Origin of the sequence: Brachybacterium nesterenkovii (genome assembly GCF_900163655.1) — a bacterium.
Classification (GTDB): Bacteria; Actinomycetota; Actinomycetes; order Actinomycetales; family Dermabacteraceae; genus Brachybacterium; species Brachybacterium nesterenkovii.
On the sequence record NZ_FWFG01000030.1, the window covers coordinates 55939 to 101776 of the forward strand.

The 45838-nt window shown below is 73.5% G+C and carries 39 protein-coding genes (1 of these 39 cut by a window edge); 23 read left to right on the top strand and 16 right to left on the bottom strand.

The window, feature by feature from the left end; all coding sequences use genetic code 11:
- Positions 1–447, bottom strand: the 5' portion of a protein-coding gene (qcrC, locus tag FM110_RS03480; protein ID WP_087102702.1) for a cytochrome bc1 complex diheme cytochrome c subunit. Its footprint begins 354 nt before the window's first position; the window shows 447 of its 801 coding nt (coding positions 1–447); it begins with the start codon at positions 445–447; its stop codon lies off the left edge, out of view.
- A gap of 85 nt (positions 448–532) precedes the next feature.
- Positions 533–1222, bottom strand: a complete 690-nt coding sequence (ctaE, locus tag FM110_RS03485; protein WP_087102704.1) for an aa3-type cytochrome oxidase subunit III — start codon at positions 1220–1222, stop codon at positions 533–535.
- 213 nt (positions 1223–1435) lie between these two features.
- On the opposite strand from ctaE, the gene trpD reads away from it, so the two are divergent.
- Positions 1436–2551 (top strand): anthranilate phosphoribosyltransferase, encoded by a 1116-nt coding sequence (gene trpD / locus FM110_RS03490; protein ID WP_087102706.1) that lies wholly within the window; start codon positions 1436–1438, stop codon positions 2549–2551.
- 61 nt (positions 2552–2612) lie between these two features.
- Here the strand turns inward: trpD and FM110_RS03495 are convergent, their stop codons facing one another.
- The 3 genes from FM110_RS03495 to FM110_RS03505 all read right to left on the bottom strand — a co-directional run bounded on the left by FM110_RS03495 (position 2613) and on the right by FM110_RS03505 (position 6612).
- A complete protein-coding gene (locus FM110_RS03495) occupies positions 2613–2903 on the bottom strand; it encodes an Lrp/AsnC family transcriptional regulator (RefSeq protein WP_087102708.1) in 291 nt (96 codons plus the stop codon).
- 101 nt (positions 2904–3004) lie between these two features.
- Positions 3005–4687, bottom strand: coding sequence for a DEDD exonuclease domain-containing protein (locus FM110_RS03500; RefSeq protein ID WP_087102710.1), 1683 nt, complete (start codon positions 4685–4687; stop codon positions 3005–3007).
- Between the two features lie 116 nt (positions 4688–4803).
- The gene (locus FM110_RS03505) at positions 4804–6612 is read right to left on the bottom strand and encodes an AMP-dependent synthetase/ligase (RefSeq protein WP_087102712.1); all 1809 of its coding nucleotides are present in this window, start codon (positions 6610–6612) and stop codon (positions 4804–4806) included.
- 225 nt (positions 6613–6837) lie between these two features.
- Here FM110_RS03505 and FM110_RS03510 point away from each other — a divergent pair, with 225 nt between their 5' ends.
- On the top strand, positions 6838–7785 hold the full coding sequence (locus FM110_RS03510; protein ID WP_087102714.1) for an ROK family protein: 948 nt from the start codon (positions 6838–6840) through the stop codon (positions 7783–7785).
- A 28-nt stretch (positions 7786–7813) separates the two neighbouring features.
- Here the strand turns inward: FM110_RS03510 and FM110_RS03515 are convergent, their stop codons facing one another.
- Positions 7814–8596 (bottom strand): alpha/beta hydrolase, encoded by a 783-nt coding sequence (locus FM110_RS03515; RefSeq protein WP_087102716.1) that lies wholly within the window; start codon positions 8594–8596, stop codon positions 7814–7816.
- 113 nt (positions 8597–8709) lie between these two features.
- On the opposite strand from FM110_RS03515, the gene FM110_RS03520 reads away from it, so the two are divergent.
- On the top strand, positions 8710–9432 hold the full coding sequence (locus FM110_RS03520) for a lysophospholipid acyltransferase family protein (RefSeq protein WP_087102718.1): 723 nt from the start codon (positions 8710–8712) through the stop codon (positions 9430–9432).
- An 83-nt stretch (positions 9433–9515) separates the two neighbouring features.
- Positions 9516–10904, top strand: coding sequence for a class II 3-deoxy-7-phosphoheptulonate synthase (locus FM110_RS03525; protein ID WP_159457964.1), 1389 nt, complete (start codon positions 9516–9518; stop codon positions 10902–10904).
- Positions 10905–10910: 6 nt separating this feature from the next.
- Here FM110_RS03525 and pknB read toward each other — a convergent pair whose 3' ends face one another.
- The gene (gene pknB, locus FM110_RS03530; RefSeq protein ID WP_087102722.1) at positions 10911–12977 is read right to left on the bottom strand and encodes a Stk1 family PASTA domain-containing Ser/Thr kinase; all 2067 of its coding nucleotides are present in this window, start codon (positions 12975–12977) and stop codon (positions 10911–10913) included.
- 140 nt (positions 12978–13117) lie between these two features.
- On the opposite strand from pknB, the gene FM110_RS03535 reads away from it, so the two are divergent.
- Complete coding sequence (locus FM110_RS03535; RefSeq protein ID WP_087102724.1) at positions 13118–13471, top strand: Rv2175c family DNA-binding protein; 354 nt, start codon at positions 13118–13120, stop codon at positions 13469–13471.
- Between the two features lie 120 nt (positions 13472–13591).
- Here the strand turns inward: FM110_RS03535 and FM110_RS03540 are convergent, their stop codons facing one another.
- Complete coding sequence (locus tag FM110_RS03540; protein ID WP_087102726.1) at positions 13592–14716, bottom strand: polyprenyl synthetase family protein; 1125 nt, start codon at positions 14714–14716, stop codon at positions 13592–13594.
- A 149-nt stretch (positions 14717–14865) separates the two neighbouring features.
- Here FM110_RS03540 and FM110_RS03545 point away from each other — a divergent pair, with 149 nt between their 5' ends.
- The 4 genes from FM110_RS03545 to FM110_RS03560 all read left to right on the top strand — a co-directional run bounded on the left by FM110_RS03545 (position 14866) and on the right by FM110_RS03560 (position 19353).
- Positions 14866–16047, top strand: a complete 1182-nt coding sequence (locus tag FM110_RS03545; RefSeq protein ID WP_087102727.1) for a hypothetical protein — start codon at positions 14866–14868, stop codon at positions 16045–16047.
- A gap of 42 nt (positions 16048–16089) precedes the next feature.
- Positions 16090–17325, top strand: a complete 1236-nt coding sequence (gene metX, locus FM110_RS03550) for a homoserine O-acetyltransferase MetX (RefSeq protein WP_087102729.1) — start codon at positions 16090–16092, stop codon at positions 17323–17325.
- On the top strand, positions 17322–17723 hold the full coding sequence (locus FM110_RS03555) for a universal stress protein (protein WP_087102731.1): 402 nt from the start codon (positions 17322–17324) through the stop codon (positions 17721–17723). Before metX ends, FM110_RS03555 begins: the two co-directional genes overlap by 4 nt.
- A 244-nt stretch (positions 17724–17967) precedes the next feature.
- The gene (locus FM110_RS03560; RefSeq protein ID WP_087102732.1) at positions 17968–19353 is read left to right on the top strand and encodes an RNA polymerase sigma factor; all 1386 of its coding nucleotides are present in this window, start codon (positions 17968–17970) and stop codon (positions 19351–19353) included.
- A gap of 172 nt (positions 19354–19525) precedes the next feature.
- Here FM110_RS03560 and FM110_RS03565 read toward each other — a convergent pair whose 3' ends face one another.
- A complete protein-coding gene (locus FM110_RS03565) occupies positions 19526–19747 on the bottom strand; it encodes a DUF7455 domain-containing protein (RefSeq protein ID WP_087102734.1) in 222 nt (73 codons plus the stop codon).
- 341 nt (positions 19748–20088) lie between these two features.
- Between FM110_RS03565 and FM110_RS03570 the strand changes: the two genes are divergently transcribed.
- The 3 genes from FM110_RS03570 (at position 20089) to FM110_RS03580 (ending at position 24263) form a co-directional block, all read left to right on the top strand.
- Positions 20089–22200, top strand: a complete 2112-nt coding sequence (locus FM110_RS03570) for a DNA gyrase/topoisomerase IV subunit B (RefSeq protein ID WP_407641022.1) — start codon at positions 20089–20091, stop codon at positions 22198–22200.
- Between the two features lie 210 nt (positions 22201–22410).
- Positions 22411–23196 carry an imidazole glycerol phosphate synthase subunit HisF gene (gene hisF / locus FM110_RS03575; RefSeq protein ID WP_087102736.1) on the top strand — a complete coding sequence of 262 codons (786 nt, stop codon included), beginning with the start codon at positions 22411–22413 and terminating at the stop codon, positions 23194–23196.
- Positions 23197–23354: 158 nt separating this feature from the next.
- A complete protein-coding gene (locus FM110_RS03580) occupies positions 23355–24263 on the top strand; it encodes a metallophosphoesterase (RefSeq protein WP_143276236.1) in 909 nt (302 codons plus the stop codon).
- Between the two features lie 190 nt (positions 24264–24453).
- Here FM110_RS03580 and FM110_RS03585 read toward each other — a convergent pair whose 3' ends face one another.
- A complete protein-coding gene (locus FM110_RS03585; protein ID WP_087102740.1) occupies positions 24454–25314 on the bottom strand; it encodes a D-hexose-6-phosphate mutarotase in 861 nt (286 codons plus the stop codon).
- Positions 25315–25551: 237 nt separating this feature from the next.
- Positions 25552–28008, bottom strand: a complete 2457-nt coding sequence (locus tag FM110_RS03590; protein WP_087102742.1) for a DNA gyrase/topoisomerase IV subunit A — start codon at positions 28006–28008, stop codon at positions 25552–25554.
- A 109-nt stretch (positions 28009–28117) separates the two neighbouring features.
- On the opposite strand from FM110_RS03590, the gene FM110_RS03595 reads away from it, so the two are divergent.
- Genes FM110_RS03595 through FM110_RS03605 form a run of 3 tightly spaced genes read left to right on the top strand, consistent with a single transcriptional unit; the run spans position 28118 to position 32625 of the window.
- Positions 28118–30856, top strand: coding sequence for a GNAT family N-acetyltransferase (locus tag FM110_RS03595; protein WP_087102744.1), 2739 nt, complete (start codon positions 28118–28120; stop codon positions 30854–30856).
- Positions 30853–31431, top strand: coding sequence for a DUF5998 family protein (locus FM110_RS03600; protein ID WP_087102746.1), 579 nt, complete (start codon positions 30853–30855; stop codon positions 31429–31431). Before FM110_RS03595 ends, FM110_RS03600 begins: the two co-directional genes overlap by 4 nt.
- 30 nt (positions 31432–31461) lie before the next feature.
- Entirely contained in the window at positions 31462–32625 is a 1164-nt protein-coding gene (locus FM110_RS03605) for an alkaline phosphatase family protein (protein ID WP_087102747.1), read from the top strand.
- Between the two features lie 121 nt (positions 32626–32746).
- Here FM110_RS03605 and sepH read toward each other — a convergent pair whose 3' ends face one another.
- A complete protein-coding gene (gene sepH, locus FM110_RS03610; protein WP_087102749.1) occupies positions 32747–34003 on the bottom strand; it encodes a septation protein SepH in 1257 nt (418 codons plus the stop codon).
- Between the two features lie 226 nt (positions 34004–34229).
- Between sepH and FM110_RS03615 the strand changes: the two genes are divergently transcribed.
- Positions 34230–34532 (top strand): DUF4193 domain-containing protein, encoded by a 303-nt coding sequence (locus FM110_RS03615; protein ID WP_087102751.1) that lies wholly within the window; start codon positions 34230–34232, stop codon positions 34530–34532.
- Between the two features lie 115 nt (positions 34533–34647).
- Here the strand turns inward: FM110_RS03615 and FM110_RS03620 are convergent, their stop codons facing one another.
- Positions 34648–35106 carry a DUF3093 domain-containing protein gene (locus FM110_RS03620; protein WP_087102753.1) on the bottom strand — a complete coding sequence of 153 codons (459 nt, stop codon included), beginning with the start codon at positions 35104–35106 and terminating at the stop codon, positions 34648–34650.
- Positions 35107–35158: 52 nt separating this feature from the next.
- Between FM110_RS03620 and dut the strand changes: the two genes are divergently transcribed.
- Genes dut through FM110_RS03640 form a run of 4 tightly spaced genes read left to right on the top strand, consistent with a single transcriptional unit; the run spans position 35159 to position 37553 of the window.
- Complete coding sequence (gene dut, locus FM110_RS03625; protein WP_087102754.1) at positions 35159–35671, top strand: dUTP diphosphatase; 513 nt, start codon at positions 35159–35161, stop codon at positions 35669–35671.
- A 3-nt stretch (positions 35672–35674) separates the two neighbouring features.
- Positions 35675–36409 (top strand): DUF3710 domain-containing protein, encoded by a 735-nt coding sequence (locus FM110_RS03630; protein ID WP_087102756.1) that lies wholly within the window; start codon positions 35675–35677, stop codon positions 36407–36409.
- Positions 36410–36417: 8 nt separating this feature from the next.
- The gene (locus tag FM110_RS03635) at positions 36418–36819 is read left to right on the top strand and encodes an OB-fold nucleic acid binding domain-containing protein (protein ID WP_234991877.1); all 402 of its coding nucleotides are present in this window, start codon (positions 36418–36420) and stop codon (positions 36817–36819) included.
- Positions 36816–37553 carry a DUF3159 domain-containing protein gene (locus FM110_RS03640; protein WP_087102757.1) on the top strand — a complete coding sequence of 246 codons (738 nt, stop codon included), beginning with the start codon at positions 36816–36818 and terminating at the stop codon, positions 37551–37553. Before FM110_RS03635 ends, FM110_RS03640 begins: the two co-directional genes overlap by 4 nt.
- On the opposite strand, the gene FM110_RS03645 is transcribed toward FM110_RS03640, so the two are convergent.
- Both FM110_RS03645 and FM110_RS03650 read right to left on the bottom strand, forming a co-directional pair.
- Complete coding sequence (locus tag FM110_RS03645) at positions 37537–38196, bottom strand: potassium channel family protein (protein WP_087102759.1); 660 nt, start codon at positions 38194–38196, stop codon at positions 37537–37539. The genes FM110_RS03640 and FM110_RS03645 overlap by 17 nt on opposite strands.
- Positions 38193–38867, bottom strand: coding sequence for a potassium channel family protein (locus FM110_RS03650; RefSeq protein WP_087102761.1), 675 nt, complete (start codon positions 38865–38867; stop codon positions 38193–38195). Before FM110_RS03650 ends, FM110_RS03645 begins: the two co-directional genes overlap by 4 nt.
- Positions 38868–38956: 89 nt before the next feature.
- Between FM110_RS03650 and FM110_RS03655 the strand changes: the two genes are divergently transcribed.
- The 3 genes from FM110_RS03655 (at position 38957) to FM110_RS03665 (ending at position 45249) form a co-directional block, all read left to right on the top strand.
- Entirely contained in the window at positions 38957–40960 is a 2004-nt protein-coding gene (locus tag FM110_RS03655) for an APC family permease (RefSeq protein ID WP_087102783.1), read from the top strand.
- Between the two features lie 5 nt (positions 40961–40965).
- Positions 40966–42288: a class I SAM-dependent RNA methyltransferase gene (locus tag FM110_RS03660; protein ID WP_234991878.1), complete on the top strand. Its 1323-nt coding sequence runs from the start codon at positions 40966–40968 to the stop codon at positions 42286–42288.
- A 138-nt stretch (positions 42289–42426) separates the two neighbouring features.
- Positions 42427–45249 (top strand): aconitate hydratase, encoded by a 2823-nt coding sequence (locus tag FM110_RS03665; protein WP_087102764.1) that lies wholly within the window; start codon positions 42427–42429, stop codon positions 45247–45249.
- 147 nt (positions 45250–45396) lie between these two features.
- Here the strand turns inward: FM110_RS03665 and FM110_RS14075 are convergent.
- A partial coding sequence (locus tag FM110_RS14075; protein ID WP_159457963.1) for a hypothetical protein occupies positions 45397–45838 on the bottom strand: 442 nt, incomplete at its 5' end.

The window sequence follows — 45838 nt, forward strand, 5'->3', positions numbered from 1 at the left end:
GACCGGATCGCCCTGGGCGGGATCGACGGCGTCAGCGGTGGGGATCGAGGGGCCGGGGCCGAGCGAGGCGACGTAGGCCGCGAGCTGCGCGGTCTGCTCCTCGTTCATCTGCGGCATCTTGCGCTGCGCCTGCGGGCCCGAGTTCTGCATCGGCATGCGGCCGGTGCCGACCTGGAAGTCGACCGCGGCGGCGCCCACGCCGATCAGCGACGGGCCGAGCGTGTTGCCGTCGGCGTCGGTCTGCCCCTGCCCGTTCGTGCCGTGGCAGGTCGCGCAGTTGGCGAGGAACAGCTGCTCGCCGGCGGCGATGTCCTCCTGCGAGGCGCCCTCGGCCTGGGCGGCGCGGGGCTGGAAGGCGGCGTAGACCCCGCCGGTCGCGACGAGCGCGAGCAGGAGGATCACGAGATACGCCATCGGGTGATGCCGGTGCTGGCTGAGAGCCTTCACGGGTCGGACCTCGATTCGTGGAGGGGGAGAGGGGCGGGGGCGGGAGGCGGGATCGGTGGCGAGCCGGCAGCGGCGCGCGGCCCGATCAGAAGAACGACCAGTTGAAGGGGACCGCGGAGTTGAAGATCGGGTCCATCAGGTAGACGACGAAGAACAGGCCGACCCAGACGACGTCCACGAAGTGCCAGTAGTAGGACACGCAGATCGCGGACACCGCCTCGTGGTAACCGAAGCTCTTGGCGCTGAACGCGCGGGCGAGCACGTACAGGAAGGCGATGAGACCGCCGATGACGTGGATGCCGTGGAAGCCGGTGGCCAGGTAGAAGATCGAGCCGAAGGGGTCGGACGACAGCGTCACGCCCGCGTGGACGAGCTCGGTGTACTCCAGCGCCTGGCCGGACACGAAGATCGCGCCCATGAAGAAGGTGAGGGTGTACCACTCGATGAGGCCCCACTTCCTCAGGTTCAGCAGCGAGCCCGTGCGCGCCTTGCGGCCCTCCTCGGCGGCGAAGACGCCGAACTGGCACGTGAACGAGCTGGCCACCAGGATCGCGGTGTTCGTCATCGCGAAGCCCAGCTTGAAGTGCTCGTGGTTCTCCGCGAACAGGCCGGGGACCATCGAGTGCAGGGTGAAGTACATCGCGAAGAGCGCGGCGAAGAACATCAGCTCGCTCGAGAGCCAGACGATCGTGCCGATCTGCGTCGCGTTGGGGCGGCTGACGGTGGGGGCGTGGGCCGCTCGCGGGGGCAGGGTCGCAGTAGTCACGTCACTCATTATGTCGTGTCGTCAGTTTGGATGGGGCCGGGACACGACACTCGGCTCCACCGGGTTGGGGGCGCGCCCCAGGGCCGGGACAGCATATCGGGTACGGCCAGCGCTTTCACCCCTCCTCCGCCGATCGGATGCCGCAGGTGTTTCTGACACGCGCGAGGCGGGCCGCCGCGGACGCTCACGCGACGTGCGCCGTTCCGGTGCGAGGATGGAGCCATGAGCTCGGATCCGCGCCCCCAGTCCGCCGCCTCCGCGAACCGTGCGTCCGTCCCGGACGCGCCCGCGCCGACCTGGCCCCGTCTCGTGCACCAGCTGGTGCGGGCAGAGGATCTGAGCGCCGCCGACGCCGCGTGGGCGATGCACGAGGTGATGGACGGGCAGGCGTCCGCCCTGCACCTGGCCTCCTTCCTGGTGGCCCTGGCCGCCAAGGGCGTCTCGCCGCAGGAGCTGGCCGGTCTCGCCGACGCGATGGTCGAGCACGCCGTCCCCCTCGAGGCGCCCGCCGGGGCCGTCGACATCGTGGGGACCGGCGGCGACCTCGCCCAGACGGTGAACATCTCGACGATGTCCTCGATCGTGATCGCCGCGGCCGGTCACCCCGTCGTCAAGCACGGCAACCGCGCCTCGACCTCCCGGTCGGGATCGGCCGATGTGCTCGAGGCGCTCGGCATCCGCCTGGACCTGCCGCCGCAGACCGTCCAGGAGATGGTGCACCGTACGGGCATCACCTTCTGCTTCGCCCAGGTGTTCCATCCGTCGATGCGCTACGCCGTCGAGGCCCGCAAGGGCGTCGGGATCCCCACCGTCTTCAACGTGCTGGGACCGATCACGAACCCCGGGCGCCCCGCCGCCTCGGCCGTCGGCGTCGCGGACCCGACCATGGCGCCGACCGTGGCCCAGGTGTTCGCCGGGCGCGGGACCTCGGCGCTCGTCTTCCGCGGTCAGGACGGGCTCGACGAGCTCACCGTGGCGGCGCCGTCGGACGTCTGGGAGGTGCGCGACGGGGAGGTGGCGCACCATGAGCTCGATCCCGAGGCGCTCCTCGGCGTCCCGCGCAGCCCGATCGACGCCCTGCGCGGCGGGACCGCGGAGGACAACGCCCAGGTGGCGCGCGACCTGTTCGACGGGGCGCACGGGCCGGTCCGCGATGCCGTGGCGCTCAACGCGGCCGCGGGCATCCACGCCGCGCGCGCCGCGTCCGCGGACCGATCGGACGGAGCCGCGTTCGAGGAGCGCTTCGCGGCGGCCCACGCGGAGGCGGTGCGGGTGCTCGACTCGGGGGCGCCGCGCGAGGTCCTCGAGCGCTGGTCGCGGGCCTCGCAGGACGCCTGAGCGGTGGGGCCGAGCGGGAGGGGCCGTCGGGGACGGCGGCCTGTCCCGATCGGGAAGGCGGTCAGCCGGCGGCGGGATCCTCGCCGAGCGAGAAGCCCTCGCCCAGGTCCCGCGCGGAGTACGCGGCGAAGGCGATGTTCGTGGTCGTGTCCAGCACGCCCTCGACCTTGCCGATGCGGTCGGCGATGACGCCCGCGAACTCCTCGTGACGGCGCACCGTGACGATCGCGACGAGGTCGACGTCGCCGGTGACGGAGTAGACGGTCTCGACGCCGGGGATGTCGGCGATCTCCTGCGCGACCTCCGGGATGCGGCTGCTGTCGACGATGATCGAGGCGAGGGCGGTGATCACGGGGCGGCTCCTGGGGTCGTGCGGCGGATGCGGCCCGCCGCTGCGGACCGCGCCTCCACCCTAGCGCGGCGGCGCGGCGCAGGCGCGGCCGTCCGGGGAGCTCAGGACCTCGGCGCGGATGCGGCGTAGCGCTGGGCGAGAGCCTCCGCGTCGAAGAGCGCCCGCACGCCCTGCGCCCACGTCCCCTCGACCAGCACGATCCGCACGTCGTCCTCCGCGAGCCAGCCCAGCAGCAGCTCCGCCTCCTGGTGGTACCCCTGGCACAGGGGAGCGGCATGCTCCGCCTCGCCTGTGCTCGTCGCGGCGAGGACCTGCGCGGCGGCGACCGGATCAGCGCCCGGCTCTGCGACGCTCGAGCCGGCGAAGCGCCCCGACCGCATCGCGAGCAGCTCCCACGAGCGGTGGCGCGATCCCGGACGGGGGACGGGGCGGGCCGCCACCAGCAGCGGGCAGGCCGCCAGAGCGCGCAGCCGGTCCGCCCGCCCGGCGGCCGCGAGGAACGTCTCCGCGGTCGCGCGCAGGCGACCGGCATCCTCGTAGCGCCCCTCCGCGGCGAGAGCCCGCATCCGCGCGGCGGCATGATCGAGGACCTCCCGCGGGTCCTCGCGCATCGCGCGGCGCATCCGGTCATGGTGGGAGACGGTCGGCCGGATCCGCTCGGCGCCCTCGAGCGAGGCTCCGCGTCCCATGATCGCGTCGGTGAGCAGCCCGCGCAGGGGCTCGACGTCGTGGCGGGAGCGCAGGGGACCGATGAGGGCGGAGCCGTCGTCCTCGCTGCGGGCCAGGCGCGCACCCCGCAGCCCCTCGCGCCCGGGCCCGAGCCGCAGCCACAGCGCCTTCTCCGGGCGCAGGCCGTGCCGGTTCGCGGGCGGCTGCTCGGCGGCGATGATCCGCAGCTCGCGCACGGCGGCCTCGATCGCCGTCGCGCAGACGATGGGACGGATCTCCCGGGCGCGCGGCAGCATGTCGAGCACGCGGCGCCGGGTCTCGGCGGCCGTGAAGTAGGTGCGCACACGGGTGCGCAGATCGCGGCTGGTGCCGACGTAGAGGACGGCCCCGTGCTCGTCGAGGAACTGGTACACGCCGGGGGCCGAGGGGATCGCATCGGCCAGGTGCCGCTGGCGCAGCTGGACGGCGCTGGCCCGGCGGTGGGCGCCGGCGAGGTCCTCGAGGGTGTCGAGGCCGCGCGGGGTGAGCCGCTCGATGATCGCGTGCAGCACGTCGACGGTCGCCCGGGCGTCGGAGAGGGCCCGGTGATCGGGCGACGTCGCGGCTCCCACATGCGCCGCGAGCGTGCCCAGGCGGTGGTCGCGGACCTCGTCGCGGCCGTAGGCCATGCGGGCCAGGCGCAGCGTGTCGAGCACCGTCGGCTCGGGCCAGGCGAGGTCCAGGCGCGCCGCCGCGGCCTTGAGGAACGCGATGTCGAAGCGGGCGTTGTGGGCCACGAGCGCGGCATCGTGGGCGAAGTCGAGGAACATCGGCAGGACGGTCGCGATGTCCGGCGCCCCGGCCACGGTCGCATCGGTGATGCCCGTGAGCGCGGCGATGTACGCGGGGATCGGGCGACGGGGGTCCACGAAGGTGCGGAACTCGCCGGTCACCTCCCCGCCGCGCACCCGGACCGCACCGATCTCGGTGATCGCGTCGTCGGTCGGGCTGGTGCCCGTCGTCTCGAGATCGACCACCACCAGCTCGGCCTCGGCGAGCGGGGTGCCCAGGTCCTCGAGCGAGAGCTGGCGGTGGCGATGGCGGGGCACGTGGGGGAGGGGGACGGCGGCGGGCATGGGCGTCAGGCTACGACCGGCCCCCGACGGACGAGGGCGGCCGAGGCGCGAAGGATGCACCGAGGCAGAGGTGCGGACCGGCGGGTTCTCGCTGCCGGGCCGTCGCTGCTCTCGGCTCAGGCCTGCGGGCGCGGGCCGGAGTACAGGCGCTCGATGACGTCGGAGAAGTCCTTGACCACGATGTTCCGCTTGAGCTTGAGCGACGGGGTGAGGTACCCGTTCTCCTCGGTGAAGTCGGTGTCGATGATCTCGAACTTGCGGATGGACTCCGCGCGGGAGACCGAGCGGTTGGCGTCGTCGATCGCGGCCTGCACCGCCGCGCGGACGGTCGCATCCTGCGCGGCCTCGGCGACGGACATCTCGCCCAGCCCGTGGTTCTTCAGCCACGCGGGCAGCATCTCCGCGTCGAGCGTGATGATCGCCGCCACGAACGGCTTCTGGTCGCCCACGACGATGCACTGGGCCACGAGCGGATGCGCGCGCACCTGGTCCTCGAGCTGCGCGGGCGCGACGTTCTTGCCGCCCGCGGTCACGATGAGCTCCTTGGAGCGACCGGTGATCGACAGGTAGCCGTCCTCGTCGAGGGAGCCCATGTCCCCGGTGCGGAACCAGCCGTCGCGGAGGGCGGCCGCCGTGGCCTCCTCGTTGCCGTGGTAGCCGCGGAAGACCATGACCCCCTTGACGAGGATCTCGCCGTCGTCGTCGATCGCGACGGAGCCTCCGGGCAGCGGGGGGCCGACGGTGCCGATCTTCACGTTCCACGGATTGTTGACGCCCACCGGGGCCGTGGTCTCGGTGAGGCCGTAGCCCTCGAGGATCGTGACGCCGATGCCGCGGAAGAAGTGCGCCAGACGCTCCCCGAGCGGCGCGCCCCCGGAGACCGCCCACGACACCTGCCCGCCCATGGTGGTGCGGAGCTTGGCGTAGACCAGGCGGTCGAAGAGCGCGTGCTTGGCGCGGACGGACAGCGGGATGCGGCCCTCGGAGATGCCGCGCGAGTAGGCGATCGCGGTCTCGGCGGCCTGGGCGAAGATCTTCTGCTTCCCCGATTCCGCGGCCTTCTGCTCGGCGCCGTTGTAGACCTTCTCGAAGACGCGCGGGACGGCGAGCAGGAAGGTGGGGCGGAACGTCTGCAGGTCCTCGAGGAGGGTCTTGGCGTTGGGCGTGAAGGCGATCGTCGTGGCCCAGCTGATCGTCGTCACCACGAGCATCCGTGCGAAGACGTGCGCCATCGGCAGGAACATGAGCATGCGCGAGCCCGGGGGGAGGACGGCCTCGCCGAGGAGGCCGACGGCGTTCCTCGCGGCGCCGATGAAGTTCGCGTGCGTGAGCTCGGCGCCCTTGGGGCGCCCGGTCGTCCCGGAGGTGTAGATGATCGTCGCGACGTCCTCGGCGCGGCGCGAGGAGCGCGCGGCCTCGAGGTCCTCGTCGGAGACGTCGGCGCCGGCGGCGCGGAGCTCGTCGAGGCCCCCGGCGTCCATGCACCAGACCTTCTCGATCGAGGGGACCTCGCCGCGGATCGACTCGACGTCCTCCGCATGGCGGCGGGACTCGACGATCGCGAAGCGGGCGCCCGCGTCCCCGACGATCCACTGGATCTGGGAGGGGGAGGACGTCTCGTACACCGGGACCGAGGTGCCGCCGGCGAACCAGATCGCCCAGTCGACGAGGGTCCACTCGTAGCTGGTGCGGGACATGATCGCGACGACGTCCCCGCTGCGCAGACCGGCGGCCAGCAGGCCCTTGGCCAGGGCGCGCACCTGCTCGAGGAACTCCGCGGTGCTCAGCGGCGTCCAGCCGCCGTGCCCGTCCGCGCGCTCGAGCAGCGGGATGTCGCCGTGGTCGCGCAGGCGGCCCAGCAGGAGATCAATGGTGTTCTCGTGCTCGGCGACGGTGGCGATGGCGGCGGTGGAGAACTGCTTCACGACGGACTCCTCGGGTCGGGACCTGGGCGCGTCGGGCGGGGATCGGCGCGCGCCGCCCGGGGGCGATGGCGGACGCGGCGGGGTCCGACGACGGTGCAGGCCATCCTACGGCGCGTGCCGCCTCGTTCCCGCCTAGCATGGACCGCGGGGGCATGCGCGTCGTCGCGGCCCTGGGGCGCAGCCACGTCGAGCGAGAGGGTCCGTGCGGCCCGAGGAAGGATCGGGATGCTGTCCATCGGGATCGACATCGGGGGGACGAAGATCGCGGCCGGGGTGGTCGACGAAGAGGGGCGGATCATCGCGCAGGCGCAGCGCCGCACGCCCGCCCAGGACCCCGATCTCCTCGAGCAGGCCGTCGCCGATGCGGTGCGCGATCTGCGCGAGCGCCATCCCGTGGTCGCCGTCGGCATCGGCGCGGCGGGCTTCGTCGGCGCGGACCGCCGGACCGTCGTCTTCGCCGCGAACCTGAACTGGCGCGACCGGCCCCTGGCCGCGAACGTCGAGGCCCTCGTCGATCTGCCGGTCGTGGTGGAGAACGACGCGAACGCCGCGGGCTGGGCCGAGTTCCGCTTCGGACCGGCCGCCGACGCCTCGAACATGCTGATGATGACGGTCGGCACGGGCCTGGGCGGCGCGATCGTCGTCGACGGGCGCCTGCTGCGCGGCGCCGGCGGCTTCGCCGGCGAGATCGCGCATATGACGGCCGTGCCCGACGGTCAGTGGTGCGGCTGCGGCAATCGCGGCTGCCTCGAGCAGTACACGGCCGGTACGGCGCTCGTGCGCTCGGTGCGCGCGGCGGCCTCGACGGGCGATCCGCTGCTGGCTCCGATGCTGGCGGCCGCCGGCGGCGATGTCGAGGCGATCGACGGCCCGCTCGTGACGGAGCTCGCGACCGCCGGGGACCCCGGGGCGCGCCGCCATCTGGCCGAGCTGGGCTCGTGGCTCGGATTCGGGGCCGCGAGCATCGCCGCCGTCCTGGACCCGGAGATCATCGTCATCGGCGGCGGCGTGTCCGAGGCGGGCGATCTGCTGCTCGGTCCGGCGCAGGACCGCTTCGCCGCGGCGCTCACCGCCCGCGCCCATCGCCGTCTGGCCCCGTTCAAGCAGGCCTCCTTCGGCAATCGCGCGGGGATGATCGGCGCGGCCGATCTGGCCCGCACCGACGACGCCTGACGCCGCGTCCAGTCCTCAGGCGCCGGCGTCAGGCGCCAGGCGTCGGCGCCTGGGGCGCCATGACGCGGTCGAGGAACGCGGAGGCGGTCTCGAACAGCAGTGGAGCGTCGTGGTCGAGCGTGGCCACGTGGAAGCTCTCGCGCAGTGGGAGGCGCTCGACCGGTCCGCTGACCCGCTCGGCCACGAGATCGCTGCACCGCGGGTCGACCACGTGGTCCACGGTCGAGGTCGCGAGCAGGACCGGGCACCGCACGTCGCCGAGGCGGTGCCGCACCTCGCGCTGCAGGCGCCGGAGCTGCTCGACGCCGCGCACCGGCGTCCGCTCATAGGCCTCCTCGAGCGCGCCGCTGCGGGTGTCCGCGCCGATCGCCCCGACGGAGGCGACGACGTGCTGCAGGACGGGCACGGCCAGGTGCTGGGCGCGGGGGAGCGCGAGCGCGGGATTGACCAGCACGAGGGCGGCGATCCCCGGGGCCAGGTCCGGGTCCTCGGCGAGCGCGAGGGCGAGCGCCCCGCCCATCGAGAGCCCGCCGACGACGATGCGGCCGTGCCGGGAGATGAGGTCGCGGGCCTCGGCGGCCAGCGCCGCCGTCCACGCCGAGCGATCGGTGACGGCGAGGTCGCGCCACGTGGTCCCGTGGCCGGGCAGCAGCGGGATCGACACCTCCCATCCGCGCCGTGCCTGATGCTCGCCCCACGGCCGCATGCTCTGCGGGGTGCCGGTGAAGCCGTGGCACAGGAGCAGGGCGCCGGGGGCATCGGCGCTACGATGGCGGGCGCGCCAGGCGCGGGAGCTCTCGCTGAAGGGCATGCCGCATGCTCCCATCGCCGGGGCGCGGCGGCCACCCCGTCCGCGTCCGGCGCCTCAGCAGCCGTCCGCCCCTCCGCCGTCGAGCCCCGGAGGGACCCGCCCGGAGGAGCACCGTGCTCTACAACGTCTTCAAGCCGATCGTCGTCCTGATCCTGCGCCTCGTCTGGCGCCCCGCGATCGAGGGCGCCGAGCGGATCCCCGATCGCGGCGCCGTGATCCTCGCCTCCAACCACGTGTCCGGCGCGGATACCGTCTTCATGCCGGCGCAGGTGCGCCGCACGGTGCGCTTCCTGGCCAAGTCCGACTTCTACAGCGGCGGCTCCCGCATGAACCGCGTGCTGGGCCTGTTCCTGCGCAGCATCGGCGTCATGCCGGTCAACCGCAGCGGCGGCGCCGCCTCCCGCACCGCGATCGCGGCGGGCCTGACGGTGCTCGAGCGCGGCGAGGTGCTCGGGATCTACCCGGAGGGGACGCGCAGCCCAGACGGCCGTCTCTACCGGGGCAGGACCGGAGCCGCGCGCATGGCGCTGGAGTCCGGCTGCCCGATCATCCCGATCGCGATGCTCGGCGCCTATGAGGCCCAGAAGGGCCGCACGTTCCTGCCGCGTCGGCGACCGCGGATCCGGGTCCTCGTCGGCGAGCCGATCGACGCGCGCGCCGCCGTCGCTCAGATGGAGGCGGTCAGCGAGGGCGAGCGGCTGCGGGCGCTGACCGATCGGGTCATGGACGCCATCGCCGCGATGTCCGGCCAGGAGCAGGTGCCCGAGTACGCCTCCGATGCCAAGCGCCGCCTGCGGGCCGAGAGCGCCGCGAAGGACGCCGGAAGCGCCGCCTGACGGCCCGGCCGCGGCCGTGCCCGCGCATCGGACGCGCGGGCCCGCGGGCGCGGTCGATCGCCTACCCTGGCCCCGTGAACCCTCTGCGCGCCTCCTCCCACGTCCTCGAGCACGACTTCTCGCTGTCCGCCTCCGCGGCCGAGCTGGACTCGCTCGCGGCCTGGCGCGAGCGCCCGCGCATCCAGCAGCCCACGTGGCCCGACGAGGACGCGCGCGCGACCGTGGCCGAGCGCCTGCGCCAGGCCCCGCCGCTCGTGTTCGCCGGCGAGGTGGACCAGCTCGCGGACCGCGTGGCCTCCGCCGCGCGGGGCGAGGCGTTCGTCCTCATGGGCGGCGACTGCGCCGAGACCTTCGCGGACTCGACCGCGGACCGGATCCGCAACAAGATCCGCACGATCCTGCAGATGTCCGCGGTCCTCACCTACGGCGCCTCGATGCCCGTGGTCAAGATGGGGCGCATGGCCGGGCAGTTCGCCAAGCCGCGGTCGGGCGACACCGAGACCCGTGACGGCGTGACGCTGCCCAGCTACCGCGGCGACGGCGTCAACGGCTTCGAGTTCACCGAGGCCTCCCGCCTGCCCGATCCCGAGCGGCTGTGGCGCATGTACACCACCAGCGCGTCGACGCTGAACCTCATGCGCGCCTTCACGACGGGCGGCTTCGCGGATCTGCGCGAGGTCCACGCCTGGAACCAGGGCTTCATCGCCGGCCCGGAGTACGCGCGCTACGAGTCCCTCGCCCGCGACATCGACCGCGCGGTCCGCTTCATGGCCGCCTGCGGCTACGACTTCGAGGCCCTGCGCTCGGTAGAGTTCTACGCCGCGCACGAGGGACTGCTGCTCGACTACGAGGAGGCGCTCAGCCGCATCGACTCGCGCACCGGGCAGGTCTACGACTGCTCGGGCCACTTCCTGTGGATCGGCGAGCGCACCCGGCAGCTCGACGGCGCGCACGTGGAGTTCCTGGCGAAGGTCTCCAACCCGATCGGCGTGAAGCTGGGGCCGACGGCGACGGTCGAGGACGCGCTCGCGCTCATCGATGTCCTCGACCCCGAGCGCCGTCCGGGCCGCCTGACCTTCATCACCCGGATGGGCGCCGACCGGATCCGGGACGCGCTACCGCCGCTGGTCGAGGGGGTGCGGGACGCCGGGGCCGAGGTCGCGTGGGTGACCGACCCGATGCACGGCAACACGATCACGTCCTCCAACGGCTACAAGACCCGGCGCTTCGAGGACATCCTCGACGAGGTCGTCGGCTTCTTCGAGGTGCACGAGGGGCTCGGCACGATCCCGGCGGGTCTGCACATGGAGCTCACCGGCGACGACGTCACCGAGGTCCTGGGCGGTGTCGGCGAGATCGACGAGATCGGGCTGGAGCGCCGCTACGAGACCCTCGTGGACCCGCGGCTGAACCACCGGCAGTCCCTCGAGCTCGCCTTCCTGGTCGCCGAGCGGCTCTCGCGCCGCGCCTGAGGCGGCTCAGAACACCGAGATGGTGATGGTCGAGCCCTTCCCGGCCTGCGAGCCGCCGGCGAGCGACTGCTGGTAGACCTGCCCGAACACGGGCTCGCCCTTGTCGTGCGCCACCTCGACGACGAAGCCGGCGTTCTGCAACGTCGTGACCGCGTCGGCCTCGGGCATCTTGAACACGTCGGGGACGGCCACCATCTCGGGCCCCTGGGACACGACGACGTCGATCGTGGCGCCGCGACGGGCCGTGCCCCCGGCGGGGTCCTGGGAGATCACAGAGCCTGCGGGCACGGTCAGCGAGTACGCCTGCGAGGTCTTGACGAGGAACCCCTGGTCCTTCAGGGCCGCCACGGCGTCGGCCTCGGCGCGGCCGGTCGTGTCGGGCACCGAGATGGGCCGCGGGCCGCGCGAGACGACCACGTGGACCTCGCCCCCGGCGGGCAGGGCATCGGCCTCGGCGGACTGCGAGACGATCGCGCCCTCGGGCACCTTCTCGTCGTAGACGCGCTCGTCCTCGACCAGCACGAGCCCCGCGCCCTCGACGGCGGCCCGGGCCTCGTCGACGGTCTTGCCCTGGACGCCCGGGACCGGGAACGTCTGCACGCCGCGCGAGACGAGGAGGGTGACCGCATCCCCCCGCTTGAGCTCGCTGCCCGGCGTCGGGGTGGAGCCGATGACGTGGCCTGCGGGCACGGTGTCGGAGTACGTCTCGCGGGTCTCGGCGGTCAGATTGGCGCCCTCGAGCGCGGCCTCCGCGTCGGACAGGGTCGTGCCGGCGACGACGGGGACCGTGCGATCGCCGCCGGGGCCCTCGGTGCCGTACCAGCGGAACCCGGCCCAGGCGCCGCCGAGCACGAGAGCGAGAGCCGCGGCGACGGCCAGAGCGCGCAGGGCGAACGAGCGGCGGGCAGCGCCTCGGCCCAGGTGGCGACCGCTGCGCGGGCGGGGCGGACGCACCGCCACGAGGCGCAGCGAGGCATCCTCATCGGGCTCTGCGGGCTCTGCTGCCGCCGAGGCGCTCCGAGGCGAGGAGCCGTCGTGCCCGGACCCGGGGGCGTTGGCCGCGGCGGGCTCAGCGGGCGCGGCGGCATCGGCTGCGGGTACGGCACCGGTCGGGAAGATCCGCGGGCCGGAGTCGTGGTCGAGGGCGTCCTCCGGCATCGGGGAGGTCAGCAGCGGCACGTCCTGGGTGCTGCGGGCGGTCGTCGGGCGGGCGTCCTGGACGGAGGCGGGCAGATGGTCCGACAGCTCGACGAGCGCGCGCAGGAGCTCATCGGCCGACGCCGGGCGCGAGGCGGCTGATCGCGCGCAGCACCAGGTGACGAGCGAGTCGAGCTCGCGCGGCACGGTGGGGACCAGGCTCGAGGGCGCCGGGATGTCCTCGTGGACGTGCTGGAAGGCGACGTGGACGGGCTGCTCGCCCGTGAAGGGCTGGCACCCCGTGAGCATCTCGAACAGGACGATGCCGAAGGAGTACAGATCGCTGCGCTCGTCGCAGTGCCCGCGCATCACCACCTCGGGGCTCACATACGCGACCGTGCCCAGCAGCATCCCCGTGGCAGACGCCGAGGCGGCGCCGATCGCGCGCGCGAGCCCGAAGTCCGTGACCTTCACGCGCCCGTCGGAGGCCAGCAGGATGTTCTCCGGCTTGATGTCGCGGTGCACGATGCCCGCCTCGTGGGCGGCGCGCAGGGCGCGCGCGACGGGGATCGCGATCGCGAGCGCGCGCCGGACCGTGAGCGGCCCCCGCCGCAGCTCCTCGCGGAGCGTCCCCCCGTCGATCAGCTCCATCGCGAGGTAGGCGTGGTCGCCGTCCTCGCCGTGGTCGTAGACCGCCACCACGTCGGGGTGGGTCAGGCGCGCCGCGGCGCGGGCCTCCCGGGTGAAGCGCGAGCGGAACTGGGGGTCGGAGGCGAGGTGCGGGTGCATGAGCTTGAGCGCGACCGTGCGCTCGAGCCGCTCGTCGTGCCCGCGATGGACCGAGGCCATGCCGCCGCGCGCGACGAGCTCCTCGACGCGATAGCGACCGTCGAGGAGCTGGCCGAGATCGGGGGAAGCGATCGACGCCGGGCTCACACGGGGAGTGTAGGTCGGGGCGCTGGTGCGGGCCTGGACAGACACGCGCGAGGGCCGGGGTGAGGCACATCGCGCTCCGGGCGGGCTCGTCGTGCGCGCCGCGGGCGCAGGACCGCCGGACCGCGTGGCACCCTGGTGGGGTGAGCACTGTGGATGAACTGGTCGGCGAGTGGCTGACCCTGCCCGATGCGGCCGAGCTGCTGGACGTCGAGACCTCCCGGGTGCGGCGCCTGATCGACGAGCACAAGCTCCTGGCGGTCCGGCGCGGGGACCCGGTGGTGCGCTCGGTGCCCGCGGCGATGATCCTCGACGGCGAGGTCGTCCCGCATTTGCCCGGCACGATCACCGTCCTGCGCGACGCCGGATTCGCCGACGAGGAGATGCTGACCTGGCTGTTCACGGCCGATGACACCCTGCCGGGGCGCCCGATCGACCAGCTCCGCGCGGGCCAGCGCGGCGAGGTCCGGCGCCGCGCGCAGGCCATGGCGTTCTGACGGCGGGCTGACTGCCCGCAGCGATCGCCGCGCGCCCCGGGACGGATGCGCGGTGGTCCGTGCCGTGCGCGCACGGCTCAGCCCGCTGTCGGCTCGCGGTCTGCGCAGACCGCAGTCGTGTCAGTCCGCGGTCGGCCCCAGCTCGAGCCCCGCGAGATCGGTCGTCGCCCGCGCGAGGTCGATGAGCGCCGCCCGCGCCTGATCGGTGATGCCCGACAGCGCCGAGACGGTCCCCACCGCGGCGTCGGCGTCCTCGCGCACGCGCCGCGCGACCTCCGCGATCGCGCCGGTGCCGCGGAGGACCGCGCGGACCGCGGCCACATCCTCGGGCGAGGCGTCGTCGGCGCCGACAGTCCGCGCCAGCACCTCGCGCTGCCGGTAGTCGGCGCGCTCCTGCGCGACGGCGAGCAGGAGGGTGCGCTTGCCCTCGGCGATGTCGCTGCTCGCCGACTTCCCCGTCGCCGCCTCGTCGCCGATCACGCCCAGCAGGTCATCGCGCAGCTGGAAGCCTCGGCCCACCGCCTCCGCGTACCGGGACAGGCCCTCCAGGAGCGCGTCGTCGGCGCCGAGGAGCGCGGCGCCCAGGCGCAGGGGGCGCAGGACGGTGTAGGGGACGGTCTTCCACCGGATCACGGCGAGCGCCGCGTCCTTCTCGAGGGCCTGCGAGACGAACCCGCCTGCCTGGTGGAGGATGTCGAGGTACTGGCCGGCCATGACCTCCGAGCACAGCAGGTCGTACTCGCGCCGCGCCGCCGGGACGCTGGCGAGCACCTCGGCGGCCAGCGCGTTCGCCCACGTGAGCGCGAGATCCCCCAGGACGACCGCGACGGCGGCACCGTGCTCCTCGCTCGAGCCGACCAGTGCCCGGGCGCGGTGGTCGTCGGCGGCGGCGACGTGGACGGCGGGGCGTCCGCGGCGCGTGGGGGAGTGGTCGATGAGGTCGTCGTGGACGAGGGCGGCCGCCTGCACCAGCTCGATGGCCGCCCCGAGGGTCGCCAGGCGTTCGCGCTCGGCCTGATCGGGCACGCGCACGGCGGCGCCGCCCCAGAAGCAGAAGCGCGGGCGCAGCAGCTTCCCGCCCTCGAGGAAGGTCGAGAGCACGCCGGCGAGCGAGGCGACCTCCGGTGCGATCGCCCGGAGCTCCTCGCGCCGCTCCGCCAGCGTCACCCGCAGGATCCGCGCGACGTCGTCGGCGAGGTCGGCGTCCTCGCGCGGAGGGAGGGCGGGCGCGGACGACGAGGACATGGATGCTCCTGGGGACAGCTGAGGGGACAGCGCGAAGGGGACAGTGCGGAGGGGCGGCGCCGGTTCCGGCGTTCCTCCCCACTCAGACGTTATCCCCATCGAGCGCGTGCATGTGGTCGCGCCGGGCGGGGCCGACGAGCATCGTGCCCATGGCACACCGACGAACACGCCCCGCCCCGCACCCGCCTCGCACGCTGTGCACCCACGACCCCGCCGAGATCCTCGTGCATGCGAGCCTCCTCCTGGGAGAGCCGGCGCGGGACTCCCTCCTGCTCATCGGCGTGCGGCCGGATTCGAGCACCGCCCTGTCGGTGCGCGCCGATCTGCCCGAGGCCCCGGGGGCGTCCTGGGATCTCATGATCGGACGGGTCCTCGAGCCGCTCGCCTCCAGCGGCGCCCGTCGGGCGGCGGGTGCGGTGATCCTCGGCGACGGTCGCGATCACATCCCGGCCGGGCGCGTCGAGGAGCTCGGCATCCCCAGCGCGGCGCGCGTCCTCGAGATCGCGGCGGGCGGGAACGGACCCGCCGTGCTGATCGGCGAGGTGTGGGTCATCGCGGCGGGCCGGGCGCGCCGCGTCCGGCTCCGGGGCGATGGACCGGGCGATGGGCCCGCCGTCGAGGTGGAGGAGCCGATCGCGCTGGCCCCGGCCGACGCGACCCTCGCGGCGGTCGAGGCGGTCGCCGCCGGGGAGATGCTCCCGCGGCAGGGGCCGGACCCGGTGATCGGGGCCCTGCGAGCGGGACTCGCCGCGGGCGGCATCGCGGAACGGAGGATCGCCATGCCCCGCCCCGGGATCGAGAGCGTCTGGAGGGCTGCGCTCGAGGCCCTCGCCGTCCTGGGCGACGAGCCCTCCAATGCGCCTCCCGAGGCGCTCATGACGGCGTGTGAACGTGTCCGCGAGCTCGTCGGCGACCTCGCATCGGTCCACCGCCGCGACGAGCTCCTCGCCCTCGTGACCGGGAGGGGACAGGGGCTCGGCCGGATCTCCTCGGAGCGCGCGATCGACGTCATGACGCGCTCCGCCCGGCGTCCTCACGAGAGCGTCATCGCAGGTGGTGCCTGGTATGAGGCGCTGCGGCGGATCGAGGCGGCGACCCGTCCCGCACCCGGGGCGGAGGCGGCGGCCCCTCCGGCCCGGATGGTGAGCGGCTGGGCGTCAACCGCCTGTCTGCTCTCCCTCCTGGCGTGGTGGAACCACCGCTTCGCGACGGCCGGGACGCTCGTCGGGACGGTCCTGGAGCACCGGCCCGATCACTCTCTGGCACGATTGGCGCTCGTCATGGCCACGCATCCGGTCAGACCGGGGTGGAGCCCCGGGCCGTCGACCTGATCGGTGCCGGCCGCCGGAGCGAGCAGTGCAGGAGGGGAAGCGATGTCCGCCTCGTCCCCGCTGCCCGTGTCCGGGGCCTGGCGCCCCGGTGATGCGCCGGGACGTCGGCGCTTCTGCGACCTCGGCGACCTCCTGCTTGAGAGCGGCATCACGCTGCCTGAGGTGCGTTTGGCCTACGAGACGTGGGGGGAGCTCGCCCCGGACGCCTCCAACGCCGTGCTCGTGCTCCATGCGCTCACCGGGGACTCCCACGTCCGCGGCCCCGCCGAGGACGGCCACCCGACCGCCGGATGGTGGGACCACCTCGTCGGCCCCGGCCTGCCGATCGACACAGACCGCTGGTTCGTCATCGCCCCCAACGTCCTGGGCGGCTGCCAGGGCAGCACAGGGCCGGCCTCCGATGCGCCCGATGGTCGGCGATGGGGGAGCCGCTTCCCCCACGTGTCGGTGCGCGACCAGGTCGAGGCCGAGCTCGCCCTCGCGCAGCGGCTCGGGATCGACGGCTGGGCCCTCGTGATCGGCGGCTCGATGGGCGGCATGCGGGCCCTCGAATGGGCGGTCGGCCATCCCGACCGCGTCGACCGCCTCGCCGTCATCGCCAGCGGAGCCGCGGCCTCCGCCGACCAGATCGCCTGGTCGAGCGCGCAGGCCGCCGCGATCCGCTCTTGCGACGGCTTCGCGGGCGGCGACTACTACGACGCCCCCGACGGCCGCGGGCCCCAGAAGGGCCTCGGCGTCGCCCGTCGGATCGCGCACACGACCTACCGGACGGCCGAGGAGCTCGCCGACCGCTTCGACAACCGCCGCCGGGCCGAGCCCGACGGCCGCTACGAGGTCTCCAGCTACCTGGATCACCACGCCGACAAGCTGATCCGCCGCTTCGACGCCAACTCCTACCTCGTCCTGACGGCGGCGATGGACGGCCACGACGTCGGCCGCGACCGCGGCGGCATCGCGGCCGCGCTCGCGCGGGTGACGGCGCGGACGCTCGTCGTCGGCGTCGACACGGACCGCCTCTTCCCGCTGTCGATGAGCGAGCGCATCGCCGAGGGCATCGACGACGCGCGCTTCCATGTGATCCACTCCGTCTTCGGCCACGACGGCTTCCTCGTGGACTCCCCGGCGCTCGCCGACTGGATCCGGGACCTCCTGGGTGGTCGCTCCGGTCGGCAGAGCGCTAGGGTCGTAGCGGTCTCCGCAGCCGCGGGGTGCTCGGATCCTGCCCGTCGCCAGGAGCACGCGGACGCACACTCCGCGGAACTGAAGAGGTCCCCATGAGCGTCGTCGTCGCCTACTCCCCGTCGGAGCAGGGCCGTGCCGCACTGCGGGCCGGTGCGGCGCAGGCCCGATCGCGCCGCGCCCCCCTGGTGGTCGCCTCGCACTCCTTCATCGACAGCGGGAAGGGGCGCACGACGGCGGACGAGGACGAGCTGCGCGCCGAGCTCGCGGCCCTCGACGAGGCCCCCGCGGACGTGCGGCTGCGCGCCAGCGCCGATCCCGACGTCGGCGCCTTCCTGCTCCAGGTCATCGAGGCCGAGGAGGCCGAGCTGCTGGTGATCGGCCTGCGGGGGAAGTCCCGCATCGGGAAGCTGCATCTGGGCGCGACCGCCCGGCGCGTGGTGCTCGCCAGCCCCTGCCCGGTGCTCGCGGTCAAGGAGGACCACGCCGCGGCGTGACCTGCGCTGCGGCTCCGCGGCGTGACCTGGGGATCCGGCTCCGCGATCCGGTGCGGAACCGTCGCTCGGGCCTCCTGCGGACGCGCCGCGGGGAATATCCGGGGCGCTCCGACGTTATAATTGTGGAGTTCGCCGCCGGACCCCTCAGCTCATCGACGCATCTGTGCGCGGAGCACCATGCCCTGGAGCGGTCGAGCCGATCTCCGACCACCCATCGCCCCGAGCACGACGGACCGCCCCTTGCGTGCGGTCAGCCGGAAGAAGGAACTGCGTGACTGCCTCCCCGAAGACTGCGACCACCACGACCGCGGCCAAGCGCGCCGCGGCCAAGAAGCCCGCCGCCGCGAAGACGACGGCGGCCAAGACCACCGCCGCGAAGGCGACCGCCGCCAAGACCGCGGACGACGCGGCCGTCGAGACGACGGAGGCCGTGGAGTCGGAGCAGAGCGCTCCGGTTGCGAAGGCCCCCGCCAAGAAGGCCCCCGCGAAGACGGCGGCCGCCAAGAAGCCCGCGGCGAAGAAGCCTGCCGCGAAGCGCACCTCCTCCAAGGCGGCGAAGGCCTCCGAGGCCGCGGAGGCCCCCGAGGAGATCGACGAGGACGCCGAGGCGACCCCCTCGGAGGACGAGACCGCCAAGGCGGAGACCGAGAGCTCCGGCGGCTTCGTCGTGACCGCCGCCGAGGACGACTCCCCGGCGCAGCAGGTCGTCACCGCTGGCGCGACCGCCGACCCGGTCAAGGACTACCTCAAGCAGATCGGCAAGGTCGCGCTGCTGAACGCGGCCCAGGAGGTCGAGCTCGCCGAGCGCATCGAGGCGGGCCTGTACGCCGAGCAGAAGCTCAAGGCGGACGAGTCGATGCGCAAGACCAAGGCCGGTCGCGAGCTCGCGATCATCGCCGAGGACGGCCGCGCGGCCAAGGACCACCTGCTCGAGGCGAACCTCCGCCTCGTCGTCTCCCTCGCCAAGCGCTACACGGGCCGCGGCATGCTGTTCCTGGACCTCATCCAGGAGGGCAACCTCGGTCTGATCCGTGCGGTCGAGAAGTTCGACTACACCAAGGGCTACAAGTTCTCGACCTACGCGACGTGGTGGATCCGCCAGGCCATCACCCGCGCCATGGCCGACCAGGCCCGCACCATCCGCATCCCCGTCCACATGGTCGAGGTCATCAACAAGCTCGCGCGCGTCCAGCGACAGATGCTGCAGGACCTGGGCCGCGAGCCCACGCCCGAGGAGCTCGCCAAGGAGCTCGACATGACCCCGGAGAAGGTCGTCGAGGTCCAGAAGTACGGTCGCGAGCCGATCTCCCTGCACACCCCGCTGGGCGAGGACGGCGACAGCGAGTTCGGCGACCTCATCGAGGACTCCGAGGCCGTGGTCCCGGCCGACGCTGTGAGCTTCACGCTCCTGCAGGAGCAGCTGCACTCGGTGCTCGACACGCTCTCCGAGCGCGAGGCCGGGGTCGTCGCGATGCGCTTCGGCCTCGAGGACGGCCAGCCCAAGACGCTGGACGAGATCGGCAAGGTCTACGGCGTGACCCGTGAGCGGATCCGCCAGATCGAGTCGAAGACGATGAGCAAGCTGCGCCACCCCTCGCGCTCGCAGGTGCTGCGGGACTACCTGGACTGACACGCACGGCATCACCCGAGACAGCACGAGGGCCCCGTACCGATCCGATCGGTACGGGGCCCTCGCGGTTGCGGACTCGCGCCGCGGATGGCTCAGCCCGCAACAGGCGGACTCCGCGGCGAGGTCAGTGCGCCATGAGCCCAGTTCGCGGTGAGTTCAGTCCGCGGTGAGCTCAGTCCGCGGCGGGCTCGGGACGCCGATGCAGGCGATCGGTCTCGTCGATCACCTCGGACGCGAGCGGCGCCAGCGCATCCGCGTTGGCCCGGGAGTGGTGGGCGCAGAAGAGGAGCTCGCCGCCAGCGGTCAGCACGTACTTGACGTACGCCTGAGCGTTGCAGCGATCGCAGCGGTCGTGCGCGGTCAGTCGAGGTGCGTCGAGCGTCGTGGTGTTCATACCCGCCATTCAAACAGAGGGGAGCGACGCACGAGGCGACCGGGGGCACAGGTTCGCTCACCGCGCAACGTGTCGATGGGGCAAGGCAGGCCCGGAGGACAGATGCCCGCGGCTCCCGCCCTCTGCTCCCGCCCGCTGCGATGGTGCGCCCTGGCGTTCCCCGGTCGGAACGTCAGGGCGCCGAACGCGATGCAGATGTGCGCGGGGACGGGGAGCCCTGCGCTGCTGGGGGACCCCGAAGCCGTACGCGGCAGGGGCGAGGACGGGCACGGCGCACGGTCCGCCGCTGCGTGCGGACGACGTCCGCCGCGCCGCCCGGTCGGCCCCGTAGAATCACATCCGTGTCATCCTCCGCTGCCTCCGCATACGACGCCCGCCATCTGCAGGTCCTCGAGGGCCTCGAGGCGGTGCGCAAGCGCCCCGGCATGTACATCGGCTCGACGGACTCCCGCGGCCTCATGCACTGCCTGTGGGAGATCCTGGACAACTCCGTCGACGAGGCGCTGGGCGGATACGGCTCCTCGATCCGCGTCGAGCTGCACGAGGACGGCTCCGTCGAGGTCCGCGACACCGGGCGCGGCGTGCCCGTGGACGTCGAGCCCCGCACCGGGTTGACCGGCGTCGAGGTCGTCTACACCAAGCTGCACGCGGGCGGGAAGTTCGGCGGCGGCTCCTACGCGGCCTCCGGCGGCCTCCACGGCGTCGGCGCCTCCGTGGTCAACGCGCTGTCCTCGCGCCTGGACGTCGAGGTCGACCGCGCCTCCAAGACCTATGCGATGTCCTTCCAGCGCGGCGTCCCCGGCGTGTTCGCCGACGGACCCGACGGCCCCTCGCCCGACGCCCCCTTCACCCCGGCCTCCGGCCCCGCCGAGCTGCGCGTCGTCGGCAAGGCCAAGCGCGGCGTGACCGGAACCCGTGTGCGCTACTGGGCCGATCCGCAGATCTTCGTCAAGGGCTCCCACTTCGCGATCGACGAGCTCACGCGGCGTGCCCGCCAGACCGCCTTCCTCGTCCCCGGCCTCGAGATCACCGTCGCGGACCGCCGCCCCGAGCGCCTGCCCGAGGCGAAGGAGGAGGTCTCCTACCGCTACGACGGCGGCATCGCCGAGTTCGTCGAGTTCCTCGCGAGCGACGAGAGGATCACCGACGTGATCCGCCTGTCCGGCACGGGGGAGTACACCGAGACCATTCCCGTCCTCGACGGCAAGGGCCACATGGTCTCCAAGGACGTGGACCGCACGTGCGACGTGGACATCGCGCTGCGCTGGGGCGCGGACTACGAGACCACCCTGCGCTCCTTCGTGAACATCGTCGCCACGCCCAAGGGCGGCACCCACGTGACCGGCTTCGAGCAGGCGCTGCTGAAGACCCTCCGCAAGCAGGTCGAGAACCAGGCCCGGCGCCTGAAGTTCAACGCCAAGAACGAGAAGATCGAGAAGGACGACACCCTCGCCGGGCTCACGGTCGTCGTCACGGTCCGTCTCGAGGAGCCCCAGTTCGAGGGCCAGACCAAGGAGGTCCTCGGCACGCCCGCGGTGCGCCAGATCGTCTCCAAGGTGGTCGAGCAGGAGCTCACCGCGTTCCTCACCTCCACCAAGAAGGGGGAGAAGGAGCAGGCGGCCCTCGTCCTCGACAAGGTGGTCTCCGAGATGCGCGCCCGCATCGCGGCCCGCATGCACAAGGAGGTCTCGCGGCGCAAGAACGCGCTCGAGTCCTCGACCATGCCCACCAAGCTCGCCGACTGCCGCTCGACCGACATCGGGCGCTCGGAGCTGTTCATCGTCGAGGGCGACAGCGCCCTGGGCACCGCCAAGCACGCCCGCAACTCCGAATTCCAGGCGCTGCTGCCGATCCGCGGCAAGATCCTCAACGTGCAGAAGGCGTCCATCACGGACATGCTCAAGAACGCCGAGTGCGGGTCGATCATCCAGGTGCTCGGCGCCGGCAGCGGCCGCACCTTCGACCTCGAGGCCGCGCGCTACGGGAAGATCATCATGATGAGCGACGCCGACGTCGACGGCGCACACATCCGGACCCTGCTGCTGACGCTGTTCCACCGCTACATGCGCCCGATGCTCGAGGCCGGGCGCATCTACGCCGCCGTCCCGCCGCTGCACCGCGTCGAGATCATCCACGGCGGCTCCAAGAAGAACGAGTTCGTCTACACCTACTCCGAGGCCGAGCTGAACCGCCTGCTCAAGAACCTCGAGCGCCGCGGCAAGCGCTACAAGGAGCCGATCCAGCGCTACAAGGGCCTGGGCGAGATGGACGCCGACCAGCTGGCCGACACGACGATGGACCCGCGCCACCGCACCCTGCGGCGGGTGCGCATCGAGGACGCCGAGGCGGCCGCCACGATGTTCGAGCTGCTCATGGGCTCCGAGGTCGCCCCGCGCAAGCAGTTCATCATCGAGGGGGCCGACGAGCTGGACGCCGAGCGCATCGACGCCTGACGACGGGACGTGCGGCACGTGCCCGAGCCGGTGCTGAGCGGACCCGGCACGGGACAGCGCCGGCACGATCCGGCACGGGATGATCCCGACGCTGAGCTGACGCGACACGGACCCGACATCGACGACTCGCGGACCTGGCGCTGAGCTGGCCGACCGGTCGGACGGCGGTCATCGGCTCCGGTCCGTCCCCGGGTCTGGAATCATGGGTCCATGAGCCTCGCCGTCCGTGTGATCCCCTGCCTCGACGTCGACGCCGGCCGCGTGGTCAAGGGCGTCAACTTCCGCGACCTGCGCGACGCGGGAGAACCGGTCGAGCTCGCCGCGCGGTACGACGCGATGGGGGCCGACGAGCTCACCTTCCTCGACGTCACCGCCTCCTCCGGCGGCCGCGCGACGATGATCGACGTGGTTCGCGCCGCCGCCGAGCAGATCTTCATCCCGCTGACCGTCGGCGGCGGAGTGCGCAGCGTCGAGGACGTCGACCAGCTGCTGCGCGCCGGGGCCGACAAGGTGGGCGTGAACACGGCGGCGATCGCCCGCCCGCAGCTCGTGGCGGAGATCGCCGAGCGCTTCGGCAACCAGGTGCTCGTGCTGTCGATCGACGCGCGCCGGGTCACGGACGACACCCCGGACTGTCCGGCCCGCTCGGGCAGCGGCTTCGAGGTGACCACGCACGGCGGGCGCCGCGGCACCGGCATCGACGCGATCGCCTGGATCGAGGAGGTGACGCGCCTCGGCGCCGGGGAGATCCTCCTGAACTCGATGGACGCCGACGGCACGAAGGACGGCTTCGACCTTGAGCTGATCCGCGCCGCCCGCGCGGCGACGAGCGCCCCGCTCATCGCCTCCGGCGGCGCAGGCGCGGCCGAGGACTTCCCGCCCGCGGTCCGCGCGGGCGCGGACGCCGTGCTGGCGGCCTCCGTCTTCCACTTCGGCACGCTGAGCGTCGCCGACGTGAAGGCGGCCCTCGCCGCCGACGGGCTGCCCGTCCGGTGAGGGATTCCGGCGCTCGACCCGCACCGGGTCTCTCCCGCACACCGGGTCTCTCCCGGACGCCTGAGCTCTCCCGCATGACCGGGACCGCCCGCGCGTCGAGGCTCTTCCGCGCCGCGGGAACCTCGCGCACGACGCCCGGCACCTCATGCGCCGCATCCATGAGCACGACCGCCCTGGGTATCGCCGCCGCGGCCATCGCCGGGGCCGCCCTGGCGGCGCTCGGCACCGTCGCGCTGGGAGAGCGGGACCTCGTGACGACCCGGATCCCGGTCTCGGTGCGCGACCTGCCGGAGCCCCTCGCGGGCCTGCGGATCGCCCAGATCTCCGACCTCCACGACACGCCCTTCGGCCCCGACGGACGCGACCTCGTGCGCGCCGTCGAGGCATCGCGCCCGGACCTCATCGCCTTCACGGGGGACATCCTCGACCGCGGCACGCAGCAGCTGATCGGTCTCGTCTCGCTCGCCCGCGCGCTGGTGCAGATCGCCCCGTGCGTCGCCGTCGCCGGGAACCACGAGGGCGGCACGACGCTGGGCCTGCCGCTCCTGCACGCTCTGGCCCGTGCCGGGGTGACGGTGCTGCGGGACGAGCAGATCTCGCTCGAGCTGCGCGGCGCGGAGGTGCGGATCGCGGGGGTCGACGACCCGCATCTGCACGGCGGACCGATCTCCCGCCCGTACCCGGTGGCGCTGGACGGGGAGCTCATGGCGCGCTCGCTCGAGCGCGCGGGGCTCGGCCGGGTCCAGACCTCCGCGCGCACCGCATCAGGTGACGGGGACGAGGGGCCGCTGATCCTCCTGGCGCACCGCCCCGAGCTGCTCGACGTCTACGTCGACCGCGGCATCGACCTGGTCCTCGCCGGGCACGCGCACGGCGGCCAGTGGCGCGTGCCGGGGATCGGCGGGCTGTACGCCCCCAACCAGGGTCCCTTCCCGCGCCTGACCGCCGGCGCCCATGTCCGGGGCCGGACCACGATGATCGTCAGCCGCGGCCTCAAGGTGCGCACTCTGCCGCCCCGCCTGAACAATCCGCCCGAGCTGGTCATCGCCGAGCTCGTCGCGGGCTGAGCCGCAATCAGCCGCCCCTGAGCCGCTCCGCGCGCGGCACCGCGCCGGTCCCGGCCCGACGCGCGCCCCTGTACCGCCCCTGTACCGCCCCTGGCCTGCTCTGACGCGCGCCTGATCCGCTGCGGGCCGGACCCGGGCTGGACAGGGCCGGGCGGCTCTGGGGACCAGGGTGCAGCAACAGCAGTGCGGATCAGGCGGGCTCCACCGTCAGCTCGACGCCGAGCGTGTGCTCCGCCCCCGGTTCCAGCTGCACGGCGCCGTCCTTGCAGGAGGCCGTCTCGACGCAGACGAATCCCGTCCACGCGTCGTCCGGGACATCGGCGATGCTCGCCGCCCCCTCATCCCAGGGGTTCCACACGACGGTGCGGGTCGAGCCCGTCGGCGTCTCGCGGATGCGGCGCCCGGCCCCGGGATCGAGGACGGCGACGGGATCGGACACCTCGTACACCCGGTCCGTCGCCGCCGTCAGGGACAGCGGCCCGTCCTGGATCCTCGGGGCGAAACCGTCGAGCCCGTCGAGGTACCGCGCGCCGTCGAAGCCCTCGAGCTCCGCGGCGCGGACATCGGAGACAGCGAGATACGTGTGCAGGGCGGCCTCGAGCTCGAGAGGCGCCGAGCCGGCCGTCACCGTCAGGTCGAGGCGAAGGCGCTCATCGACCGTGACCACGAGGCGGGCCCGGACGCCCTCGCCCGAGGGATCGGCACCGTCCAGGCGCAGCGTCACGATCGCGCGCTCGCCCTCGACCGCGCAGCTGTCGAGCTCCCAACGGGCCGTTCGCAGCCAGCCGTGCTTGGGGGAGGTGCGGCCGTCGCGCCCGGCACCGAACCAAGGGCCGATCAGCGGCACGCCGCCGCGGATCGCCGCGCCCTCGCCCTCGAGAGCCAGCGGGCTCATCCACAGCACGTCAGAGCCGCTCCGCGGGACCCAGCTCGTCACCTGGGCGCCGTCGAGGCGGATCACGGCGCGGGATGCGGGGACGCTCACCTCGATCGCCGGGGCGGCAGGGTCCTCGATCATCCGGATGCCTTCGGGCAGAGTGCGGTTCGTCATGGGGTGATCGTCCCACCGCGGAGAGCGGCGGTCGACCCTGGTCGGCGAGTCCGGCTGTGCCCCGGGAGCTGCGGCGCGTCCGGCCGTGCTTCAAGAGTCAGGATGCGACGCAGAATGACGCTGAGATGAGTCGCATCATGTCCCTCGATGGCTCTCGGCAAGCGAATGGCGACGGGCGGCGGGCGAATGAGGCTGGGCGGCGCGGGCGGAAGGCGACCGGGGCCGGCCCCTCCAGCGTCAGCCGACGGCGGCGACGGGGACCGCCACGGGAGAGCCCGAGCCGTCCCGGCGCCCGACGGGCGCGGGCAGGTCGATCGGCTGACCGGCCCCCGAGCAGGCCCGGGCGGGGGAGGGCACCACCCAGGCGCCGATGAGGGTGTCCTCGCCGCGCAGGAAGCGGTGGCAGCGCACCCCGCCGGTCGCACGGCCCTTGGCCGGGTACTCGGTCAGCGCGGTGACCTTGAGGGAGCCCGTCTGCGTGGACGGCAGCGCGCCGGAGGCGCCGGCGATGGTCACGACCTCGGCCTCCCGCGTCACGTCGATCGCCGTGAACGCCTGCACATGCGCCCCGCTCGCGAGCTTGATGCCCGCGACGCCGCCCGCGGTGCGGCCTTGGGGCCGCACCCCGGAGGCCGGGAAGTGCAGCAGCTGGGCGTCGGAGGTGACGAACACGAGGTCGAGGTCCTGGTCGGTCTCGATGTCGACGCAGCCGACCACCTCGTCGTCGTCCTTGAGCGAGATGAGGTCGAAGCCGTCGGAGCGGGGGAAGTCCGGCGTCACGCGCTTGACCACGCCGTCGCGGGTGCCGAGCGCGAGGCCGCCGCCCCGCTCGAAGTCCGCGGACGCGGCGCGCACGATCGAGATGATCCGCTCGCCCTTCTCGAGGGTCACGAGGTCCTCGAGCCGGGCGCCGCCGGCGAGCGACGGCGGTCCGGCGGTCGGGGCGATCTGCGGCAGATCCACGACGCCCAGGTGCAGCAGACGCCCGCGGCTGGTCACGACGCCCACGGTCGAGCGGGCCGTCGTCAGGACATCGGCGACGATCACGTCATGGGCGCTGCGCCCGCCCTCGCGGACCACCGGATCCTCCCCGGCCAGGCGCGCGACCATCCCGGTGCCCGACAGCAGCACGCGGCAGGGCTCGTCGGCCACCTCGAGATCGGTGCGGGCCGCGGTCACCGGGACCGCGGAGGCCTCCAGCAGCACCGTGCGGCGCGGGGTGCCGTGCTCGGCGGCGACGCGGGCCAGCTCATCGGACACGAGGGCGCGCAGGGCCTCGTCCGAGCCGAGGATCTCCATCAGGCGCTCGATCTCCGCGCGCAGCTCGTCGCGCTCGCCCTCCAGCTCGATGCGGGAGAACTTCGTGAGGCGGCGCAGGCGCAGCTCGAGGATGTACTCGGCCTGCCGCTCGGACAGGTCGAACACCTGCTGCAGACGGGTGCGGGCGCTCTCGGCGTCGTCGCTGGAGCGGATGATCTGGATGACCTCGTCGATGTCGAGGATCGCGATGAGCAGGCCCTCGACCAGATGCAGACGGTCCTGCCGCTTGCCCAGGCGGTGCTCGGTGCGACGCCGCACCACCTCGAGGCGGTGCTTGACGAACACCTCGAGCAGCTGCTTGAGCCCCAACGTGCGCGGCTGGCCGTCGACCAGGGCCACGTTGTTGATGCCGAAGGACTCCTCCATCGGCGTGTGCTTGTACAGCTGCTCGAGCACGGCCTCGGGGTTGAAGCCGGACTTGACGGTCATCACCAGGCGCAGGCCGTGATGGCGGTCCGTGAGGTCCTGGTACTCGCTGATCCCCTGGACCTTCTTGGCCTGGACCGCGTCGCGCAGCTTCTCGGCGACGCGCTCGGGCCCGGCGAGGTAGGGCAGCTCGGTCACGACGATGCCCTTGCGCCGGCTGGTGATGTTCTCGATGCGGGTCGTGGCCCGGATCTTGAACGAGCCGCGGCCCGTCCGGTAGGCATCGCGGATGCCGTCGAGGCCGACGATCCGTCCGCCCGTGGGCAGGTCGGGACCGGGCACGAGGCGCATGAGGTCCTCGAGGCTCGCATCCGGGTGCGCGATGAGGTGGCGGGCCGCCGCGACGACCTCCACCAGGTTGTGCGGCGGCATGTTCGTGGCCATGCCCACGGCGATGCCGGACGCGCCGTTGACCAGCAGGTTCGGGTACTGCGCGGGCAGGACGGAGGGCTGCAGCAGCTGGTTGTCGTAGTTGGGGACCATGTCCACGACGTCCTCCTCGAGGGAGTCCGTCATGAGCGTGGCCGCCTTCGAGGGCCGGGCTTCGGTGTAGCGCGCGGCCGCGGGGCCGTTGTCGAGCGAGCCGAAGTTGCCGTGGCCGTCCACGAGCGGCAGGCGCATCGCGAAGTCCTGCGCCATGCGCACCAGGGCGTCGTAGATCGCCGTGTCGCCGTGCGGATGGAGCTTGCCCATCACCTCGCCGACCACGCGCTGGGACTTCACATGCCCGCGGTCGGGCCGCAGCCCCATGTCGTCCATCATGTAGAGGATGCGGCGCTGGACGGGCTTGAGGCCGTCGCGCGCGTCCGGGAGGGCGCGGGAGTAGATGACGGAGTACGCGTACTCGAGGAACGACGTCTCCATCTCGCTCGTCACGTCGACGTCGACGATCGTCCCGTCGACGTTCTCCTCCGGCCCCGTGGGCTCGGTGCTGGTCCTGCGTGCCATGGAATCCATCCTGCCCCATGCCTCCCCGGTTTCCGCGCAGGTGAGGGCGCAGAGAACCCGGTGCGACCAACACCATCCGCACCCGGCGCTCCCTGTGTAGGGTCGGCACATGGACGCACGGCGCGACGAGGTCCCGTACCCCGCCCACTGGGAGGCGGACATCGCCCTGCGCGACGGCAGCGCCGCCCACGTGCGGCCGATCCTGCCGCGGGACGCCGCGGCGCTGCAGGACCTGCACCGCGCCCAGTCCGACCAGTCGCGCTACTTCCGCTTCTTCGCGCCGATGCCGGAGCTGTCCGCCCGCGACCTCGAGCGCTTCACCCGCGTCGACCACGACGCACGCGCCGCGCTCGTGGTCCTGCAGGGGGAGCGCATCATCGCCGTCGGCCGCTACGACCGCGTCGAGCCGGGCGTCGCCGAGGTCGCGTTCTACGTCGCCGACGCCTTCCACGGCCGCGGCCTCGGATCGGTGCTGCTCGAGCACCTCGCCGCCGCGGCCCGCGAGCGCGGGATCCGCACCTTCATCGCCGAGGTCCTCCCGGCCAACCACAAGATGATCTCCGTCTTCGCCGACACCGGCTTCGAGGTGCGCCGCCGCTTCGACGACGGCGTTGTGCTCGTCGAGTTTGACATCGACCCCACCGAGCGCTCCGAGGCCGTGCGCGTCGAGCGCGAGCACCGCGCCGAGGCCCGCGCGATGGACGCCATGCTCACCCCGTCCTCCGTGCTCGTCGTCGGCGTCTCCTCGACCCGCGACAGCCCCGGCGGCCGCATCCTGCGGGCCCTCGAGGAGTCCGGCTTCTCCGGGCCGGTGCACGTCGTCACCCGCGACGCCTTCGAGGTCCGCGGGCACCGCGCCTTCTCCCGGATCTCCGACGTCCCCGGCCCGGTCGACCTCGCGGTCCTCGCCATCCGCCCCGCCGACTGCCTCGACGCCGTCGCCGCCTGCGCCGACATCGGCGTGCGCAGCCTCATGGTCCCCTCCGAGGGCTTCGCCGAATCGGGGGAGGAGGGCGCGCGCCTGCAGCGCGAGCTCGTCGCCCGCGCCCGCCTGCACGGCATGCGGCTGCTGGGCCCCGCCTCACTGGGCTTCCTGCGCACCGGCGACGACGCGATCAACGTGTCGCTGGCCCCGCGGCTCCCGCGCGCCGGCTCCACGGCGCTGGCCGGGCAGTCCAACGCGCTGGCCGCGATGGTCCTGGCCCAGGCCGACGACCGCGGCATCGGGATCGCCGAGTTCGTGGGATCCGGGCACCGCGCCGACGTGTCCGTCAACGACTGCCTGCAGCGCTGGGCGGAGGACGAGTCCGTCCGCTGCGTCGGGCTGGCCCTCGAATCCATGGGCAACCCCCGCAAGTTCATGCGCATCGCCCGCCGCGTGGCCCGCACCCGGCCCGTCGTCGTCCTGCGCCCGCCCGGGCTGGCGCCGACCGTCCCCCCGGGGCACGACGTCCGCGCGACGGTCCTGCCGCGCCGCGCCCTCGACCAGGTGCTGGACGCCGCCGGCGTGATCCGCACCCGCAGCGTCGACCACCTCGTGGACGTCGTCGAGATGATCGACCGCGAGGGCGTCCCGGCCGGGACCCGCGTGGGGCTCATCGCCAATTCCGCCGCCCTCGGCGCCTCCCTGCGCGGCGCCGCCGAGGACTTCGGCCTCGAGATCGCCGCCGAGAACCTCTCCATGCCGCTCACCGACGACCGGCGCATGCTCGTGCGCGCCCTCACCCGCATGGCCGCGCCCGGCGGCGTCGACGTGGTCGTCGTCGGCCTCATCGACTCCCTCACCACCGACCTCGAGGCGCTCGCCGTCGAGCTCGCCGCCGTCGCCCGCGGCAGCGACGTCCGCCTCGCCCTGTGCGTCGTCACCGACTCCCGGCGCTACGACGCCCTGCGCCGCACGATCCGCGAGGACCGCACCCTCCCGCCCGTGCACCCGACGCCGGCGCTCGCCGTCCGCGCCGTCGCCGGCTCCCTGGCCCACCTCGGCCGGGCGATCGACGAGGGCGAGCCCTGCGATCGCGAGGGCATCGACCGCGACGGGGCGGCCGCGCTCGTGGAGGACGCCCTCGGCGGCGGGCCCACCGCCGACCTGGACGCCGAGCAGTGCGCGCAGCTGCTGGCCTGCTACGGCCTCGACCTGCTCGATAGCCGCATCGTGGCCGATGCCGACGAGGCCGTCGCGGCGGCCAACGAGCTCGGCTTCCCCGTGGCGCTGAAGTCCACCGATCCCGTGCTGGCGCACCGGGCGGACCTCGGCGGGGTGCGTCTGGACATCGCGGACGCCCCGCAGCTGCGCGCCGCGTTCGCGGCCATGCGCGCCGAGCTGTCCTACTCCGACGCCCCGCTGCTGGTCCAGCCCATGGCCGCCCCAGGAGTGCCCGTCGTGCTCCGCTCCGTGGAGGACCCCTCCCTCGGACCCGTCGTGAGCTTCTCGCTGGCGGGCGACGTCGCCGACCTCCTGGGCGATGTCGCCTACGGCGTCCCGCCCTTCACCGAGGCCGGAGCCGCCCGCCTGGTGTCGCGCCCCGTCACGGCCGCCCGGCTGCAGGGAGGGGACGGGGTCCCGGCCGCGGACCTCGCCGCGCTGCGGGAGATCGTCGTGCGCGTGGGCCTCATGGCCGAGAACCTCCCAGAGATCGCGTCCCTCGAGCTGCACCCGGTGATCGTCGGCACGCGCGGAGCCGGGATCGTCGGTGCCCGCATCCGCCTGGCCCGCGCCCCCAACCGGGTCGACGGAGCCCGCCGCACCCTCCCGGGCGGTGCCCTGCCGCGCACTCCGGAGCCCGACCGAGGGCGCCGCTCCCGCGCGGGCGGGCACCGGGACGGGCGTGGCAGGATGGGCCGGTGACCGCTGTCCCCGTGCCCGATGCCCTCCGCGACGCGCTCCTGCGCGCCGGCTACTTCCCGCAGACCGCGCTCGCCTGCCTCGAGCGCTCCCTCCGCGGCGCCGGCGTGCGCGCTCACCTGGTGCGGCCCGAGACGACCTTCGACGGGGCCGAGGTGCGCCGCCACCTGACCGTCCTCGCGCTCACGGACCGGCATCTGCTCATCTCCCACATCGACGACGAGGGCGCCGACGAGCTCAACCCCAGCCAGGTGGTCGTGACGACCGAGCGCGTGCGCCTGTCGCGCGTCCACTCCGTCGGGCTCTCCCAGGTCTTCGACACCGACGGTGACACCGCGCAGCCCCGCGAGGCCGAGGCCACCCTCGGCATCACTTGGGGCGGATCGCGGCGCCTGGAGATCGAGCGCGGCTGGTGCGAGGACCCCGAGTGCCAGGCCGATCACGGCTGGACCGGCACCGTCGCCCCCTCCGACATCGCCCTGCGCATCAGCGCGCTCGCCGACGGGGCGGATGCGCTCGACGAGGCCCTCGCCTTCCACGCGGTGCTCTCCGACGCCGTCGACGAGCACGACGCATGACGGAGCTGTCGGCATGACGGAGGCCCGCGCATGACGGAGAGCTGCGGGAGGTCCGCGGACGCACCGGCGCCGCTCGCCTGGCCGTCGGGGCTCTGCGCCGCCCCCTACGCCGACGGTGCCGAGCCCGAGCTGCCGCGCCTCCTCGCCGGTCTGCTGGACCCCTCGCGCACGACCCCGGGCCGTGACGTCGTGGTCCTGCTCGACGGGGTGGGCGCCGAGCTGCTGGCCGACCACCTCTCCCTGGCGCCGACCCTGCGCGCCCTGCGGGATCGCACGCGCGCGATCCGCACCGTCGCCCCCACCACCACCGCGACCGCCATGACATCGCTCACCACCGGGGCCGCGCCGCTGCAGCACGGCACCCTCGGCTACACGGTGATCGACCCCGACCGGAGCGCCCCGCTGCAGCAGCTGACGGGAGACGCCGCCGTCGACCCGCGCCGCTGGATGCCGCTGGAGGGACTCGCCGCCGCCTCGCCCCGACGCTGCGTGCACGTCGGACCGGCGAAGCATGCGGCGTCCTTCCTGACCCGCGCCGCCTACTCCGGCTGGGAGTTCACCGGGCACCGCCGCCGCGACGAGCGCGTCGACGCGGTGCGCCTGGCCGTCCGGCGCGCCGGTTCCGACGGACTCGTGCTGGTCCACGTCGACGACGTCGACCACGCCGGGCACCGCCACGGCACCGACTCCGTGCCGTGGCGCGACGCGCTCGCCGAGGCCGACGCCATGATCGCCGCGCTCCTGCGGCGCCTGCCCGGCGGGACCCGCCTGCGCATCACCGCCGACCACGGGATGGTGGACACGGCCCCGACACGCACGATCGACCTCGCCCAGCACCCGGAGATCTCCCGGGAGCTGGCGATCGTCGCGGGGGAGTCCCGCTGCCTGATGCTCCGCACCCGCCCGGAGGCGGATCCGGGGGCCGTCGCCGACCGCGTGCGCGCGGTCGTGGAGGACCACGCGCTCGTGCTCGAGCGCGAGCAGATCCTCGCCTCGGGGCTGCTCGGGCCCGTCGGCTGCGAGATCCCCGAGCGCGTCGCGGGACGGATCCCGGACCTGGCGGTCCTCGCCCGCGGCCGCTGGATCATCACCGACACCGCGCACCGCCCGCCCCAGGCGCACCCCGAGGTGGGGGTCCACGGCTCCCTGACCCGGCGCGAGGCGCTCGTCCCGCTCATCGACACGATCATCTGAGGACGGATGCGCGACGGGCCCCGACCGCAGAGGTCGGGGCCCGTCGCGTGCTCCGCCGCAGCGGCTCGGCAGCGCAGTCTCAGTCGTGCAGGCCCAGCAGCGCAGTCTCAGCAGTGCAGGTTCAGTCGCGGTCCTTGGCGCCGAAGACGATCTCGTCCCAGCTGGGGATCGACGACCGCTTCGCAGAGCGGCGCTTGGTGCGCAGCGGCTTGGGCGCCGGGGACTCCGAGCCCTCGGCGGCGTCGAATCCGGGCAGGGGGGTGAGCTCGGTGGTGTCGACACGGCCCTCGGCGGGAGCCGGGGCGGCGGGGTCCTCCGCCCCTAGGCCCTCCGCCGCGGTGTCCGCCCCCGCGGAGGGGACGTCCTCATCGCCGTCGATCTCGGTGATCTGCTCGCCCTGTCCGCTCTCCAGCTCCGCAGGCTCCTCGAACGGCGCCTCCTGCTCGGGATCCGCGATCACCGCTTCGTCCGTCGCGGTGGCGTGCTCGCGCTCGGCGTCCTCATCGACATCCGCGCCCTCGGCCCCATCGTCATCGGACAGCGAGGACCAGACGGAGCCGGTGGGCTCGTCGTCCTCGGCGGGCGCGGGCTCCGAGGCGGCGGTGCGTGCGGGCACCGAGCGCAGACCGCGGCGCGCGTTGAGCGCATCGAGGTCGTCCTCGTCGATCGCGGCGGGATGCTCCTCGCGCGAGCTGCGCCGCGCGGGGGCATCGTCGTCGGCGGGAGCGGGATGCTGCACCCCGCCGTCGGCCTCGACGTCGTACACGCGGCCGCGGACCGCCGCGAGGCGCACCCGGGAGCGTGGTCCCTCGTCCGCCGCGGTGTCGTCGTCGGTCAGCCAGCGGGCCTCGTCGTCGACCGCGGTGACGCTCTGGCGGGACATGTCCACGGTCCAGTGGGCCTCGCGGGCGCGGCCGCCGGCCTCGAAGGCGAGCTCGATCGTCCAGGTGCCGTCGTCATTGCGCCAGGCGTCCCAGCGGCTGTGGTCGGAGGCGCGCCGCGCGCGCAGGCGCTGCATCGCGATCTCGCCGAGGGCGGGACCGCCGCCGCGCCCCACATGGAAGGTGCGGGCGCGCTCGGAGATGTACTCGCGCTCGGCGAGGACGGGCCCCTCGTAGCGCCGGACGTGCTCGACGCCGACGGCGGCGATCTGCGCGATCTCCTCGGCATCGCGGCCGGCGCGGAGCATCGCCTGGATCTCGCGGGGGCGCAGGGGCGTGTGCTCCGAGGCCTGGATCATCCCGAGGGCCGGGCGGTCGCGGCGGACCGCCGCCCGCAGGGCCTCGTCGATGCGCAGGGTGTACTGCTCACCGTCGGAGTCGGTCATGACGACGTGGTCGCCGTCGTCGTGGATCCCGTCGAGCTGCAGCTCTCGCATCGTCGTCCTCTCATGGGCGCCTTGGGGGCACGTACGACGATCATAACGGCCCGTGGCGGGCGACCGGACCGACCGGATGCGCGAGTCGTTTGCGGACGTCAGGGGCCGGTGCAATAATCTCCGCGCATCCGGCGTTGCGGGGAGTGCCGCCAGGCCCCGAGCACGAGCAGGACAGCCCACGGAGCGGTCGGCAGATCGCCCACCCCACGACCAGAACGGACCGCAGATGGCCACGGATTACGACGCCCCCCGCAAGAACGACGAGGAGATGGGCGAGGACTCGCTCGAGGAGCTCAAGGGGCGCCGCAACGAGGCCCAGGCTCCCGCCGTCGACGAGGACGAGGCCGAGTCCGCCGACAGCTACGAGCTCCCGGGCGCCGACCTCTCCGGCGAGGAGCTCTCCGTCCGCGTCCTGCCCCGCCAGGCCGATGAGTTCACCTGCGGCTCGTGCTTCCTGGTCAAGCACCGCAGCCAGATCGACCACGTCGAGGGCAAGCTCATCATCTGCAAGGAGTGCGCCGCGGCCTGATCGCCGCGCAGAGCCCGAGCACGACGAGGGGCGCCCCCGGATCATCCGGGGCGCCCCTCGTCGTGTGCGCGGGTGCAAGCGGTGCGGAAGGACGCGCAGTCCGGTGCGCGGCGGGTCAGGCGCGGCGCGCGGCGTCGAGCGCGAGGGCCAGCTGCTCTGGTCGGCGGGAGGCGATCACCCACGCCGGCGCGGGATCCTCGGGATCGAGGACGGGCACGCGGACGCCGCCGTGCATCCAGCCCCGGGTGCAGTGGTAGGCGAGCGGCTCGAAGTCCTGGCCCATCGCCAGCTCCCAGGCCTCGCGATCCAGGACCTCGGGCGCGCCCAGCAGCGCCGGGTCGATCGACGCCGGTCCCGCCCGCAGCTCGGACCGGGCGACGACGACCTCGGGGGAGAGGAGGACGACGCCGACGGCGGCGGCCACGGCCAGCACGACGGCCACCACGACGGCGGCGATGAGCGAGAGGGGGACGAGGATCACCCCGAAGACGGCCCCGAGCGCGGCGGCGACGAGCACGACGGGGGCGGACGGGCTCAGGCGCTCGCGCAGGAGGACGGGGTCGGCAGCGGACATGGCCGCATGCTCTCACGGCGGACTGCGAGGAGGCGTCGGTACCCTGGACCGCATGCCAGCCACCGCATCCGCCGCCGACGGCCCCTCCGCCGCGCCGTCGGCGCCGATCCTGCCCGTCGTCCTCTCCGGCGGCGCCGTCCTCCCGACCCGCGCCCACGACACCGACGCCGGCCATGACCTCTGCGCCGCGACGGACCTCGAGATCCCGCCCCTGGGCCGGGCGCTCGTGCCCACCGGCGTCTCCCTCGCGGTGCCCGCGGGCACCGTCGGCATGGTGTGCCCGCGCTCGGGCCTCGCGGTGCGCCACGGCATCACCGTCCTCAACGGCCCCGGTATCGTGGACGCCGGCTACCGCGGCGAGATCCGGGTGCCGCTGCACAACACGGACCCCGAGCAGGCCTTCGCGATCCGGGCCGGCGACCGCATCGCCCAGCTCGTGATCGTCCCGTTCCTGGCCCCGGTGCTCCAGCAGGTCGACGAGCTCGACGACACCGCGCGGGCGGGGGCCGGCTTCGGCTCCAGCGGCGGGTTCGGTCCGGGCCCGGTCATCGAAGAAGAGGTGTGAGAGGTGGGACTGTTCTCCCGCAGCAAGCGCGGCGCGAGCGCCGCGACCGAGCCCGAGTCCGCGGACTCCGCGACGACCGCGAAGACGGCGGGCGGCGCGCCGGAGCCTGATCGCGCCGACGCCCCCGCGCCCCCGGAGCATGCCGGGCCCTACGACGTGGCCGACGCCCCGGACGAGGACCGCATCGACCTCAGCGGGCTGCAGGTCCCGATGGTCGACGGCATGGAGCTGCGCCTCGAGATGGACCAGCGCACCCGCGCCGTCACCGGCGCCAACCTCGTGCTCGACGGCTCCTCGCTGCAGCTGCAGGCCTTCGCCGCCCCGAAGTCCCGCTCGCTGTGGGACGAGGTGCGAGCCTCCCTGCGCGAGTCCGTGTCCTCCCAGGGCGGCACGGCCGAGACGCGCGAGGGCCGCTTCGGCACCGAGCTCGTGTGCCGCATGCCCGTCAAGCGCGCCGACGGCCGCACCGGCTACCGCCCCGTGCGCTTCCTCGGCGTCGACGGCCGGCGCTGGTTCCTGCGCGCGATCCTGTCCGGACCCGCCGTCTCCGACGCCGAGGCCGCCGCCCGCTTCGAGGACATCCTCGCGCGCGTGGTCGTCGTGCGCGGCGCCGAGGCGATGGCGCCCCAGGAGCTGATCCCGCTCACCCTGCCCGGCCAGCGCCCCGGGCTCGTGCCCGCGAGCGACAACCCGCTCGACCCCCTGGCGCGCGGCCCCGAGATCACCGAGATCGGCTGAGCCCCGGGATGCCGCGAGACCCCGAGCGGTCCGTCACCGCCCGGCTGCGCCGCCTCCTGGCACCGGACGACGAGATCGACGCCGCCAGCACCCGCGCCGCCTCCGAGAAGGCGGGGTGCGACACCATCTGCGCGATCACGGACCGCAGGAAGGTGAGCCTGCGCGGCTACGTCTCCTCGATGGTCCTGCACCCCTCGAGCGCTCCCGACACCGTCGAGGCGGATCTGTTCGACGGCACCGGCACGATCACGCTGATCTGGCTCGGGCGGCGGAAGATCGCCGGGGTGCGGCCGGGCACGCGCCTGGCCGTCACCGGCTTCGCCGCGCACCGCGGCGCCCGCCGCGTCATGTACAACCCTCGCTACGAGCTCGTGGGGGAGATCGACGAGGAGAGCGAGGAGCAGGGATGAGCGAGCAGGGGAGCGCCCCGCGGGGCACCCACCGCGCCTCCAGCAGACGCGGCGCGCTGGGCACCGGCGCCCGCCCGGCGAGCGGGATGGGCGCGGTGCTGCAGGAGAGCGAGTTCTCCGCGGCCGACGCGATCGGCGGATGGCGCGGCGCGATCGAGTCCGTCGTCCCGACGCTGCTGTTCGTCGTGCTGTTCATGGCGACCCGCTCGATTGCCATCGCCGGCGTCGCCGCGGTCGCGGCGTGCGCGATCGCCGTGATCGTCCGGCTCGCCCAGCGCCAGAGCGTCGGCAGCGCCGTGGGCGGGCTCCTCGGCGTGGGCATCGGCGCGGTGTGGGCCGTGCGCTCCGGCTCCGGGACCGACTTCTACCTGCCCGGCATCCTCACCAACGCGGCGACCCTCGCGATCGTGCTGATCTCGATCCTCGCGCGCCGTCCGCTCGTCGGCTTCATCGCGGCGCTGTTCGACCCGCGCGTGGCCGACTGGGCCGAGGACCCCGATGCCCGCCGCACCTACACGCGCGCCACCTGGCTGCTCGTCGCCCTCTACGGCGCCAAGACCCTCGCCCAGAGCGTGCTGTTCCTCGCCGGTGCCGTCGCGGCCCTCGGCGTCGTGAAGCTCGCGATGGGCCTGCCGCTGTTCGCGCTCGTCGTGTGGATCATCTGGAGCATGCACCGGGCGCTCCTGCACCGCCGTGCCGCCGCGGGCGAGACGGAGCTCAGTCCGGCAGGATGAGCGCCTGGATGGCCCCGAGCTGATCGGCGCCCGCGAGCAGCAGCAGCTCGTCGCCGACCTCGACGGCGTCGTGCGGGGTGGGGGCCAGCGGGTGCCCGTCGCGGATCACGCCCACCAGCACGCAGCCGCCAGGCCAGCGCAGGGAGCCGATCGTGCGGCCCACCGTCGGGCTCTCCTCCGGCACCGTGATCTCGACCATCTCCGTCGCCGATCCCGCGAACGAGAAGATCGTGACCACGCGCCCCACGGAGACGGCCTCCTCGACGAGGGCCGTCATGATGCGGGGTGTCGAGACGGCCACGTCCACGCCCCAGGAGTCGTCGAACATCCACTCGTTGGAGGGGTGGGACACGCGCGCGACCGTCCGCGGCACGCCGTACTCGGTCTTGGCCAGCAGGCTCACCACCAGGTTCACCTTGTCGTCACCGGTCGCGGCCACCATCACCTCGGCGCTCTCGATGCCGGTCTCCGCCAGCACGCCGAGCTCGCAGGCATCCCCGTGGACCCACCGGGCGCCCGGCACCGTGGCGCGGCGCTCGGCCGAGGCGTTGCGGTCCACCAGCACGATCTCGTGCCCCTTGGAGAGCAGATCGGTCGCGATCGAGCGGCCCACGCCGCCCGCGCCGATGATGACGACCCTCATGCCTGCTCCTCCCGGGCGTCGCGGGCGTGCGCGAGCATCGACTCGACGCGCTCGAGCTCCTCGGTCCGCACCATGAGGTGCAGCCGGTCCCCGTCCTGCAGCCGCGTCGTCGGCGCCGGGAGGATGCCCTCGCCCAGGCGCGTCAGGTAGGCGGCGCGCCCGCCGGTGGCCTTCTCGATCTCCGCCAGCGGTGCGCCGATCCAGGAGCGGTCCGGGGCCGCGGCGATCATCGTGATGGCGCCGGAGACGTCGCGATGCTCATGCGTCGTGCGTCCCGGGAGGATCCGGCTCATCATCTGGTCCGCGGTCCAGCGCACCGTCGCGACGGTCGCGATGCCCAGGCGCTCGTAGACCTCCGCGCGGCGCGGATCGTAGATGCGGGCCACGACCGTGCGCACCCCGAAGCTCTCGCGCGCGGTGCGGGCGGCGATGATGTTCGTGTTGTCGCCGGGGGAGACGGCCGCGAAGGCCACGGCGCGCCGGATCCCGGCCTCCTCGAGCGTCGCGCGGTCGAAGCCCACGCCGGCGACGCACTGCCCGGGGAAGTCGGTGCCCAGGCGGGCGAACGCGGCCGGGTCCTGGTCGATCACGGCCACCGAATGGCCCATGTCGACGGTGCGCCGGGCGATGGTGGAGCCCACACGACCGCACCCCATGACGACGACGTGCACGGACCCTCCTGCTGCCTGGTGTGCCCGCCGGTCGACGGGGCGCCCCCACTGTATCGGCGCAGCGCCGCGCGGGCCGTACCCTGGTGCTCGTGCCAGCGCTCCTCTCCGCGATCAAACGGCTCGTCGTCGGGCGCGCCTTCGCCTCCGAGCGCCTCGCGCGCGAGCGCCTGCCGATCCGTCTGGCCCTGCCCACCTTCGCCGCGGACACCCTGAGCTCCATCGCCTACGCCCCCGACGAGATCCTCCTAACGCTCGCCGTGGCCGGCGCCGCCTCCGTGACCCTGAGCCCCTGGGTGGGGCTCGCGGTCGTCGCGATCATGACCGCCGTCGTCATCACCAACCGGGTGATCGTGCGCGAGTACCCCTCCGGCGGCGGCGACTTCGAGGTGGTCGAGAAGAACCTGGGGCCCGCGGCCGGGCGCTTCGTCGGCTCGGCCCTGCTGGTCGACTACGTCCTGACGGTCGCCGTCTCCATCTCGCAGGCCGCCCGCTACGCCTCGGGGGCCCTGCCGCCGCTGCACGGCCACGAGACGGCGCTCGCGGCGGGACTCATCGTCCTGCTCGCCCTGGTGAACTTGCGCGGCGTGCACACCTCCGGAGCGGCCATCGCCGTCCCCGTGTACCTGTTCATGGCCCTCATCGGCCTGACCGTGCTGGTCGGCGCCGTCGAGGCCCTCACCGGGACGCTGGGCCGCGCGCCGAGCGCGGACATGGACCTCGTCGTGTCCCCGGCCTTCGACCAGGGGCTCACCGCGCTCGGCGCGTTCCTGCTGGTGCTGCGGGCGTTCTCGAGCGGCTGCGCGGCACTCACCGGCGTGCAGGCGATCGGCAACGGCGTGCCCTCGTTCCGGGCCCCCAAGGCGCGCAATGCGGGGATCACCCTCCTGCTGCTCGGCGCCGTCTCCTCCGCGATGCTGATGGGGGTGCTCGTCCTGGCTCGCCTGACCGGCGTGCGCTTCGTGGAGACCCCGAGCGCCCAGCTCAGCCTCGACGGGGCGCCCGTCACGGGCTACCAGCAACTCCCCGTGATCGGCCAGATCGCCCAGGCCGTCTATTCGCCGGGCTCGTTCATGTTCTACGCGGTGACGATCGTGACCGCGATCGTGCTCCAGCTCGCCGCCAACACCGCCTTCCACGGCTTCCCGAACCTCTCGAGCGCCCTGGCGCGCGCCGACAACCTGCCCCACCGCCTCCGCCTGCGCGGCGACCGCCTCGCCTACTCCAACGGCATCCTCGTGCTGACGGTCCTCGCGGTCGCGCTCGTGGTCGCGACCGACGCGGACGTGACCGCGCTCGTGCAGATGTACATCGTCGGCGTGTTCGTCTCCTTCGCCCTCAGCCGCCTGGGGATGATCCGCCACTTCACGCGCCGCCTGCGGGTCGAGACCAGCTCGCGGGGGCGGCGCGCCATCGTGATCGACCGCGCCGTGAGCGCGATCGGCTTCGTGCTCGTCCTCGTGGTCCTCATCGTGGTCCTGGTCACCAAACTCGCGCACGGCGCATGGGCGGCCGTCCTGGCCATGGCGGTGCTGTGGCTGCTGATGACCCTGTCGCACCGCCACTACCGCCAGGTCGAGCGCGAGCTCTCGCTCGACGAAGATCCGGGCAGCGGCGTCGCGCTGCCCTCGCGCTCCCACGCGATCGTGCTGGTCTCCAAGCTCGACCGCCCGACGCTGCGCGCGCTCTCCGTCGCGGCCTCGGCCCGGCACACGACGCTCGAAGCGCTCACGGTCGACGATCAGGAGTCCCGGGTCAGCGATCTCCTCGAGCACTGGCGCGACCTCGACGTCCAGGTGCCGCTGCGGATCGTGCACTCGCCCTACCGCCTCTCGGTGCCGCCGATCGTCGCGCATGTGAGCGCGCTCGCACGCCGCAACCCGCGGGACGTCGTGGTCGTCTACGTCCCCGAGATCCTGGTGGGACACTGGTGGGAGTGGATGCTCCACAACCACTCCGCGCGCCGTCTGCGCGCTCGGCTCTCGGTCCTGCCCCGGGTCGTCGTCTCGACGATCCCGTGGCGGCTCGGCGCCGCGCAGGACGACGCCGCTGCTCCCCGCGCCGCGGTCGTCCCGCCGGCGCACGACGGAAGGTGAAAGCCGTGGCCGCCCCCCACGCCGACGACGCGCCCGCCCCTGCGGGCAGGATGATCACGCTCACCTGTGACCGCCCCGCCGCGGGCGGGACCTTCGTGGCGCGCCATGAGGGCCGCGTGGTGTTCGTGCGCGGCTCCGCCCCCGCGGAGACCGTCATCGCCCGTCTGGTGGAGGACCCCCAGGAGGCGGCGAAGGCCCGGTTCTGGCGGGCCGAGGCCGTCGAGGTCCTCGAGCCCAGCACCGACCGCGTCCCGACGGTCTGGCCCGAGGCCGGGACCGACGGCGTGGGCGGGGCCGACTGGGCGCACATCGCCCTGCCGGCGCAGCGGCGCATCGCGACCGAGGTGCTGCAGGAGCTGCTGAGCCGCGCGAAGGTCACGACCTTCCCTCCCGAGGACGCGCAGGTCGAGCCGGCTCCGGGGGATCGCGACGGACTCGGCTGGCGCACTCGCGTGCGCTACGCCGTCGACGCCGCGGGCCGCGTGGGCATGCGCGGCTGGCGCTCGCACGACGTGCGGCCGGTGGGGAGCGACCCCCTCGCGGTGCGGGCGATCTCCGAGCTGGACCTGCCCTCGTGGACGCCCCCGCGGGGCACCGAGGCGCTCGACGTGATCGCCCCTTCCGACGGCCCGGTCGCCGTCGTCATCATCGGCCGGGACCTGGATCCGGCCGCGCTCGAGCTGCCTGCGCGCCTGGACGGCGTCGATGTCAGCGTGCAGAACTCCTCCGGGCTGCATCCCGTGCGCGGCGACGGCACGGTGCGCGAGAAGGTGGGGGAGCGGAGCTTCGTCGTCGCCCAGACCGGGTTCTGGCAGAGCCATCGCCTCGCGGCCGAGCTGCTGGCCGAGGTGGTCGCCGCCGACCTCGGCGTCCGCGAGGGCGACACGGTGTGGGACCTCTACGGCGGGGTGGGCCTCTTCGCGGCCGGTGCGGCGCGCGCGGCCGGTGCCGCCGGCTCCGTCGTCTCCGTCGAGGGCGGGACGCGCGCCACCGCGCTCGCGACCCGGAACCTCGGCGACCTCCCGGGGGCGCGGGCCGAGAACGGCGACTGCACCCAGTGGGTCAAGCGGGCGATCACGAGCGGCGCCCGGCCCAACCGCGTCGTCCTGGACCCGCCGCGCGCCGGTGCGGGAGCAGAGCTCATGCGCCTGCTGTGCGAAGCCGTGGGCGAGCGCATCGTCTACGTCTCGTGCGAGCCCTCGACCCTGGCCCGCGACCTCGCCGCAGCGGAGGCCGCGGGATGGCGCGTCGCGGACCTGCGGGCCGTAGACCTGTTCCCGCACACCCATCACATCGAGTCGATCGCGGTGCTCGAGCGCACCGCATGATAGATTTGCCTTGACGTCAAGGAATCCTCGTCGGGTCGCCCCGCGGAGCGGTTCCGACGCCGACGTCACGGCTCCGGACGGCACCGCCCCGCCGCCCACCTGAGAGAGCACACGCCCCGACCCGAGGAGAACCACCCCGTGAGCACGGTCAACTCGTTCGATGCCCGGGAGACGCTCGACGTCTCCGGCCAGGCCTACGAGATCTACGGCATCGACGCCATCGAGGGCCATTCGACGCTGCCCTACAGCCTGAAGATCCTGCTGGAGAACCTGTTGCGGACCGAGGACGGCGCGAACATCACCGCCGACCACATCCGCGCCCTCGGCTCCTGGGACCCGGCCGCCGAGCCGTCCACCGAGATCCAGTTCACCCCCGCCCGCGTCATCATGCAGGACTTCACGGGCGTCCCCTGCGTCGTCGACCTCGCCACCATGCGCGAGGCCGTCGCCGAGCTCGGCGGCGACCCCTCCGCGATCAACCCGCTGGCCCCGGCCGAGATGGTCATCGACCACTCCGTGATGATCGACGTCGCGGGCCGCCTCGACGCGCTCGAGCGCAACATGGAGCTCGAGTACGAGCGCAACCGCGAGCGCTACCAGTTCCTCCGCTGGGGCCAGACCGCCTTCGACGACTTCAAGGTCGTGCCCCCGGGCACGGGCATCGTCCACCAGGTCAACATCGAGTACCTCGCCCGCACCGTGATGACCCGCGAGGCCGAGACCGACGGGACGACGGTGCTGCGGGCCTACCCGGACTCGTGCGTCGGCACCGACTCGCACACCACGATGGTCAACGGCCTGGGCGTGCTCGGCTGGGGCGTCGGCGGCATCGAGGCCGAGGCCGCGATGCTCGGCCAGCCCGTCTCGATGCTCATCCCGCGCGTCGTCGGCTTCAAGCTGACCGGCGAGATACCGGCCGCCGCGACCGCCACCGACGTGGTCCTCACGATCACCGAGATGCTCCGCCAGCACGGCGTCGTGGGCAAGTTCGTCGAGTTCTACGGCGAGGGCGTGAGCCAGGTGCCGCTCGCCAACCGCGCCACGATCGGCAACATGAGCCCCGAGTTCGGCTCCACCTGCGCGATCTTCCCGATCGACGACGTGACCATCGACTACCTGCGCCTGACCGGCCGCGACGAGGAGCAGCTCGCGCTCGTCGAGGCCTACGCCAAGCGCCAGGGCCTGTGGCACGACCCCTCCTCCGAGGCGCAGTACTCCGAGTACCTCGAGCTGGACCTGTCGACGGTCGTCCCCTCGATCGCCGGCCCGAAGCGCCCGCAGGACCGCATCGTCCTGACCGAGGCCAAGCAGAGCTTCCGCGAGGTCCTGCCCGCGTACGCCGCCGACGAGGACGCCGTCGCCGATGACGCCGCGATCCCCGCGGAGGAGGGCTCCTTCCCGGCCTCCGACCCGGCCGCGCCGGATTCCGACAACTCCTCGGGCGGCGAGGCCCCCGTCGAGATGCCGGCGGCCACCCGCGCCGTCGTGGGGCGCGCGTCCAAGCCCACGCCCGTCGCGGGCGCGGACTACACGATCGACCACGGCATCGTCTCGATCGCCTCGATCACCTCGTGCACCAACACCTCCAACCCCTCGGTGATGATGGCCGCGGGCCTGCTGGCCAAGAACGCCGTGGCCAAGGGCCTGAAGGCCAAGCCGTGGGTGAAGACCTCGCTGGCCCCGGGCTCGCAGGTCGTCACCGGGTACTACGAGAAGGCCGGTCTGACCGAGTCTCTCAACGAGCTCGGCTTCCAGCTGGTGGGCTACGGCTGCACCACCTGCATCGGCAACTCCGGCCCGCTGGCCCCGGAGATCTCCGAGGCGATCGCGCAGAACGATCTCGCGGTCACCGCGGTGCTCTCGGGCAACCGCAATTTCGAGGGCCGCATCAACCCCGACGTGAAGATGAACTACCTGGCCTCCCCGCCGCTGGTCATCGCCTACGCGCTCGCGGGCACAATGGACTTCGACTTCGAGAACGACGCCCTGGGCCAGGACCAGGACGGCGACGACGTGTTCCTGAGGGACATCTGGCCCACCCCGGCCGAGGTCGAGGACACCATCGGCCGCTCCATCTCCCAGGAGATGTTCAAGGCCGACTACGCCGACGTGTTCCGCGGCGACGAGCGCTGGCAGGGGCTCGACACCCCCGAGGGCGCGACCTTCGCGTGGGACGAGGAGTCCACCTACGTGCGCAAGCCCCCGTACTTCGAGGGCATGCAGGCCCAGCCCACCCCCGTGGAGGACATCGCCGGGGCGCGCGTCCTGGCCAAGCTCGGCGACTCGACCACCACCGACCACATCTCGCCCGCGGGCTCGATCAAGGCGGACTCCCCGGCGGGCCGCTACCTGCGCGAGCACGGCGTCGAGCGCAAGGACTTCAACTCCTACGGCTCGCGCCGCGGCAACCACGAGGTGATGATCCGCGGCACGTTCGCGAACATCCGCATCCGCAACCAGCTGCTCGACGGCGTCGAGGGCGGGTACACGAAGAACTTCCTGACCGGCGAGCAGGAGTTCATCTACGACGCGGCCCAGGCGTACGCCGCCCAGGACATCCCGCTCGTGGTCCTCGCCGGCAAGGAGTACGGCACCGGCTCCTCGCGCGACTGGGCCGCCAAGGGCACCAAGCTGCTGGGCGTCAAGGCCGTCATCGCCGAGAGCTACGAGCGCATCCACCGCTCCAACCTCATCGGCATGGGCGTGCTGCCGCTGCAGTACCCGGCGGGCCAGAACGCCGAGTCGCTGGGGCTCACGGGCGAGGAGACCTTCTCCGTCGAGGGCGTCACCGCGCTCAACGAGGGCACCACCCCGAAGACCGTGCGCGTGACGGCCGAGCGCGAGGGCGCCGAGCCCATCGTGTTCGACGCGGTCGTGCGCATCGACACCCCCGGCGAGGCGGACTACTTCCGCCACGGCGGCATCCTGCAGTACGTGCTGCGCTCGCTCGTGAAGAGCTGATCCGGCGCACGGCGCACGGCACAGGGCGAGGGCCTGCCTCCCGGAGACGATCCGGGAGGCAGGCCCCTCGCCCTTCGCGGGTCCATGCGCGGGTCTGGGGCGTGCCGCGGGCCAGGGGCGTCCTGGGGATCAGGGGCGCGCCGCGGATCAGGCGCCCGTGCCCGCCTCCGCCGCCGGAGCGACACCGGACTGTGATCCGGAGCGCAGGAAACCGACGACGACGGGGACGAGGCCAGCGGCGACGGCTCCGGAGATGATCTTGTCCGGGATGGAGATCGTCAGGTTCCGCAGGAACAGGACCACGAGCTCCGAGTGCCACGAGTCGGCGAGCATGTTCGGCAGCAGCTCGCTCGGGTGCCCGGTGGATCCGTGCAGCAGGAAGCGGAGGATCGGGGCCGCGACGACCGAGCAGGCCAGTCCCGCGGCGGCATGCAGGGCGATCCAGGCGGTCACGGAGCTGCGGTCTCGGATCAGGCGCGCGCCGTACCCCCAGACCAGGGCCCCGGCGATGGACACGAGCGCGAAGGCCGGGGCCGAGGCGGGCGAGCTGGCGGTCGGTGAGGTTCTCGGCGCCGGCGCGCAGGATGGT

Bases quoted from the DNA above. Each gene is read 5' to 3' on its own strand.
- FM110_RS03620 (WP_087102753.1), bottom strand. From the start codon at position 35,106: ATGTCCGCTGCCGACCCCGTCCTCCTGCGCGAGCGCCTGAGCCCGTCC.
- FM110_RS03595 (WP_087102744.1), top strand. From the start codon at position 28,118: ATGGACGCACGGCGCGACGAGGTCCCGTACCCCGCCCACTGGGAGGCG.
- metX (WP_087102729.1), top strand. From the start codon at position 16,090: ATGTCCGCCTCGTCCCCGCTGCCCGTGTCCGGGGCCTGGCGCCCCGGT.
- FM110_RS03565 (WP_087102734.1), bottom strand. From the start codon at position 19,747: ATGAACACCACGACGCTCGACGCACCTCGACTGACCGCGCACGACCGC.
- FM110_RS03510 (WP_087102714.1), top strand. From the start codon at position 6,838: ATGCTGTCCATCGGGATCGACATCGGGGGGACGAAGATCGCGGCCGGG.
- FM110_RS03515 (WP_087102716.1), bottom strand. From the start codon at position 8,596: ATGCCCTTCAGCGAGAGCTCCCGCGCCTGGCGCGCCCGCCATCGTAGC.
- sepH (WP_087102749.1), bottom strand. From the start codon at position 34,003: ATGCGAGAGCTGCAGCTCGACGGGATCCACGACGACGGCGACCACGTC.
- dut (WP_087102754.1), top strand. From the start codon at position 35,159: ATGCCAGCCACCGCATCCGCCGCCGACGGCCCCTCCGCCGCGCCGTCG.
- FM110_RS03545 (WP_087102727.1), top strand. From the start codon at position 14,866: ATGGCACACCGACGAACACGCCCCGCCCCGCACCCGCCTCGCACGCTG.
- FM110_RS03605 (WP_087102747.1), top strand. From the start codon at position 31,462: ATGACGGAGAGCTGCGGGAGGTCCGCGGACGCACCGGCGCCGCTCGCC.
- FM110_RS03500 (WP_087102710.1), bottom strand. From the start codon at position 4,687: ATGCCCGCCGCCGTCCCCCTCCCCCACGTGCCCCGCCATCGCCACCGC.
- FM110_RS03580 (WP_143276236.1), top strand. From the start codon at position 23,355: ATGAGCACGACCGCCCTGGGTATCGCCGCCGCGGCCATCGCCGGGGCC.
- FM110_RS03540 (WP_087102726.1), bottom strand. From the start codon at position 14,716: ATGTCCTCGTCGTCCGCGCCCGCCCTCCCTCCGCGCGAGGACGCCGAC.
- ctaE (WP_087102704.1), bottom strand. From the start codon at position 1,222: ATGAGTGACGTGACTACTGCGACCCTGCCCCCGCGAGCGGCCCACGCC.
- FM110_RS03635 (WP_234991877.1), top strand. From the start codon at position 36,418: ATGCCGCGAGACCCCGAGCGGTCCGTCACCGCCCGGCTGCGCCGCCTC.
- FM110_RS03585 (WP_087102740.1), bottom strand. From the start codon at position 25,314: ATGACGAACCGCACTCTGCCCGAAGGCATCCGGATGATCGAGGACCCT.
- hisF (WP_087102736.1), top strand. From the start codon at position 22,411: ATGAGCCTCGCCGTCCGTGTGATCCCCTGCCTCGACGTCGACGCCGGC.
- FM110_RS03645 (WP_087102759.1), bottom strand. From the start codon at position 38,196: ATGAGGGTCGTCATCATCGGCGCGGGCGGCGTGGGCCGCTCGATCGCG.
- FM110_RS03640 (WP_087102757.1), top strand. From the start codon at position 36,816: ATGAGCGAGCAGGGGAGCGCCCCGCGGGGCACCCACCGCGCCTCCAGC.
- FM110_RS03555 (WP_087102731.1), top strand. From the start codon at position 17,322: ATGAGCGTCGTCGTCGCCTACTCCCCGTCGGAGCAGGGCCGTGCCGCA.
- FM110_RS03615 (WP_087102751.1), top strand. From the start codon at position 34,230: ATGGCCACGGATTACGACGCCCCCCGCAAGAACGACGAGGAGATGGGC.
- FM110_RS03590 (WP_087102742.1), bottom strand. From the start codon at position 28,008: ATGGCACGCAGGACCAGCACCGAGCCCACGGGGCCGGAGGAGAACGTC.
- trpD (WP_087102706.1), top strand. From the start codon at position 1,436: ATGAGCTCGGATCCGCGCCCCCAGTCCGCCGCCTCCGCGAACCGTGCG.